We start from the raw sequence: 55,522 nt of genomic DNA on the forward strand, positions 1-55,522 counted from the left end.
GGTGAGATATCGGGTGGCGTGCTTGATCGCACACTTGTTGCCCGTCAGGTACAGGACATGTCCGGGCCCCTCGTAGCGGATCGTGGTCGAGCCGGGGATGTGCCGCACCAGGCTGTCGGTCCAGGGATGGTCGCCCCAGGTGCCCGCGCCCAGGACCGGCGGCAGGCCGTCGACAGGCAGGGGACGGGACGGGTTGGTGACCGGCAGCGGCCAGCCGGAGCAGGCAAGGGCGTCGAACGCCGCGCCGCCGAAATTCGGTGAGATCTTCCGCGCCTGGCGGCGGACCTTCTCATAATGGGCGTACCCGGTGTATCCCCGGTCGTCGGCGCAAGTCATGCCGAGGACGAGCGGCATGGTCCAGATTCGGATGTTGCCCAGGGCGACCTCCGCGAACCCGGAACCGTCACCGTGCCGGGCCTTGTCCACCGCGTCGGCGAAGGCGAGCCATCGCGTGTGTCCGGGCCCGGGATCGGCGATGAAGCCGTACCACCGCAGGTAGGACCCGGTCAGCTTTCCCTTGCCGGACTCCGCGGAGGTGACGGGGATCGGCGTGCGGTCCGCCCGCCGGGTGAGCCCGCGCCAGACCTTCCCGGCGTCCTCGCCGTGCAACGCGCAGGCGGTGGTGGCCGCGCACCAGGTGGTGAAACGGCCGAAGCCCTGCTCCTGGGCGCGGGCGGCCAGGAAGAACTGGCTGGTCCATCCGGCGGGCTGGTTGATCGCTCCGTCGAGATACATGGCGCGGATGCGCCGGGGGAAAAGCCGCATGTAGGCGGCGGCGGGCACTCCTCCGTAGGAGTTGGCCATGAAACTCAGCCGCTGCTCGCCCAGAGCGGTGCGGATCGCCTCCATGTCCTGGGCCACCGACAGGGAGTCCAGCCCCCGGCCGGGCCTGATCGGCTGGCTCGGATCGGCTCTCGGCGACCTCGCCGGCTGGCGCGCGGTGGCCTACCGGCTGGCCAAGCTGCCCGCCGCTCTGCTCGCCTCCGGGACCGCGGCAGGCCTGTGGGGTTCCGGCCTGATCCTGCTCAGTTGCCCGATCTGGTGGCGCGCCCCGGCCGCGGCGCACCTTCCCGTGGAGACCTGGCCACGCGCCCTGCTGGCGAGCGCGGCGGGGACGGCCCTGCTGCTCCTCGCCCCGTGGGCGGTGCGTGCCGCGCTGGTTCCCGATCGGCTGCTCGTGCGGGCGCTGCTCGGGCCCGCACGGGCGGCGGCCAGGATCCACGAGCTGGAGGTGACCCGGGCTCAGGCCGTGGACGATTCGGCCGCCGCCCTCCGCCGGATCGAGCGCGACCTGCACGACGGGACACAGGCGCGCCTGGTGGCCCTGGCGATGAGCCTGAGCATGGTGAAAGAGGAACTCGCCGAAGCAGGCCGGGACGACCGGCTCGACCGGACACGTGGCCTGGTCGACCTCGCGCACCGCAACGCCAAGAAGGCCCTCACCGAACTGCGTGACCTCGTGCGCGGCATCCATCCCGCCGTTCTGGACAAAGGTCTGGAGACCGCCCTCGCCACGCTCGCGGCCGGCAGCGCCCTGCCCGTGGACCTCCATGTCGACCTGCCCCGGCGGCCGTCCGCCGCGGTGGAGACCATCGCCTACTTCTGTACGGCGGAGCTGCTGACCAACGCGGCCCGGCACAGCGGCGCCCGGCAGGCCGTGATCGAGCTCCGGACGCGGAACGGGCTGCTGCGGCTACATGTCCGCGACGACGGCTCCGGCGGAGCGGCGATGGGCCGCGGGACCGGGCTGCGCGGCCTCGCCGACCGGGTGCGGGTCGTGGACGGGACGATGGAGATCAGCAGCCCGCCGGGAGGACCTACGGTGGTCACCGTGGAACTGCCCTTACCCACCTGGACGGGAGCCACATGCGCATCGTGATCGCCGAAGACGCCGCAGTGATCCGGGACGGGCTGTCCCTGCTGCTGACCACCCGGGGCCACCAGGTCGCCGCCGCCGTGGGCGACGCCGCGGCGCTGTGCGAGGCCGTGGCCGAGCACGGACCCGACGTCGCCATAGTGGACGTCCGCATGCCGCCCACCCACACCGACGAGGGCCTGCGCGCCGCGATCCGGCTCCGCCGGGACCACCCGGGTCTGGGAGTGCTGGTGTTCTCCCAGCACATCGAGACACGCTACGCCGCCCAGTTGCTCGCCGACGGCTCGCACGGAGTGGGCTACCTGCTGAAGGACCGGGTCTCCGAGGTCGGCGACTTCCTCAACGCCCTCACCCGGATCGCGGCCGGTGAAACCGTGCTCGATCCGGAGGTCGTCACCCAGATCATGGGAGCGAGCAGGCGCGCCGAGGCCCTGCGCGCGCTCACCACCCGCGAACACGCCGTGCTGGCCATGATGGCCGAAGGCCGCTCCAACGCCGCGATCGCCGCCGCTCTGTTCCTGTCATACGGATCGGTGGAGAAACACGTCACGCAGATCTTCACCAAACTCGGCCTGTCCCCCTCGCAGAGCGACCACCGCCGTGTGCTCGCGGTCCTGCGCTACCTGGAGTCGTGACCGGGACGTCCGCCCGGTGCGATTATCTGCCGCCTCTTGTCGGCCAGCGTCCCCGTCCGTGTTTCCGCGGTCCGGTACGGTCAGGGACCGTTGCCGGAGCGATCTGGGCTGTTCAGGCGACATACGGGGATGGACGGGGCGAGACCGGGGGACTCTTGGTGAGTACGGGAGTGCGTCGCGGGGTGATGGCGCCGGGGGTCAGGCGGGCCGTCACCAGCAGGGTGGACGACGACGACACGCTGCGGATCGAGTGGCCGGAGCCGGACGACGGCGGGCAGGTGACCTGGCGGCATGTGGAGACCGGGCAGGAGCACACCGGCGCCGGCCTGGCCGGGCTGCGGCCGGGGATCTGGATGGCGTCGTGCCGCGGAGAGCCGGTGGCCACCGATGATCCGGGGTTCTCGCTGGACGGGCTGGTGGTCTATGCCGGGCGGCCGCGGACGCGGGAGGTGCGGGCGTTTCGGACCACGGCCGGGACCCTCGGCCTGACGGTCCGGGAGGTCGCGCCGTACGTCGAGGTGACCGGGGTGGGATGTGAGGACGGGGTGATCGAGGTCGAGGGGGTGCTGGCCTACGGGGTGCCGGTCGAGGGGCCGGCCCGGCTGGTGGCGGTGGCCCGTAAGGGGTCCGACCCGGTGAGCGCTCCGGGGGTGTTTCGGGGCCGGGGGTTTTCCGGGTCGGTGCCGATCGGGCCGATGGCCGGGGGGCAGGTGCGGCGGCGGATGTTCTGGGACCTGCTGGTGGAGGTCGGCGGGGAGCGGTTGCCGCTGGCGGCCCGGCTGGATGACATCGCCGACAAGAAGACGAAGGTGCGGTTTCCCGCCCAGCACGTGGGAGCCCGGCACGCGGGACAGGTGCGGGTGCGGCCGTACTACACCGACACCGACAGCCTGGCCGTCGCGCTCACGGCCGAGGAGGAGAGCGCGTGAAGATCTCCTTCCTGACCCTCAACGCCTACGCCCTCGGCGGCACCGTCCGAGCCACCTTCGACCTCGCCTCCGAGCTGGCCGAGCGGCACGACGTCGAGGTGATCAGCGTCAATCAACGTGCCGACCAGCCCTTTCTGCCGGTGAGTCCCAAGGTTCGGCTGCGCTCGCTGGTCGACCAGCGAGAAGGGGCCAGGGTCCGCTGGCCGTACACGAAGAAGGCGGAGCGGCTGAGCAAGCAGAAGAGCGCGCTCATCCACCCCCACGAGCGTACTTACGGCTTCTTCACCGCCTGGAGTGACGAGGTGCTCCGGCGCGAGCTGCAGCGGCTCCGCACCGACGTGCTGATCACCACGCGGGCCGGGCTGAACATCATGGCCGCCAGGTTCGCCCCCGAGCGGGTCGTCCGGATCGCCCAGGAGCACCTGCACTTCGAGGCCCACCGGCCCGGGATGTCCAAGGAGATCCGGCGGTGGTATCCGAAGCTGGACGCGGTCGTCACCCTCACCGAGGCCGACCGGCACGACTACCGGACCATGCTCGACAGGGCGCCGACCCGGGTGTTCGCCATCGGCAACGGCCTGGCCGGAAGACCGCGCCCCCGCTCCCGGCAGGACAACCGGATCGTGCTGGCCGCCGGGCGGCTGGTGCCGGTCAAGGGATATACCCGGCTGCTGAAGGCGTTCGCCGAAGTCATCAAGGAACGTCCCGACTGGAAGCTGCGGATCTACGGCCAGGGCCGCAGCGAGGAGCAGCTGGCCAAACTGGTCGTCAAGCTACGTCTGCACGACAACGTCACGCTCATGGGCCCGACCGATGACATCGAGGGTGAGCTGGCCAAGGCCTCGATCCACGCGGTCAGCTCCCGGTTCGAGGGCTTCGGGATGACCATCATCGAGGCGTTCGCGTGCGGGGTGCCGGTGGTCAGCTTCGACTGTCCCCGGGGCCCTCGCGAGATCATCACCTCCGGTCATGACGGGTTGCTGGTTCCGCCCGGCGACGTGGACGCCCTGGCGGCGGGGCTGCTCAAGATGATCGACGACGAGGAGGGCCGCCTCCGGATGGCCGGGAACGCGCTGGAGACGGCCCGGCGCTACGACATCTCCATGATCGTGGACCGCTGGGAGAAGGCCTTCGCCGAACTCGGCCGCTGAGCCGAGCCGTACGGCACGCGCGATCGGGGCCACGGGCGCCGAACCCGCGAAACCGACGAGATCCCGCCCGATCAGGACGATCGGACGGGATCTGATGGCCATGCCCGATGCCGACCCTGCGCCGGTGGCCTTCCATCCGGGCCAGACGATCATCGGTGACCGGCACCGTCACGGCCGCCCGTGGGGCCGGTCCAGTCGGCGGGGACGTAGCCAAGGCGGACACGCTGGGGGTGGTCGCCGACCGGAACGGACGCCGTCTTCTGCCCCGTGGCGAAGTCGATGGCGGTGACCTTGTCGGCACCGCTCTCGGAGACGATGCACGCCCTGCCGTCGCCACTTACGGTCGCCCAGTAGGGCTTGGACGCGGTGATGAGCGCCCCTTCCCGGAGGGTCGCACGGTCGACGATGGTCGCGTAGTCGTCCATGGTCCCCGCGATGCACAGCTTGTCACCGCCGGAGTTCATCGACACGCCGTGGTGGCGGGAGTCGTTGATCCAGTCCTTGCGGTTCTTGCTGGTCGAAGGGTTCTCCGGCAGGGTCTTCACCCGGGTGATCCTGTCGGTGGCCACGTCGTATTCATAGAAGCCGTTGAAGAACGACACCTGGAAATACAGCTTGGACCCGTCGGGGGTGAACACGGCGGGCCGGACGGCGTCCGAGACGTTCCTGTGCCCGAACGCGTCCAGCCGCGCCCGCATATCGATGATCTTGACCTGCTTGAACGTCGAGGTATCGACGACGGTGATGCGCCGGTCGCCCTTCGTCCAGTCCAGCCACGGATCGTCGAGGTCGGTGTTCACCTCGCCGATCGACATGTTCCACAAGTACCTGCCGTCGCGAGTGAACACGTTCTCGTGCGGCTTGTCACCGGTCTTGAACGACCCGGCCTCCGCGCCTGTCTGGATATCGAGGACGTGGACGGTGTTGGACGTCGACGCCGACACCGCGACGCGTCTGCCGTCCGGCGAGACCGCCATGTGGTCAGCGCGGTAACCCGATACCGGGAACCGCCACCTGATCTCGCCGGTGACCAGGTCGATCGAGACGACGTCAGCGAAGCTGGGCCGGGACACGACCACGGCCGTGCCGTCGGGCGTGGTGTACATGTCGTCCGCGAACTGGTCGTGCCCTTCGCCCACCGTCTCCCGGATCCCGAGAAAGTAGGCGAGCTTGATGGGATTGGTGTAAATCTCGCTCAGCCGCTGGTCCTTGTCGGGGATGACGTCGACGCGGCCGATCTTGGCGAAGTCACCTGTGGACTTGATGACGTCCGCCGTGCCCTCCCAGTTGTTGCCGACGAACAGCACCTCCCGCAGGGCGGGGGTGTCCGCCTGCCGCTGGGCCGCTGCCGCCGTCCCGGGGCCCGCGACGGCCATCGCCAGCGCGACCGTCATGCCGCCGAGGATCCACCGTCCGGAACGCCCCATCGTCCACCTTGAGCGCCTGTTCTTGCCAGAGGACATCGTCACCCTGCCTTTCGCATGGGTCGGTCATCGTCTGCAGAAACGCGCGGAATGTCACACCACCCAACACATAGAACGTGTTCTATTTGCAGTGGCTACTTGAGAGTAAGTACTGCCCTTCACCCCCACAAGACCTGACTTCGGGGCTGCGTACCGGCAGGCGGGGAGGATCCCAGCCGGAGCCCTATCGGGGTTGCCCTTCGGGGGAGGCGAGCGGCACCGCAGGCTTACGGGGCAGGCGGGCGCGAACCCAGCCGAAGACCGGACCACCTCGTCACCGCCAAGGCGGCCACGAGGTCTCCGATATTTCGGGCTTGTCTTGGTCGGCCAACCACCTACCGGAGACCTCGCTCGTTGTCGATCTCTGACCCGTTCTGCACCGTCAGACCAGCCCAGACATCACAGTGGACTTTGATATAGGCCCTGGTTCCGGCACAAACAGTGACCGATCTACTCACAGCTCATGCCGCCCTGACTGCCGGCGGCTGTCGTCTCCCACTGACATCTCGTGATGTTGAACGCGGCGAAACGGTAGCGATCACGGAAAAATCGACGGGTATACCCTGCGCCAGGGCTTAGGAGAGATCTGCCCGCTTCGCGGACCCTGCCGCGATCAACGCCGCGCCGAGCTGCACGGCGACCAGCGAGCGGAGCGGGATCGGCGTGGCCACCGCCTCTGCTTCGGCCTCGGTGAACCACTCGTCGAAGCGCGCCCCGAGCCGGGCCCGCTCGGCCCGGATGGCCGGCGTCTGGTTGCCCGCGCCGAGCTCGGCGTCCAGCATGCGCAGGTAAGTCCCGCAGTACCGCAGCCGCATGCTGTGCACCATCTGCCGGTTGCCGACCGCCTCGGCCACCGTGGCGGGCCGGTCGGTGCCGGGGAAGCTCTCCCATTCGCCGATGAACTCGTCGTGGGAGCCGACGAAGTCCTCCAGGGCGCGGCGGAAGGGAGAGTGGACGGTCAGATCGGCTCTGAGGGAGGCGAGGGATTGCGCCAGTTCGGCGATCAGGGCGCGTTGCGCGGCGAGGCAGGCCTGGATCGCGTCACCGTACTTCTGGTCGGTGGGGGTCTGGTCGGCGACGCGGGGGTCGGCCCAGTAGGGCAGTTCGGTGACCAGGTGCAGGGCGCCGAAGCGGTCGGCGTAGTCGACGCTGGCGCCGCCGATGCCGTAGGTGGAGGCGACATGGGCACCCCTCGGGGTCATGTAGGCGGCGGGGCCGATCGGGACGGCGCTCGGCACCTCGGGCGGGCCCATGTGCAGGGGCAGGCCCTCCGCGGTCGCGATGGCGGCCATGCGGGCGGCGAGCGCGGGGTCGTGCTTGCTGAGGTAGTAGAACGCGCCTTGGAGCTCGCCGTTGTGCAGGGAGTAGACGAAGGCGGGCTTGACCTCGTCCATCAGCCGCATCAGTGCCTCGGTCTCGGGCATGGTGCGGTCGAAGAAGTAGTCCTCGCCGGTCAACGGGAAGGTCCATTCGACCTGGTCGGCTTCGGCGGGGCGGTAGAAGTGCTCGGCGTAGGCGCGGCGGTCGCTCGGCCGTGAGTACCAGCCCTCGTTGAGCCGGGCGCCGTCGGGGTCGACGCACGGGATGAGGTGCCAGCGAAAGCCGAAGTCCTCGCGCAGCGCGGCGTCCTCGACGAGTTGGCGCAGCAGCGTGCTGACGGTGAGTGAACCGATGGGCTCGTTGGGGTGAGGGCCACCGATGATCACCGCGTCGTGGGGGCCGGCACCGATGGTCGCCACGCGCAGCGGCTCGCCCAGACGCGAGGTGCCGATGCGGCGAAGCCGTACCAGGTCGGGGTGGGCGGCGGCGAGGTCGTCGAGCTCGGCGTGCATCTGGTCCACGGTGGGGAACGCGGTGTAGTCGGGCACCCGGCTCATGTGGTGGGTGACGTCCATCTTCGAGCCTCCTGATAATATGGATTATTCTAGTAAATCAGATTATCTTTACGGCATGCAGGAGATGTCATGCGGCTGACCAGAGCGGAAAGCAAGGCGGCCAACAAGCGTGCGCTGATCGAGGCGGCGCGCGAGGTCGTCGGCCGGGAGGGCTCCAAGGCGAAGCTGGAGGACATCGCCGAGCTGGCCGGCCTGACCACCGGTGCGATCTACTCGCTGTTCGGCGGCAAGAACGACCTGATGGTCGCCATGGTCGACGACTACACCAGTCCGCTCGACCTGCGCTCGATCGAGGCCGCCGAGCCCGGCATGCCGCTGGAGGAGGTCGTGGCCGAGGTCGCCCGCCGGTTCCTGCGCATGTCGGCCGACCCGCAGGCCGCCGGAAAGCTCCTGTTCGAGACGCGCGTGCTCGACCTCGCGCTCAACGACCCGGAGCTGCTCGGCAAGCTCAACGCCTCGATCAGGTCGACCGAGGTCGACTTCGCCGCGTTGTTCTCAGGCTGCGAGTACGGCGGGGCCACCGTCACGGACGGGCAGGCGCTCCGCCTGGCCCGCGCGCTGAAGGCCCTGTTGTCCGGGCTCGGCCAGGGCGTCGTGCTCGGCGCCCACGACGTTTCCGAGGAGTTCTTCGTCGAGACCGCCCAGGCCCTGATCACGCGGAGGGTACTCGGCCTGGCCTAGATCACGGCCAAGGGTTCGGGGGGACCACACGGCCGCACGTCACACCCCACCCCCGAAAGGCAGGACCATGTCCAGATCCGGATTCGGCATCATCGGCGCACCGGTGTTGTTCATCGGCGTCCTCCAGACGATGGAGATGACCCTCTCGCCCGCGCTCCCGCTCATCCAGCGGGACCTGGCGGCCTCGCCAGAGGCGCTCGCCTGGATCTTCACCGGCTCACTGATCAGTTCGGCGATCAGCACCCCGATCGTCGGCCGCCTGGCCGACATGTACGACAAACGGCGGCTGCTGTTCGCGCTGATGGCGATCAGCAGCGCCGGAGTCCTCCTCGCCGCCCTGGCGCCCAACGTCACCGTGCTGATCGTGGGCATGGCGGTGGAGGGCGTCTGGCTGGGCATGCTGCCCCTGACCGTGGGATTGTTCCGCGACACCCTCGAACCCGAACGGGCCGCCACGGGCAACGGCCTGGTCATCGGCGTCGCCGCCCTGGCCAGCGCGCTCGGCCTCATCCTCGCCGGGCCGATCAGCGCGGCGCTCGGCTACCGATCGCTGTTCTTCCTGGCCCTGGCCGGTGCGCTGGTGTCCGCGCTCTGGGCCTGGTTCGCGGTGCCCGCCACGCCTCGCGCGGCCGCCGGACGCGTCGACTGGGCGGGCGGGCGGGCTGCTGCTCGGCGGCGGTATCGCCCTGCTCATGCTGGGCCTGACCACCGCCTCCAGCTGGGGCTGGACGGCTCCCGCCACCCTCGCCCTGTTCACGGCCGCAACACTGACGCTGGGCCTGTGGGCGGTCGTCGAACTGCGCTCCGCCGACCCGCTCGTGGACCTGCGGCTGCTGGCCGGGCGCACTCCGGCCGGAGTGACGACGATGGGGGCCGTGTTCGGCTTCGCCTCCTTCGGGCTCGTGGTCGCCCTGCCGATGATGCTGGCCGCGCCCGTCGAGACCGGGTACGGCCTGGGCGCCGACATCCTGTGGATCGGGATCTACATGTTCCCGATGGGCGTCGCGGGCACCCTGATCGCGCCGCTGGTCGGGCCGATGACCAGGCTCCTCGGGCGGCGCACCGTGCTGGTGCTCGGCAGCGCGCTCGTCTGCTCCGGCACCGCCATGCTCGCCCTCTGGCACTCCTCCCCGTGGCAGATCATGGCCGGGGTGACGATCATGGGGCTGGGCGGCTCCATCGGCCTCACCGCCGGGCTCAACGCCGTGGCCGCCGACGTGGCCGCCGACCGCGCGGCCGGGGTCAGCGGCGTGGTCTTCGTCGCCAAGAGCATCGGCGGCACCTTCGGGGCGCAGCTCGGCGCCTTGACTCTGGCGGCCGGCGCGGTGGCGGGAGTGCCCACCGAGGGCAGCTTCGTCGACACCTACCTGCTGTCCGCGGCACTCGGCCTGCTGGCCGTCGGCGCCGCTTTCGTGATCCCCACCGCGGCACGGAACACCCAAGGCGGGCGCCTGGCTTCGGCCCCGGCGACGAAGCCCGCCGTCCTCCGAGAGGACACCCTGTGGTGACTCCTCCGCTCCCTGAAGAGAGCAGCTTCTCGCTTCCCTCGGCTGAGGTAGGCGACGGCCAAGCCCTGACCGTTTCAAACAAAGGAACCATAACAGGGGAGCGATTCCCCTGCCGGGTAAACCCGGCAGTCCCCTCGCTAGACACGATGGCGGCCAAGGAAACGGCCAAGGAAAAAGGAAGGGAGTAGCCAGTGCGGGTCTACATCTCCATCGACATGGAGGGCGTGACGGGCATCGCCACCATGGACCAGGTCGCCCGCGGCGGCCACGGGTATCCGCGATCACAGCGGCTGATGACCGCCGAGGCCAACGCCGCCATCGAAGGCGCGTTCGCGGCCGGGGCCGACAGCGTCCTGGTCAACGACAGCCACGGCACCATGGACAACCTGCTGCACGAGGAGCTCGATCCGCGCGCCCGGCTGATCTTCGGCACTCCCAAACTGGACTGCATGGCCGAGGGCATCTCGGCCGAGCACGACGTGGCCATGTTCCTCGGCTACCACGCCGCCGCCGGCTCGCCGGGCGTGCTCGCCCACACCTACTCCTCGCACTTCTACGGGGTGCGACTCAACGGCCGGCCGGTGTCGGAGGCCGAGGTCAACGCGCTGCAGGCCGCCGCGGTCGGCGTCCCGGTGGGGCTGCTCACCGGCGACGACGTCATCTGCGGCGTCGCGGAGAAGGCCTTCCCCGGCGTGCGGACGGTCGCCGTCAAGGTCGCGCACGGGCACACCGCCGCGGACAGCCTCTCGCCCGCCGAGGCCAGGCGGCTGATCCGGGAGGCGGCGGCGGAGACCGTACGGGGGGCCGGGAAGCTGACGCCGCTCCGGCTGCCCGAGGTGTTCGAGCTCGAGATCGACATGCCGAGCACGCCCGCGGCCGAGCTGGGGGCGCAGATCCCGGGCGTGCGCAGGGTCGCCGACAAGACGCTCGCCGGCACCTTCGCCACTCCCACGGAGGTGCTGGGCTGTGTGACGGTCTGCTCCCACCTCGCCGCCGACGCCATGATCAGCCGGATGGCCCTGTATGGCAGGCGCTAGCCGGCCCGCTGGCCCGTACGCCAACCAGACAGGCCACAGGTTTGCCGCTCAGGCCAAACAGTTCGCGCACGGGGATCCGGATACTAGAAAGATGGATCTTGAGCAGGTAGAACACGCCATCGCCGCCCTCCCCGGCATCCGTCAGGACACCCCGGGCCTGGCGGTCGGCGTCTACGCGGACGGCAAGGCGCTGCACACCTCGGCCAAGGGCGTGGCCACCGTCGAGTTCGGCGTCCCGATCGACTCCCGCACCCGCTTCGACATCGCCTCCATCAGCAAGCAGTTCACCGCCGTGTGCCTGCTGCTGCTGGCCAGGGACGGCAAGCTGAGCCTGTCGGACGACGTCCGGACGCACATCCCCGAGCTGCGGCTCGACGTGCCCGTCACGATCGCCCAGTGCCTGCGGCACACCGGCGGCCTGCCGGAGTGGTACGCCCTGCAGGCCGTCACAGGCGTCCCGCTCCAGGTGCTGGACGAGGAGCGGCTGATGAAGATCGTGACGGGCATCCGCCGGACCATCTTCGAGCCGGGCACCGAGTTCTCCTACTCCAACACCGGCTACATCCTGGCCGCCGTCGTGGTCAGGCGGGTCAGCGGGCAGTCGCTGGCCGAGTTCGCCCGCGACCGGCTGTTCGGCCCGCTCGGCATGAACGACACCGTCTTCCGCGACGACGCCTCCGTTCCGTTGCCCCGCATGGCCTTCGGCTACACCGGCGACGGCACCAGGGCCGACACCGAAGAGAGCGCGGTCGGCGACGGCGGCGTGGTGACCAGCGTCGCGGGCCTCGCCCCGTGGTTCGGCTTCCTGGCCGACGGCCGGGTGCTGGGCGCCGACCTGCGCGAGGCGCTGCTGGAGAGGACAGTGCTCGCCGACGGCGCCGTGCTGCCGTATGCGCACGGGATCTGCCACCTCACGGTCGGAGAGCTGAGCGCGTACGGCCATGCGGGAGGCATGCACGGCTATGTCGGGAACCTGTTGTACCTGCCGAAGCCCGGCCTCGGCGTGGCCGTGCTGACCAACCAGAGCGGGCTGGACCCGGTCAGCATCAGCATGCGACTGGCCCGTGCCCTCACCGGCCAGGCCCCGGCGGCCCGGCCCGCCCTCGCCGACGCGGCCACGGGTGAAGCGGGCAGGACCGCGCTGCTCGGGCACTGGCGCGATCCGGCGAGCGAGGCCACGCTCACGCTCGAACCCGCCGAGGAGGGCAGGATCTCCCTGATCGGCTCCGCCGCCGCCACCGTGTTCGCGCTCGGCGACGACGACCGCTGGCACGGGCAAGGAGACGCCGAAGGGCCCTGGCTCGCGCTGGAGGACGGGCGGCTCCTGCTGGGTGACACCAGGTCGATCCGGTGGCCGGCCTCCTTCACCCCGTGCGGCCCGCCGGGCGACGGCCCCGCGCCGGAGGGAGCCTGGCTCAACGACGAGCTCGGCGTGCTCGCCGTACTCCGGAAAGAGGTGCTGCGCGTCGGTCTCACGCTCGAAGTCCCCGTCACACCCGCGCCCGCGGGAACGTGGCGGGCGGGCCCCTTCACCTTCCGCCTCGACGAGGACGGTGACCTGCTTCTCAGCGGCTTCGGCCTGCGCGGGATGCGCTTCGTCGCGCAACCCGAGGGCACCGCGGCCGTCGGCATCCCCCCTGGCCTGGTCTAGGACGGGACGTTGGCCTGCAGCACGGCCGGGGCTCGCAGACAGAGTTCATCTTAGGAAAGGCTCACTCCATGCACGACCTCATCCTGCGCGGCGGCATCCTGCACGACGGGTTCGGTTCGCCGGGCCGTACCGCCGACGTGGCGATCGACGGCGGCCGTGTCACCGCGACCGGCCACGGCCTCTGGCGGGCGGCCCGCGTCGTGGACGTGGACGGACTGGTCGTCGCGCCGGGCTTCATCGACCCGCACAGCCACTCCGACACCGTGCCGTTCATGGCCGGGGCGCAGCCGTTCAAGCTGTGGCAGGGCGTCACCACCGAGATCGTCGGAAACTGCGGCTTCTCCTGCGGCCCGTCCACCCCGGAGTCGTCGGGCTTCACGCCGGAGATCCTCAGCGAGCGGGCCTTCTCCACCTTCGGCGGCTACCTTGACGCGGTGGAGAAGGAGGGCACGGCCAACAACCTGGCCGTGCTCGTCGGCCACAACACGCTGCGGCTGGCCGTCGGCGGCATGGACGCGGCGCTTCGGCCCGGCGCGCTGGAGCGGATGGCCGAGCTGGCGGCGGAGGCGTTCGAGTCGGGTGCGTGCGGGCTGTCCAGCGGCCTGGAGTACGTGCCGGGCGCCTACGCGGACACCGCCGAGCTGATCGCGCTGGCCCGCGTCGCCCGGCGCTGGAACCTCGTCTACGCCACCCACATGCGCAGCGAGAGCGAAGGGCTGGCCGACGCACTGGACGAGGCCGTGGAGGTGGCGTCGGCGGCCGGGGTGCGGCTGCAGGTCTCGCACTGCAAGGCGTCGGGCCGGGCCGTGCACGGCTCGTCGGAGATGTTGCTGGACAAGCTGGCCGCCGCGCGGGTCAGAGGAGTGGACCTGCGTGCCGACGTCTACCCGTACCGGGCGTTCGGCACGAGCCTGGTCGCCCTGCTGCCGCCCGCGGCGTGCGAGGGCGGTGAGGCGGAGCTGCTCAGGAGACTGGCCGATCCGGCCGAGCGGCGGGCGCTGCGCGCGCTCGCCGAGGATCCCGGGCGCACGACCGGCGTCGGCCTGTGGCGTGAGGTGCACCCCGAGGACGTGCAGCTCATCCGGCATGCCTCCGCCGCCGTGTCGGGCCGCAGGCTCGCGGAGGTGCTGGACGGTCGCGAGCCGTGGGACGCGCTGTGCGACCTGCTCATGGCCGACCCGCACGGAGACGGCGTCTTCCACACGATGCACGACGACGACGTGACGCGGATCATGAAGCATCCCCTCGTGTCGATCGGCTCCGACGGTGGGCCGCCCGCCGGGCCGAACCATCCGCGCACGTTCGGCACGTTCCCCACATTCCTCGGCGAGTACGTGCGTGATCGCGGGCTCGTGCCGCTGGCGGAGGCGATCCGCAAGGTGAGCTCGGCGACCGCGGCCCAGTTCGGCCTGGCCGGCAGGGGCTGGCTGGGCCCGGGAGCGGTCGCCGACGTGTGCGTGTTCGACCCCACGGCCATCAGGCACGACGGCACCTACGACGAGCCCGGCATACGGCCGGCGGGCGTCACCCACGTACTCCTGGGCGGCCGGATGGTGATCGACGACGGCGAGTTCACCGGCGGCAGGCACGGACGCCTCCTTCGCCAAGGCGACGGGGGCCTCCAGCCGCGGGAAGCCATGTGAGTGCACAGGGCCGGGTGACGCTCGGCGTGCTGCTCGACAGTCTCGGGACGGAGGCGGTGACCGCACTGTGCCTGCCGTCCGGCCGCCAGGCCATGATCGGCGCGCCCGTCATCTACGGCTCCGACGAGCCGCTGACCGCCTTCGACGGAGCGCTGCTGCTGGTCACCGTCAATCCGGAACCGTCCCTGCTGGAGCGCGCGGCCGAGGCGGGTGCCACCGCGGTCGTGGTGCGGGCCGGGCTCGGCAACGCCACCGCGCTGACCGAGGCGGCAGAGGGCGCGGGCGTGGCGCTGCTGGCCGCCGCGCCCGGCCTGTCATGGGGCCAGCTCTACGCGCTGGTCGACGCCCTGCTCGCGCTTGTCGCCCCCGCGGCCGACCTGGGTGGCGGCGCCCAGGCAGGCGACCTGTTCGCGCTGGCCAACCAGGTCGCCGCCCGGGTCGGCGGCGCCGTGGCCATCGAGGACCTGGCCATGCGCGTGCTCGCCTACTCCACGATCGGCGGTCAGCGCATCGACGAACTACGCAGGGAAGGCATCCTCGGCAGGCGCGTCCCCGAGCATCCGACGAACGCCGAAGAGTACGCCGCCGTTTTACGCTCCGACCAGGCCGTCTGGAGCTTCGAGCCACGCGAGTACCTGCCGAGGCTGGCGATCGCGGTGCGCGCCAGGGGCGAGGCGCTCGGCACGATCTGGGCCATCCAGGCCGACGAGCCGCTCGCGCCCGACGCCGTCGCCGTGCTCGCCGAAGCGGCCAGGACCGCCGCCCCCCACCTGGCACGCATCAGCCTGGCCGCCGACAAGACCCGCAGGACCAGGGACGAATGGCTGGGCTGGCTGCTGCGGGGCGTCGGCCCCGTCGGCGAGCTGGCCGCTTCCTTCGGCCTGCACCCGGAGGAGCCGGTCGCGGTCGTGGCGGTCGGCACCTGGGAGGCCAAGAGGCGTACCGACGTCTTCGCCGCCACGCACGCCGGAGACCTGCTGCGCACCGCCTACACCGCCTACCGGATCAGGTCTGCCGTCGGCGCGGTGGACGGCAGGACCTACGCCGTCGTGGCCGTCGAAGCCGGCACGCCGCTGCTGCGGCGCATCACCGCCGACACTCTCGGCCAGATCAACGACCGCCTCGGCGGTCGCTGGCGGGCCGGCGTCGGCAGGACCGTGGCCTCGATCGCGCAGATCCCCGCCGGTGCCAGGCAGGCCGACGAGGCGCTGCGCGCGATGTGCGGGCCGTTCGCAGACGGCGAGGTGGGCCTGCATGAGGAGCTGGCGGCGGCGCTGTTCCTGCTGGACGCGGCGGCGTCGATGCGCACCAGCCCGGTGCTGCTGGGCGAGCCGCTGTCGCTGGTGGCCGAGCACGACGCCAGGCACGGCACCGACTACGTCCACAGCCTGCGCATCTGGCTGGCCGCCCACTACGACGTGCCCAGGGCTGCCGAGACGCTGTCGCTGCACCCCAACACGCTCAGGTACCGGCTGCGCCGCATCGGCGAGCTGATCCCGCTCGACGACCCCGACGTCAGGATCGTCCTGGGCCTCCAGCTGCGGCTGGGCGAGATCCGGGCGTCGGGCACAAACAGCGGCGAGTGAAGTTTGGCTTGCGCACCAACGCCCCGGCGACGCCCCGGCGGAATGCTGGTGAGCATGGTCGAACTCCGCATCCTCCACGACACCTCCCAGTTCCAGGCCGCCGACCGGCTGCTGCGCCGCATCTGGGCCACCAGGCCGGGCGACGACCCGCCGCTGGCCGTCGACCTCATGTGCGCCCTTGACCACACCGGCGGCTACGTCGGCGGCGCCTTCCTCGACGGCGAGCTCGTCGCCGCCGCATCCGGGTTCCTGGCCGAGGGCGGCAGCCTGCACTCCCACATCGTGGGCGTGGCGCCCGAGGCGCGGGGCCGAGGGGTCGGCCAGGCGATCAAGGCGCACCAGCGCCGGTGGGCCGCCGAGCGCGGCCTGAACTCCATCTCCTGGACCTTCGACCCGCTCGTGCGCCGCAACGCCTTCTTCAACCTGGCCAGGCTCGGCGCACGGGCCGAGCGATACGTGCCCGACTTCTACGGGCCGATGAACGACGGCATCAACGGCGGAGACGCCTCCGACCGGCTGTTCGCGCACTGGCCGGTGAACCCGGGCCCGGCCCCGAGCCCGCCACGCGGGAGCGAGGCGGCCGTGGTGATCCTGGACGAGACCGGGTCAGCGCACGAGCCGGGCGGCGCCGCCGTACTGCGCTGTGCCACGCCCGCCGACGCGGAGCGGCTGCGGCGCGAACACCCCGGGGAAGCCGTGAGGTGGCGGACGGCGCAGCGGGCCGCGCTGGGCGGCGCGCTCGCCGACGGCTACCGGATCACCGCCTTCACCAGGGACGGCTGGTACGTGCTGGAGCGTGCGGCATGAGGATCGTCGAAGCCGAGCTGCGCACGGTCGCGCTGCCGCTGCTCACGCCGTTCCGCACCTCGCTCGGCACACAGACCGTGCGCAGGGCGCTGCTGGTGCGCGTGCGCGGCGCCGAGGGAGAGGAGGGCTGGGGCGAGTGCGTGGCCGATGACGAGCCCACCTACAGCCCGGAGTACCTGGAGGGAGCGGCCGACATCATCCGGCGTTTCCTCCTGCCGAGCCTGTTCGCCGTGCCCGACCTCGATCCGGCCGGCGTGGCGCCCGCGCTGGCGCACCTGCGCGGCCATCCGATGGCCAAGGCCGCCGTGGAGATGGCCGTCCTGGACGCCGTACTCAAGGCGCGCGGCCTTTCACTCGCCGCCTATCTGGGAGGGGTACGGCGCAGCGTCCGCGTGGGCGTGTCGGTGGGCATCGCCGCCACCCTCGACGCTTTGCTCGACACCGTCGACCGGCACGTCAGCGCAGGCTACGCCCGGATCAAGCTCAAGATCGAGCCCGGCTGGGATCTGGAGCCGGTCAGGCTGGTTCGCGAGACGTTCGGCACCGAGCTCATGCTGACCGCCGACGCCAACACCGCCTATGCCCCCGCCGACGCCCGCCATCTGGCCCGCCTCGACGCCTACGGTCTGACGCTGCTGGAGCAGCCCTTCGATCCGGACGACCTGCACGGGCACGCCCAGCTCGCCGCCCAGATGGAGACGCCGATCTGCCTGGACGAGTCGATCACCTCGGCCCGCGCCGCCGCCGCCGCGATCAGAGCGCGCGCCTGCTCCATCATCAACATCAAACCTGGCAGGGTCGGCGGCTACCTGGAGGCCCGCCGCATCCACGACCTGGCCCAGGCGGGCGACGTTCCGGTGTGGTGCGGCGGCATGCTGGAGACCGGGCTGGGCCGGATGGCGAACCTGGCGCTGGCCAGCCTGCCCGGCTTCACGCTGCCGGGCGACATCTCAGCGACCGCCCGCTACTACGAGCGCGACATCACCACCCCGGTCGAGCTGGAGGGCGACTCCATCACGGTGCCCGAGGGCCCCGGGATCGGCGTCGCGCCGGACCCGGACGCCCTGGAGATGTTCACCGTCGGCCCGCCCGTGCGCGTCATGTGACCCGTCACGCCCGGAAGCCGCCGATCGTCTTCCGGATCCAGCCCGCGTAGGCGGGGACACTGCTGTACAGCCCCGGCCCGTCCGCGCAGACCGCGTTCGTGTCGCCGGGGCCGGAGGTGGTGCGGTGGAAACCCTGCTGGAGGTCACCGAGTACGGCGAGGAACTGCGGCTGGATCAGGCGTGGGAGGCGATCGACGCGATCGTTCCCCGCCGGGAGCTACGGCACGCGGTCCTTCGATCTAGAGAAGGGCCAGCTGGCCGTACAGGATGTCCTCCGACAGGGTGCCGCCGTTGAGCGCGGGCTTGCGGTTGAAGCGGAACACCGGCACGGCGGTGACGTCATAAGCCCAGGGCACGCGGCAGGAATTGCTGACGCTGGTCAGCGGCGGCGCGGGGATGGCCGTGGTGGGCAACCAGGCCACGCGGTATCACGCCCGGCCGGACATCGTCTACGTGCCCATCTCCGACCTGCCGCCGATCGAGTACGGGCCGGTCTGGCCGGTCGGTGGCCAGACCAGCAGGGTGCGTTCGTTCATCACGCTCCTCCGCGCGGAACTCGATCGCTAACCCAGGAGTTGGCGATCGTTTCGGATCTCGTCGTTGTTGCAGGTAGGTGAGCTGCTGAGGATGGAGACATGGCAACGACGAAGGAAAACATCATGACGAACCCCATCCCCGAGGAGTACAAGGGCGGCGTTCCCTACCTCAACGTGCACGACGCCAAGGCGGCCATCGACTTCTACAAGAAGGCCTTCGGCGCGGAGGTGAGCATCGAGATCCCACGCCAGGGAGACAAGATCGCACACGCCGAGTTCCGGATTGGTGACGCGGTCTTCATGCTGCGCGACGAATACCCCGAATACCACTTCCGCAGCCCGAAGACGATCGGCGGTACACCGGTCAACCTGCTGGTCTTCGTGCCGGACATCGAGACGTTCGCCGAGCGGGCCATAGCTGCGGGAGCGCGCGTCATCCGGCCGGTGGAGATGCAGTTCCATGGCGATCTTCAGGTCGAACTGGAGGACCCCTTCGGTCACTCCTGGTTCTTCACCAGCCGGGTCGCCGACATGAACGCGGAGGAGTTGAAGGAGACCGCGTCGGCCGCGAACCTCTGAACCGGCCAAGCCACTGCTTGCTGTACGTGAGACAGTCCCCGGCGGGAACCGCGGGGGCCAAGGAGCGAACATGCGAGTTCTTGTCGCAGAGGCCACGGAGTGATCGGTGACCGGTCGGTTCCGCTACTGACCTCCGCCGGCATCACTGCCTCGTTCGCTGCCCGCACCCTTCCTGACGGCCGCCACACCCGCCCGGACGAGCCCGCCGATGGCAACGCCAACCTGGGAAACGACGAGGTCCCGTCCGATCGAGCCGATCGGACGGGACCTCGTCAATTACCTTCAGGCCGTCTTGAGAACGGTCCTCTGTGGGGTGTTCACGAGTGGCCTTGACTTGCGATGAAGTAGAGGCTGGAAGATCGCTTCCCGAGATGACGTTGATCGTTTCCCGGATTCGACGTAGCGTCCATCAGTGCTTGCGGGTGATGATCGCCGCGGCCAGGATGGTCACGACGGCCAGATCCAGGGCCATTCTGGCCATGTCGAGGGTGATCCAGAGGCCCACCCCGGGAAGGGTCGCACCCTGCGTCCAGCCGAGTACGGTGGGCGCGAAGTACAGGTAGGTGGTCAGGCGCTGCAGGTAGTAGACGGTGGCGGCGGCCAGCAGCAGCCGGCGCTGCCGGGGACGGTGCCAGGCCAGGGCCATGGCCGCAGGCATGAGCAGCCACTCCACCAGCGGGTTGAGCACCATGTACAGTCCGGTCGCGCCGCCGGAGGCGGGCGATTGCATCAGGCCGAGATATGCCTCGGGGGTCGGGTACATCACATGCTGGGCCAGCCCGGCGCCGAAGGTGAGCGTGACAACCAGCATCGCGGTGAGTGCAGGGAGGTCGGCGGCCCGGGTGTCGCGCAGCCGGAGCAGGGGGCGGGCCAGCAGGGCGGCCAAGCCGGCCCACAGCAGGCCGGTGGCCGCGCCGATGCCCACGATGGGGGCGGAGCCGGCTGCCAGGCCGCCGAGGGCTCCCAGGGTCACGGCCAGTGGGGCGGCGAGCAGCATCGGCTTGCGGGAGGTGGGGTGGGTGAGCGTCGCCATAGCGCTTCCTCTCGGCTGTCATGTATCTTGATATTCAAGGCATATTCATCTTGATTGTCGAGAGGCTTGAATGTCAAGAGATTCTTGGGAAGACCTCCGCCGCATGGTCGGCGAGGAGATGCAAGCGCTGCAGGCGGCCGTCGACGCCTACGACGAGGCCGCGGCACGATCGCTCGGCATCAACCGCACCGACCTGCGTTGCCTGGAGCTGCTCACCCAGCACACCACGCTGACCCCCAGCCGCCTGGGCGTCGAACTCGGCCTGACCACCGGCAGCGTCACCACCATGCTCGACCGGCTGGAACGGCTGGACTATCTGACCCGCTCTCCCGACCCCACCGACCGCCGCAAGACCCTCATCCAGATCACCGACTCCGCCCGGCAGCGGACCTGGGGCCTCTACGAACCGTTCGTCATTGAAGGCGACGCGCTCATGAAGGACTACACCAGCGCCGACCTGGAACTCCTCGCCGGGTTCCTGCGCCGCAACCGCGAGCTCTACGAACGCCACCTGGCCCGGGCACGATCACGCCCTTGATCGTCTTGTCGGGAAGCCCTGGCCCACGCCGACCACAGGTGGGGGCGCGATGCGGTGGGGGCGCTCCGCGGGCCACCGCACGGGGGTGATCAAGGGAGGCGGAAACGTCCCGGTCGAGGGATGCGGCGCCCTGGAGGGCAATGGACGGGACTGCGGAGCCATATGGATCTTCCGCTCGGTAGCGACTGCCGGCGCTCCGCCACTTACAGTGTGGAGTTGCAGGGTTGACATCGCCGTACCCAGCGACGCGAACGTGGATCTCCACCAGCGGCCTGACACCACCCAGGCCTTCCCGGACACCTGCTCTGCAGCTCCCGAACCAGGAGGAACCCGATTCGGAAACCCTGAAACGACAAGATCCCGCCTGATCTCGATGATCAGACGGGATCCCGTCGACTTCAGTCCAGCCGTTTCAAGAACGGCCCTTCTGTGGAGCTATGGGGATTCGAACCCCAGACCTCCTCCATGCCATGGAGGCGCGCTACCAGCTGCGCCATAGCCCCTTGCGATGCAGATGAAATCTTAGCCGACTTCGGACACTCCGCGCGCCATCGTGCCGGGGCATCGTCCCCGCCCGGATCATGTCACGCCGGGAAGTGCCGTGATAGGCCTCATGGCCGCCGGACGCTTTGCGGGATGTCACGACCGGCCCGGCAGGGCAGCCCGCCGGGCGGGGTGAACGGCATGGACGGAGGCGCGGGAGATCCCCTAGCCGACGACGGTGTGCATGACCAGCTCGGAGCCGTCGCCGGACAGCTCCAGGGTGGCGGTGACCGAGCCGAGCTGGGAGGTGCGCGACAGGTGGGTGCCACCGCAGGGGATGGCGACCTCTCCCTCGGGCAGGCCGCAGTGCCAGGTACGGCGGGCGATCAGCTCGGGACTCGGGCTGTCGATCCAGACCGGGACGTCGGCCGCGATCCACTCCTTGAGCCGCTCGTTGACCCGCTGGGCGATCCCCGGCAGGTCCTCCGCCAGCCCCTCGGTGGTGAAGCCCTTGCGGCGCAGGGACTTGCCCAGGCGATAGACGTCTTTGCTGCCGTCGGGCAGGATCCGCGAGGAGGTGATGGCCGTCTGGTCGAAGTCGGGGTGACCCAGCCCGTCGGCGGGGACCTCCTTGCGCCAGCGGCCGGCGAGCGCCGCGTTGAGCGCGAGCGCGGTGAGGTGGCAGGCGGTGTGCCCGGCCGACAGCGCTCGGCGGCTCTCCGCGTTCACCGCCAGCTCGACCTCCCGGTCCGGCACCGGAGCCTCGGTGACGTGGACGACCAGCCAGCTCCAGCCGGGGGTGCCCCGGCGCACCGGGATGTCCTCACCGAGGTGGACGGTTTCCCCGCCGTCCTCCACGGCCCCGGTCACGCAGTCGACCACGTCCAGCCCGCCGATCGTGCCCACGTCGGCGGGCTGGTCGGGCCAGGTGTGGTCCAGCGGATGGAACGGGGTCTCGGCCACGATGGTCCCGTGCCGATCCCCCACCGGAACGGTGCCCACGACCGTCGAACGTCCTCGAACCTCTCCTGCCGGATAGCTGACAAGTGTCGATCCACCGATTTCCATGCCCTCATCATGCCAGTACGGCTTGCACCGCCCCCGAGGAGGCGCAAGCCGTACCAGAACGAGGTGTCAGCCGGCGAGGGACCGCTCGTCCTCCAGGTAACGGGCGCGACCCGCGTACCAGCCGGTCGCGAACTGCACCCCGATCACCGCGAACAGGAGCAGGAACGGCAGCGTCCAGCCACCGGTCGACTCGTGCATCACGCCGACGATCAGGGGCCCGGCACCCGCGATGAGGTATCCCGCGCTCTGCCCGAAGGCGGACAGCGCGGCGGTGGCCTCCGGGGTGCGAGTACGCAGCGCGAGCATGGTGAGCGCGAGCGGGAAGGACCCCATCCCGATGCCGACCAGGATCGCGAACGCCCAGGCCACGGCGGCCGGAGCCAGCCAGAGGCCGAGGAAGCCGGCCACGTAGAAGGCCACGAACGCCGCCACCACGGGCCGCTGGTCGGAGAACTTCGAAGCGACCCAGGGCACGACCATCGAGACCGGGATGCCGATCGCGGTGAAAACGCCCAGCACCAGCCCGGCCTGTCCGGGGGTGTAACCACCGTCGGTGAGAATCTTGGGCAGGAAGCCGAACATGATGTAGGCCACCATGCTCTGCGTGCCGAAGTAGACGGCGACCGACCACGCCAGCTTGCTCCGGACCAGGGCTCGGGTTCCGAGCGCCCTGCTGTCCGCGTCCCGCTCCGGCTCACTGCGCGACAGCGCAAGCCACGGAATGGCGGCGACGGCGGCCAACGCCGCCCACACCCCGAGGGCAACGTGCCAGTTGCCGTCGGCGGCCCGCTCGATGGGCACGGTCGCGGCGGCCGCGAGCATCGTGCCCACCGCGAGGGCGGTGGTGTAGACGGTGGTCATGGTCCCGGCCCGGCCCGGGAAGTGACGCTTGATCAGCGTGGGGATGAGCACGTTGCCCACGGCACCGCCCGACAGCGCCAGGGCGCTGCTGAGCAGGAAAACCTCCGCCGAGTCCACCATCGCTCGGGTCAGCAGGCCGCTGCCGAGGGTGATCAGGGCGAGCAGCAGCAACCGGTGCTCACCCACTTTCCTGGCCAGCGCGGGCGTCACCGCGCCGACCGAAGCGAAGATGAGCACGGGAAGCGTGGTGAGGAGTCCGACCCCGACCCCGGACATGCCCAGTCCGGAGGAGATGCGATCGAGGACCGGTCCCACGCTGGTCACCGCGGTGCGCAGGTTCACCGCGGCGAGAACGATTCCCAGCACGAGCAGCCAGGCCAGGGGCCCGGTCGATCCACCAGTGCGGCCCCGTGTCTCTTGGGTTAGCACGCTCATGCGGGGTTCAATCCTCCTCGGTTGCTTCGTCCAATCATGGGATGATTGGCTGACTCAACTTTAACAGGAGCGAAAGCTTCCTTTGTTCCTGTCTCAGCGAACCCCTGACAAGGTGAAAACCAGGCCACGCTTCCACTTACAGGGCGTGACCTGGTTTCTTGCGGCTACAGCCGCGGGTGTCAGACGAGCGGTCCCGGGGCGGGCGGCGGTTCCTCGCCGGGGCGCCGGCCGACCGGCGGAAGCGGGCCGCTGCCGGGCGGGGGCAGCGGGGACTCCGGCGGATATTCCTGCCCGACGGTGCGCGGAGGCGCCGGCTCGTCGAAGCCGGCCCGTCCCGTGCCGCCGAGATGTCCCGCGTCCGGGTCCAGGCCGCCGTGGCCTGTCCCCGTCCCGCGATCTTGCGGACCGGGCACGTCTCCGCGCCAGCCGCCGGTCTCGCCGCCGCGCGCCTCGATGAACGCCTTGAAACGTTCCAGGTCACCGCGGACTCGCAGGCGGACCATCTGCAGCCAGTCACCGACCGTCTCGACGAAGCCTTCTGGGGCACCCACCATCATGCCTAGTGAGGGGACTGCCGGGTTTACCCGGCGGGGGAATCGCTTCCCTGCTACGGTTTCTCTGTTCGAAACGGTCAGGGCTTGGCCGTCGCCTACCTCTTCCGAGGGAAGCGAGAAGCTGCTCTCTTCAGGGAGCGGAGGAGTCACGAATTCGGGAAAGCTCTCGAACTGGGTCCACTGGTTGTACGCCGTCCGGGTCAGGACGTTCACATCGACGGATGTTCGATCGTGCTCACAGCTCTGCCTCCCTCTGCGGGTTCGGGGGCAGAGCTGCCCGATGCGCTCCGGGCCTAACTATCTGCGCCGCAAAAGCCAGTAAAGGCCCAGAACCGGCAGGACGAGCGGAATGAACACGTAGCCGCTGCCGTAGCCGGACCAGACCGTGGCTCGCGGGAAGGCCTCGGGGTCCACCATGCTCAGCGTGCCGATGACGAGCACCCCGGCCAGCTCGATGCCGCAGGCGGCCAGCGCCAGCCGCCGATCGCCCCGAGCCAGCGCCACGGTGAGCACGATGTAGACCGCCGCGGCGAACGCCGACAGCGAATAGGCCAGCGGGGCCTCCCCGAACCGGGTCGCGATCTGCACGGCCGCGCGCGACCCGGCGGCGAGGGCGAACACCCCGTAGACCGCGACCAACGCGCGTCCCGGCCCCGTGCCGATCGCCGGCTCGCTCATGCCGTTCCCTGCCAGATCTGCAGCAGCCGCCCGACCATGACGCAGACGGCGAAGCTCCCCACCGCGATCACGACCGCCCCCCAGCGCGAGCGCTCGGCGAGCCCGAGGAACGCCGCGGCCGGCGGGATCACCAGGGTGCCTGCGAGATAACCGATGAGGGTGGCCGTCTCGTCCGGCCCCTCACCTCGGATCATCCCGGCGATCACGAACCCCGCCTGGACGAGCAGTCCGAGCTCCAGCACCCCGAGCGCGACGAGCAGGACGGTTCCCATCGCCCGGTTTCGCACGGCGGTCACGACGGCGATCAGAACGATCACCAACGACAGCGTGATCAGGCCGGTCGCGAGCGGGCCGATCATCGGAGCATCACAGGGGCGGCGGACATGACCAGTAGCGTACTGCCCGGCCCACTCGCCCTCCCCTCCACCGCGCATAGGCTGAACGGGTGGAGAGAGTTCTGGTCAGTGCCTGCTTGATGGGACGCAAGGTCCGTTACGACGGAGCCGCCAAGACGAGCGGCGACGCGCTGCTGGCCACCTGGCGGGAGGAGGGGCGACTCGTCCCGTTCTGCCCGGAAGTCGAGGGCGGGTTGCCCATCCCCCGCCCGGCCGCCGAGATCGAGGGTGGCGCCGGGGGCTCGGCTGTGCTCGCGGGAGCCGCCCGGGTCCTGGCCGCCGACGGGAGCGACGTCACGAACGCCTTCCTCGCGGGGGCCCAGTCGGCGCTCGCCACCGCCCGTTCCTTCGGCGTCAATGTGGCGATCCTGAAGGAGGGCAGCCCCTCCTGCGGAAGCCTGACCATCTACGACGGCACCTTCCGCGGCCGTCGCATGCCCGGCATCGGCGTCACCACCGCCCTGCTCGAACTGCACGGCATCGCGGTGTTCGACGAGGATCACATCGCCGATGCCGGAGTGCGGCTACGCGAGCTCGAAGAGGGCTAGGGAGCGCGACCGGCGCAGGCGGGGTCGCTCCAGGCGACCCACCCCCTGGGCGGCCTGCCGCTTCCCGCCATGACCCAGCCCTGCGGGCGCGACGGCCAGGACTCCGTGGCCTCCCGTCCGTCCGGCCACGGGACGACCACCGTGCACGTCCCGGGCGGCGGGGACTCGCGGGTCACGTCGAACCGCCTGATCTCCGTCCACCAGACGTGATACGCCAGGGAAATCCGCGCTCTCCAGTCCACTCCGCGTTCCACGGCCACACCGCCCCCGTGCAGCGGGGGAATCCAGCCTCCTCCCGTGGGCGTGGAGCTCTGCCCGGCGAGGACAGCGGCGAAAAGCACGTTCACCACGGCGAGGGCCGCGCTCAGCAGCGGGACGCGAAACCGGGACAGCACGGACACGGCGAAACAGGCGAGCAGGCCGGCGGCCGCGGCCGACGCGCCCATCATGTTCAGCGCGTCGTATCTCCCGGTCAGGAACGAGGTTTCCGGAAAGTCGAAGGCGACGAAGTTGTAGCGCCGGATCCGGTCCCCGGCGTACAGCGCGGCCGCGGTCCCGGTGACGGCCAGAAGCACGGCGGAGGCGAGGGCGTGGCGTGCCGCCGTCTTCCCGGACGTCCGGGCCAGTACGGCGAGGCCCGCCAGCGCCCAGGCGATCGCCACGCAGGCCAGGTAGCGCCCGTAGACGTAGTTGCCCACTCGCTGCTCGTCCGGCAGCGCGGCCGAGGAGGCGTAGGCGATTCCGGCGGTGGTGACCAGGAGGGCCGTCGCGGCGACCCGGAGCCTCAGCGGGGCCCGGCGCCGCACCACGGCGGCGACCCCCGCCGCCAGGCCCGCCCCGGCCAGCCCCCAGGTGCTCACGACCAGGTACCACAGCTGGCCGAGGGCCCCGCTGAGCGCCCGCAGCTGACCGTCGAAGCTGGTCACCCGGGTCCGCAGCAGACCGGTCAGGTCACGTATCCCGTCGGGGTAAAGGGCCGCCTGCAGTTCGGCGTTGAGCACGTATCCGGCCGTTCCCGTCATGACCGCGACGGCCACGGCCACGAGCCCGGCCTTGCGGGGCACCTTCCGGCCGGCCACCAGGAGCACCGACATCGCCAGATGGACAACGAAGATCACCGTGCCCCGCAGATGAACCGCGAAGCCGTACCCGGCCAGGACGCTCGCCAGGACACCGCTCGCCGCGGCCCCCGATCGCACGAAGGCGTCCAGGGCGAGAAGCCAGGCCAGGACCAGCGTCGGCAGGACGGCGTCGGCCAGCGCGAACTGCCCGAAGAACACCGTCGCCGGCAGCAGCGTCGCCACGAAGGCCAGCGCGCAGGTCGCGCCCGAGCCGGAGCCGAGGCGGCGCAGGGCCAGATAACCGAGTGGGAAGAGCGCGGCGCCCACCACCGCGCCGACCCCGACGACGAGGCGGTAGGCCAGCGCGGGGTCATGGGTGAACCAGAAGGCAGGGGTCAGTAGCAGCGGATATCCGCCCTGGTAAAAGGTGCTTCCCGACATGTCTCCCCCCGCTCCGCCGGCCAGCCATCGGGCCGCCAGCAGATATCCGGTCTCATCGGGGTTCGCCACGGGCCCGGTCCGCCACCGGGCCAGCCAGAGTCGCAGGAGGAGATGGACGACCCATCCGGCGGCCAGCACCCACCCGATCCGGGAGGCCGGGGCCTTCTGAACTGTCTCGGCACCGGGCGGCGTCGGTCGCGTGGTCGTGAGTGTCATGGAGGAGAGACTCGGGCGGGGTTTCGACCGAACCATGATTGAAATGTCTTGGATTCATGACATTTCGGCCGTCCACATTGGGATGGCGACAACAATGACCGAATGGCCAGCATCGTGTTCGTCGAAGACGATCCCCTCGTCCGGGCGTCCGTGGAATTCGCCCTCTCCCGCCAGGGGCACAACGTGACCGCGCGCGCCACCGGCGAAGAAGGGCTTGAATGCATCCGCGCGCGGCGTCCCGAGATCGCGGTCCTCGACGTCATGCTGCCCGGAATCGACGGGATCGAGGTCTGCCGCAGGATCCGGCGCGCCGACACCCTGCCGGTCATCCTGCTCACCGCGCGCGGCGATGATCTCGACGTGGTCCTGGGCCTGGAGGCGGGCGCGGACGACTACGTCATCAAGCCGATCGAACCGCGTGTCCTCGACGCCCGGATCCGAGCCGTGCTGCGGCGGGTGGAGACCACCCACGGCGACGTGTCGACCTACGGGGACCTGGTCGTCGACAGGGGGGCGCTGAAGGTGACCCGCAACGGGCAGGATCTGCGGCTCACCCCCACTGAGCTGCGCCTGCTGCTGGCCCTCACCCGGCGCCCCGGCATGGCCATGACCCGCCAGCAGCTCCTCGGCGAGGTGTGGGAGCTCACCTATCCCGGGGACTCGCGGCTCGTCGACGCGTGCGTCCAGCGCATCAGGGCGAAGATCGACGACGAACCGTCACGACCCGGCTACATCGAGACCGTTCGCGGCTTCGGCTACCGGTTCACCACTCCATGATCACCGTACGGCGGGCAGGCCTGCGCCTGCGGCTGATCACCGGGTTCGTGCTGGTGGCCGTGCTGTCGTCGCTGACGGCCTCGGGCATCGCCTACTACCTCCTCCAGCGGTCCATCATGGAACGCGTCCAGACGAACGCGATCGAGGACTTCAAGAACGCCCTCGGCCAGTCCATCCCCCCTGACATGCCGCGGTTCGACTACGACTTCGGCAGCCGTGCCGCCGTGGAGTTCGCGTCGCAGCTGAAGTCGGTGCTGAGCGTCCAGGGCCGCCACGACGTCAAGCTGGCGGAGGTCCGGGATAACAACGTTCGCTTCTTTCCCGACATAGATGTCCGCTACGGCGTGGAGATCCCCCGCGACTTCGCGACGGCCGCCAGGAACAACACCGTCTACCGGCGCGTGGAGCATCGCGGCGCGCCGTACCTGCTGGTCGGCGCCCAAGTGTACGCCCAGAGCGACCAAGGCGCGTTTCGCACCACCCCGATCATGGGCTTCGTGATCGTGAGCCTGAGCCGTGAGGCCGCGGACCTGAGCACGCTCACCACGGCGCTGGTGGTCGCGAACGCGGTGACGCTCGCCGTCGCCGTCGTCATCGCCCTTTTCGCGGCAAGACGGGTGCTGGAGCCCGTGCGCAGGCTCGGCCGGGCCGCACGCGACCTCGGCGACGGGCAGCTCGACACCCGCGCCGACGTGGTCGGCGACGACGAACTGGCCGACCTCGCACGGACGTTCAACCGGACGGCCGGGGCACTGGAGGACAGCATCGCCGAACTGCGTGCCATGGAGGCCTCCTCCCGGAGGTTCGTGGCGGACGTCTCCCACGAACTGCGCACCCCGCTCACCGCGGTGACGGCGCTCGCCGACACCCTCGCCGACGAAAACATCTCCGCCGCCGACCGCGACAGGGCGGGATCTCTCGTCACCGAAGGAATCTGGCGCCTGCGCAACCTCGTGGAGCATCTGATCGAGATCAGCCGCCACGACTCCGGGACCGCGACCCTGGTCCCGGACGACGTCAAGGTGGCCGAGGCGGTCGCGGCGTGCCTGGCGGCGCGGGGCTGGACCGGCCAGGTCGAGGTGGAGGGGGCCGACGATCTGATGGCGCGGCTCGACCCCCGGCGGTTCGACGTGATCCTCGCCAACCTCGTCGGGAACGCGCTACGGCACGGCGCGCCACCGGTGCGGGTGCGCTGGGAACCCGAGACCGTGGAGGGAGTGCCCGGTATGACGTTGACCGTGACCGATCACGGGCCCGGCATCCCCACGTGGCTGCTGCCGCTGGTGTTCGACCGTCTGGTCAAACTGGACCGGGCCCGTGCCAGCAGCGAGGGCAGCGGGCTGGGACTCTCCATCGCCCGTGCCAACGCCGAGCTGCACGGCGGCACGGTCACCGCCGCGAACCCCCTCTCCGGAGGAACCGTGTTCACCGTGTGGCTCCCCCTGGAAGGACAGGAATGAGACGGCACCCGATGAGCTGCCTGATCGCGCTGATCACGCTCGCGGCGGGGTGCGGCATCCAGCCGACGGACACCATCACCGCGGGAGATCCGCCCGTGGCGCAGGCATCGTCCCGGACCAACGTCGTGTTCTTCGTGAAGGATGACAAGTTGGTCAAGGTCACCCGCCCCGGCCTGCCCAACGTTCGGGATCTCGCCATGCAGCAGTTGCTCGACGGACCGTCCACGGCCGAGCGGGAGAGCGGTGTCACCTCTCCTATCGGGACTGACTCCTATGTCACTCTTGAGATCACCCGTGAAGGCGACGACATGATGACCCTGACAAGGGAGCAACCAGCGAAAGGGCTGGCGCTCCTCCAGCTGGTGTGCACCGCCGACGCCATCCCCGGCATCAAGCGCGTCAAGGTGACCAACTGGGCGGGAGACAAAGTGGAATTCCACACGTGCAAGGACCTCGCGTCCTGACCGGCGGCGCGGCCCGTCCACGGGGCGAAGGCCCCTCGGCGGGGATGCCCCGCCGGGACGGGACCCCCTGGCGGGTGGCCTGTGCCCGGCGAAGCGCCGAAGCCCGTTGACCTCTGGTCATGAAGGATTCTCGGTCGCGTCCGAGGCGTGTCAGCCCTTGCCGGCGGGCGGAGTGCCAGGGCAGGCGGTGTCGCGGGCGGGCATGACGCCGTCGGTCAGATAGCGGTTGACGACGTCGTCGATGCAGGCGTTCCGAGGGGCGAAGAGTCCCCCGTACACGGTGTGGCGGAAGGCTCCGCGCAGGGTGACCAGGTGGGAGCCGGCCAGGGCCCGGTGCGCAGCCTGCTGGCCCGGGTAGACGGCCGCCGGGTCGCCGGTGGCACCCACCATCAGGACCGGGACGTTGTTGCGGACCCGGGTGGGAGGCTCGGCGGGATCGGCCGGCCAGAACGAGCAGGGGGTGAGATTGCGGGTCAGCGGGCCGAACACGGGCTCGTCGGCGCGGTGGGCCTGGATGTCGCGGTAGTAGGCCTCGGAGTCGCGGGACGCGGCCCGGTCCGCGCACTGGATCGCGGTCTGGACGCTGGCGGTTCCATCCGCGTCCGGAGCGGACAGGCCGGTGAGAACCTGCTCCAGGACCGGGGTGGGGGTGACCTTGACGCCGCGGGCGGCGTCGCTCAGAACCCGGACGTCGGCGGCGAAGCTGGCGTAGGTCTCGTCGCTGTCCCCCGCGGTGACGTTCCACAGGAGCTGGGGCAGCACGCGGCTGTCGACCTCGTGGCCGCCGACCTTGATCGGGCCGCGGTTGACGGTCTGGTTGATCCGGTTCACGGCGGCCAGGACCTGGGCGGTGGTGGAACCCAGGCGGTAGCGGTCGTGATGGCGGGCCGCCCAGGCCGCCCAGTGCTCCAGGGCCGCGGCCACGGCCGGCCCCTGCGTGCTTGTCAGGTCGGGGCCGAACAGGTCGGGGTTCAGGGCGCTGTCGAGCACGACCCGGTCGGCGCGGCGGGGGAACAGCTGCAGGTAGACCTCGCCCAGGTAGGTGCCGTACGACGAGCCGAGGTAGGACAGCTTCGGCTCGCCGAGGGCGGCCCTGATCACGTCCATGTCGCGGGCGGTGTTGCGGGTGGAGGCGTGGGGCAGCACATCCCGGTGGGCCGCGCAGCGAGACGCCAGATCCTTGGCCAGGGCCGCGCTCTGCTCGAAGGTGCGCCGGTCCGGGCCTGCGGAGCCGACGGCGACGCTGGGCCACCCGCAGTTCAGGGGGGTGCTGCGCCCGACGAACCGAGGGTCCATCCCGATCAGGTCGTAGCGGGCCGCGACCTCGGGCGCGGCCCGCTTGACCTGGAGCGTGAGATACATCGCGGGAACACCGGGACCACCGGGGTTGTACAGCAGGGCCCCCCGCCTGCGTCCGGGATCGGTGGCTTTCAGCCGTGACATCGCGACCTTGACGGTCCGCCCGCCCGGACGGCTGTAATCCAGTGGCACGGTGACCTCGGCGCACTGGGCGTTCGCCTCGTCCAGCTCTTTGCCGGTCGTGTCGTCCGGGCCGGTCTGGCAGCGATGCCAGTCGATCTTCTGCTGCCGGAACCGGGCCGGTCCGCCGTCCGGGACGTGACCGCCGGCGTCTGCCCAGGTCGTCCCGGCCGCCGGCGGCACGCCGAGTACGGCGGTGCCCGCAAGCGCCGCCACCGCGGCTCCGGCCACGGCCATCCTTCGTCCACGCATCGGATTTCCCTCTCGTAACTGTCTCGGACATGACTGATCGCGGCGCACGGGCGGCTTCTCGGCGCCCTGAACGATCCGCGGGGATCGCGGGCCGCACCGTCACGGGGTACGAAGCTAGGGCGCACGGCCGGCCCGGCGCGTCAGCCCCCGGTCGGGTTTTCCGGAGCCGCCGAGTGATCTCCCTCCCGCCTCTGAGGCTGCCGACCACCGCACCTCTGACCAGCCGGTTCTTCCTGGCGGGGCCTCGCCGGGCACCTCTCCGGGGAAATCCGCGTACGACTTCAGGCTGACGCGGGCCGGTCGGCCGGGCCGTCCGCGCGCTTGCCGCCTGCCTGCGGGAGCCGACTATGGTGACGCCATGAGCCGGGCTCACCGTCTTCCGTCTGTGGGCGGCGGCCCCGGCCGGGGCCGCGACGCCCTGGAAACGACAGGACGTGTGATGACCGGTGGGGCGGTGACCATGACGGAGACGGCGCGACCGGTGCGCTCCCTGCTCCGGGCGGGATCCCGGCTCCCGCCGGTGGCGCTCGACGCGTTGCTGGCGGTCGCGCTCTTTTTCGTGACCGTCGGCCTCAACGGCGAGGTCTACCAAGGCCCCCCTGTCCCCCTGATCCTCTACGTGGCCCTGTCCGCACCGCTGGTGTGGCGGCGCCGCGCGCCCCTGACGGTGTTCTGCGCGGTGGCGGCCGCGGCCTTCGTCCAGTGGCTCATCGGCCTCCAGCTGCTGACCGATGTGGCGCTGCTGGTCGCCCTGTACACGGTGGCCGCGCACTCCACCTGGCGCCGCACGCTCATGGCCGGAGCCATCCTCGAAACCGGCGTCCTGCTGGCTTCCGCGCGCTGGGCGGCACCCCACGGCGCGTTCCTCAACTCGGCCGTCTTCCTGACCACCGTGGCCGTCGCCGTCGCCGTCATCGGCGTGAACACCCGGATCAGGCGCGCCTACCTCGCATCTCTGGAGGACCGGGCGGTTCGCCTGGAACGTGAACGCGACCAGCAGGCCAAGCTCGCGGTGGCGGATGAACGGGCCCGCATCTCCCGCGAGATGCACGACGTCGTCACCCACAACCTGTCCGTCATGGTGGCGCTCGCCGACGGCGCGGTCTTCGCGCAGGACCGCTCACCCGGCAAGGCGACCGCCGCCATGCGCCAGATCTCCGGAACCGGACGTCAGGCCCTCACCGACATGCGGCGTTTCCTGGGCCTCCTGCGGGCCGACGAGCCGGACGCGCTGCGCCACCCGATGCCCGGCATCGCACAGCTGGGGTCCCTCACCGACCAGATGCGGGCAGCCGGGCTTCCGACCCGCCTCGACCTGGAAGGCGATCCCATCCATGTCCCCGCCGCCGCGCAGCTCACCGTCTACCGACTGGTTCAGGAAGCCTTGACCAACGCCCTCAAGCACACAACGCCCGGCACTCGGGCCGAGGTCCGGGTGCGCTGCGCGCCCGAGGCCGTCACCCTCGACGTCACCGATGACGGCCGCCCCGCGCGTACCGCCGGCCCCTCGTCCGGGCACGGCATCCCCGGCATGCGCGAGCGCGTGGCCGTGTACGGCGGGACCTTGGAAGCCGGCCCGCTCCCGGGCGGAGGCTGGCGGGTCTCGGCACGCCTCGACCTCAGCATGGCCGGGGAGGGAGCCGCATGACGATCCGCGTCCTGCTCGTCGACGACGAGCCGCTGCTCCGCATGGCGTTCACCATGGTCCTGGAGGCCCAGCCGGACATGGAGGCGGTCGGCGAGGCCGGGGACGGCGCCGAAGCCGTACGCCTCGCGCGGCAGCTGCGCCCCGACCTCGTCCTGATGGACGTACGGATGCCCGGCACCGACGGGATCGAGGCGACCCGTCGGATCACCCGGAGCTGCCGGCAGACCCGGGTCCTCATCCTCACCACTTTCGACCTCGACGAATACGCCTTCGCCGGGCTCAAGGCCGGCGCGTCCGGTTTCCTCCTCAAGAACGCCCTGCCCGAGGAACTGCTCGCGGCGATCCGGAACATCGCCGCGGGCGACGCGGTGGTCTCCCCGCGGATCACCCGCCGCCTGCTGGAGAACTTCGCCCACCAGCTTCCCAGCGGCGACGTCCCGGCGAGTGACGAGCGGCTGCAACGGCTCACTCCCCGCGAGCGAGAAGTTCTCATCGAGGTGGCCCGCGGCCTGTCCAACACCGAGATCGCCGCCGGCCTGCACCTCTCGGAGGCCACCGTGAAGACGCATCTGGGCCGGATCCTGCTGAAATTGGAGCTGCGTGACCGGGTGCAGGCCGTGGTCTTCGCCTATGAGAACCGGCTCATGCGCCCGGCATAGCGATTGACCGGTCGTGAGGAAGGCTCGGGAGCTAGATATACCAGTAGGCCCATGGGGCCTACCTGGAATCGAACCAGGTTGAGAAGGAAGCCCTCGAATGGCCTCACGACCGGGGCGAGGAAAGCGGGAAGCCTAGAAGATCAAGTGAAAGCTTGAGAAGGAAGCCCTCCCATGGCCTCGCGGTGTTCACCGTATCAGGCGGGGATCAGTTCGTGCAGTGTCGCGGGCGTGTACACCCGCGACCCCGGCGGGAGGTCGGCCGGAGCCTCCAGCCCGATGTAGGTGACGTGCGCCGCTGAAGAGCTTTTCGTGCGCAGCAGGTCGGCCAGGTAGCGGACCCGCAGGTAGTCGCGTTCCACGATCGAGCGCACCAGCAGGGAGGCGGTGACCCGGTTGCCCTCCACCTGGTTGAAACCGGGATGCCCCTTCAGATAAAGATGCAGCCATTTCGCCCGCCATCCGCCGTCGTCGCCGCGGAGGAAGACGAGCGGCAGGGCGATCCGGCCGGATCCTCGCAGATCGGACTTCATACGCACGGTGCGCGGTTCGAACGGCCTGCCTTCCTGCGCGGCGTCCCTCGTCATGTAGCCGAAGAACGCCTCGGCGGCCTCGTCGAACGGCTCCCCGGAGTAGATGTTGACCTGGGGAATGATGATCGGCCGGGTCGCGTCGGCGAGACGGATGTTGATGAACTCCGACGCGCCGTGGGGAGCCTCGGTAAGGTCGCCGGAGTACTCGGTGAAGCCGTTGCCGTAGTTCGTCCACGAGATCTGCATCGCACCGCCGTACGAATCGTCGAGCATGAGCGCGGACAGGTCGTAGTCGGTGCGCCGCTCGGCCTGGCGCCAGTGGACGAAGAACCTGAGCAGCTCGCCGTCCACCGTGGAGAGGGAGCCGCGGGGCAGCACGCCGAGTCCGGGCGAGACGGCCTTGCCCGACAGCGGCAGGGCGACGTCGAGCACGTCGGGGTCGACGATCAGCTCGCCGGTGTCGGGAAGGCGGCGGATGATCTCCTCGTCCAGAACGGCCAGCGCCCGCGACAGGACCTTCTCCTCCAGCGGCGAGCGCGAGTCGGGTGTCGCCCATGCCCTCCCGTGCCGGTTGGTGAAGACGCGGCCGGCGGCGGGGACGAGCCGGTTCTGCAGGTGCTCGCGCAGGGACAGCAGGACACGGCCGGAGGCACCCGCCGCGGCTCTTTCCGCGGCGTCCAGCACGACCGACTCGGAAAGGCCGCTCCGCAGCAGGTGGTCGAGGCGGCGCAGCAGCGCACCGGGGGCGTTCTCCAGCAGCTCGACGGCATCGGCGGTACGGCCCGCCGACAGGGCGGCCTCGACCCGGCTGCCGATGCCGGCGGCCTCGCGCACGCCCCTGGCCACCTCGAAGACGCGGGCGGCGCGGGGGAACTGCGGGTACTCGTGGGGATGCAGGCGCTCGCCGAGCCGCTTCCACTGTTCCCGGTGGCGCGGCACGTCGCCGAGCTTGGCCGGGGAGGCGACCGTGTCCAGGGCCTGCAGGAGGGTGCGGCGCTCGGCGCGGCGGAACGAGCGGAACCTGGTGGGGGTGGTCAGCGTGACATCGCCGCCGGAGCATCCGCAGGCGAGCCGGAGCACGTCGGTCACCGTGTCGACGAGCAGGGGACGGCCGGTGGCCAGCCGTGCCTCGTTGACGACGGCGCGGTTCTCGCGCACGGGGATGCGCTCCGGCTGGTCGGTGCAGAACGAGGCCAGGGAACGCAGCGCCGCCAGGTCCTCGGCGGCCAGTGGCGCCTCGGAGCCCGCCAGCGAGAAGTAGAGCTCGCGCGCCTCCGACTCCAGGCTCCCGCCCAGCTCCAGAACGGTCACCCGATCCCCGGCCAGCGGGATCAGCTCGGCGTGCGCGGCCAGCAGGTCGGCGTAGGTGTGCTGGTAGCGGCCATAGCCCGGCAGGGTCAGCAGGTCGAGCGTCGGCGGCTGGACGCGCGCGGCGGCGACCGGGTCGAGCAGGGCCTCACGCAGCAGGCCGGCCCAGAACTCCAGGGTGTCGGGCACGTTCGCGGGAAAGTCGATGAAGTAGGCGTTGTGCTGGACATGGTCGCCCACCAGGCCACGGATGGTGGCCAGAACCCGCACTCCGAGATCCACCACGGTCTCGCCGCGCAGCCCCGCCAGGCGTTCGAGCAGGGCCGCCGAGCACTTGAAGCCGACGCTCAGCAGCGCGGCGTCGAGTTGGCGGGCAGCCACCTCTCCCCAGCCCTGCGCGGAGTCGGCAGGGGTGTCGACGGGAATGCGCAGCCGCCTGGCGATAACGAGGCTTTCCAGAATGTCCACGAACGGCACTCTATAGCCGGAACACGCCGCGCTCCGCGGATTTTCCGGGCGCGTGATCACCACGTGGACGCCACGCGCAGCCCACGGACCTGTCGCATCCGTGGGAGATGAGGTCCCATGCCCGCCCGGTCGCAGTCGAGGAGGAAGCAGCCAATCATCGTTTTTGCTTATTTCTATTATATCATTAATTTCATGCACTGGCCCTCATTTTGCGCCTCCAGTCATTGATTTCGCAAAAATAAAGAATCTCTGTATATTCGCGGCCATGGTTATAGGGAGCGGTAAATTCGCCACTTCTGGGAATCTGCGGCTGTGGACCGAGCGGTTCGGCGATCCGACGGATCCGGCGGTGCTACTGATCATGGGCACCTCGGCTCAGGGGATCGGCTGGCCGGACGAGATGGTGGAAGCACTCGTCGAAGGGGGCCGGCAGGTGATCCGCTTCGATCATCGTGACACGGGGCGCTCCGACTGCGTCGACTTCGCGACGCGCCCTTACACGCTGGCAGACATGGCCGCCGACGCCGTGGCGGTGCTGGATGCGCACGAGGTCGCCGCGGCGCACGTCGTGGGGGCGTCTCTGGGCGGCGCCATCGGTCAGTGGCTTGCGGTGCATCGCCGTGAGCGCGTGCTGACCCTCACCGCGATCATGACTTCTCCCATGGGCAACAACGCCGGCCCCGCCTGGGCACGGGCCATGGCCGGACAGGCACCCGACCCCGACGAGCTGCCACCGCCCGCGCCGCGATTCCTGCGCCATCTGACGCGCCTGGTGAGCACGCCGGTCACGGCGCGCGAGGAACGCATCGAAGCGGACCTGGAGACCTGGCGTGTGCTCAACGGTGAGGCGTTACCCTTCGACGAGCCCGCCGCGCGACGATATGTCGAGGTCTCCTACGACCGGGCCGGCGACCACGCCGCCGCCGCTCATCACGACCTCGCCGCACGGCGGATGACCGGCGACAGGCTCGCCCCGTTGTCTTCGATCACCGCACCCACCCTGGTCGTCCACGGCACCGACGACCCGCTCCTCCCCCTGCCACATGGTCAGGCCGTCGCCAGGCAAGTGCCCGACGCGCGCCTGCTGACGATCCCCGGCATGGGACACGGATTCTTCTCCCCCGGGCTACCCCGCCAGATCGCCGAGATCGTCCTCGGACACACGTCCACACGCTGACGAGGCCCGCGTGAACAAGCCAGACGGCGAAGAGGGCGGCCTTAAGCGCCGGCTCGCACTTGAGAGCGCACTTCAATCACACCCACCATAAAAGGAGAAGCGATCGCCCCCTCGGATCCATTGTCGACATTCCACGCCGGCAAACACCTGCACCTGTACAGCTGTCGTTCCCGCGCCGATAATCAGGGAGTCGAGCCCATGCGATCCGAGGTCGGCCGGACGTGTCGAGTCACCCGTCGATGACGGAAAAATATCAAGTCGATTTCTTTCTATAGCTAGATAACACCCTATATGTCACCATTCGCAGATGGCCGAATCAAAGGTGAACGCACCGTCGACAGGCGAGGAATCCACCAAGCGGATGGTCATGGCAGGCGCGGTCGGGATCATTCTCCCCGTCGGCCTCCTGGCGTGGGCGGCCCTCATGGCCGCCCTCTTCAGGGACTCTCCGCGATGCGGGCACTACACCGGATGTCTCATATTCCTTGTTGAGACGTGGGTGATCGGGCGCTGGATCGCGATCGTCCTCGCCTGGCCGTTGCTGTATCTCCTGCGAGTACGGCCGACCTGGCCCGTCGCCATCCTGGGCGCCCTCTTCCTGGTGGCGATCTGGCGATTTGCCGAAGCGCTGTCGTCCCTGTGGCCCGTCGCCATCCTGGGTACCCTCTTCCTCATCGTTTTCAGCGGCGTGATCGCCTACCCGCTCGCCGCCCGGCTCACCGTGCCGCACTTCCCCAGGCGGTTGCTCGTCATATGCGTCGCCCTGTTCTTCGCGCTCTACGTTTTCTCCGCCCTGCTCCCCGGCTGACACCGGCCGGCCGCTTTTGCCGTCAGGTCCGCGCCGACCCCGAATTCCCGAGTTGATGTGATTACTGCCGAGTGACAGGTTGAAGCGACAAGGACTGGCGCCGCGAGTCGTGCCGCCCTGAGGTTATGTCATCCAATAGGTATCGATGTGCAAACGTTTCCCGATTTCTGCGTGAAACTGCCATCGCTGTTGCGCTGGAAGAACCGGAGACAGATCAGTTCGCCTTGCGCGAAGTTCCTGCCAATGTTAATGAAGCGGACTGGATCCGGCGTAGTAATGTCGGTCTTCTTCCAGTTGTTCCGGGCGAACACCTCGAAGAATCCGGTCCTCCCGAGGAGTGGTCCGCCTCTCTGCGCTTCGACGAAATCGACGTAGGCGCCGTTCCCCCAAGTGATATTGCATATATCGCCATCGCGGCTACAGGCCCGCTCGGGCACATTGGCCGACGAAGCGCTTGCGGCCGCCAGTGATGCCCCCGCGGGCACCACTGCCGTGGCGATCAACGATGCGCACAGTATGCTCACACGGGCAGTCGACCTGGCCGTTGTCGATTTCATAATCCCCCTTTTCTCCTACATTGCAGCTCTCCCGGGCGTTCATGATCACTTGTCCTGTGTGCATTATTTCTGTACGCGGCAGGCAAAGATGACAACGCTCCGCCGTGAAACTTCGCAATGAACCCAATACCTTGATCGGGATTGGCTTCAGAGAAATGAACATTCGAGTTGGAGCGTACCTCAGTGCCAGCTATCACGCCAGAGTCAGAACTACCAACGGAATTCCGTTGAACCGACGCGCCCGCATTGAGCCGACCACAGAGAGTGAGCCGACCCCGAACGGGAGGACGCCAACGGAACGTTGACGCGAATGCGGGGCGCTACAGCGGCCGCCCGGCTCGGCGTCGGCTGAGATTGGTCGCCGGACCGTCTGGGAATTTCATCGCCATCGTCAATCCATTGATCAATTCTTGATCGGCGAGACGAGCATGGGAGAGCGATATTTTCGCCTGCGATGTGCCTGTTCGGTGCTATTCGGCTTGATAGGCGGCAGTTGCGGCAATCAAGAAATTTTCAACGAAAATACCGCTGACCTGCGCTCCGGCAGGGCAGCTTCGGCATGTTGACGGCGAGGGCGTTGGCGATCGACGGATCGGCGCCCGGTAACTGGTCGCGGCGACCAGAGGGCCACAGCGTGCTGTGGAAATACGGCGACCTGTTCACGGGATCGGCCGAGGCGCACCGCTCGCGCCACCTCGTCGTGTCCAGGACCTGCCGCAGCCGGGCGGCCACCACTGCGGATGATCCGGTTCTGTCGGAGCCGATCTCTACGGTGTGCGGCATGACGACACACCCCCCTGAGAGTGGGGCCTGGCCGGGCGTGCGCACGGCCATCACCGCCGGCGACCCGGCCCTGGTCGCGGACGCTGTGCTGGCCCTCGACGAGGCCGGGCGCCGTGAGGTGGCTCGCGAGCTGCCCGGCCACATCAGCGTCGCCAGGAAAGCGATCGCGGAACGCGACCGACGCCGGGGCGTATGGACCACCGGCGAGGAATGGATCGAGCCCATGCGGGTCGCCGGTGCGGGTGTGCTCGGCGGGGCGGCGGCCGTCGCGACCTGGCTCTACCGGCGCGACTTCACCCGTTGGCGGCGGCCGCTCGACTCCGGGCCGCTGCTGCGTGTGATCGCCGCGCGGCCACCGCAGTGGCAGTCCGACCTCGCGGTACGGCTGGCCCTGCGGCTGCGCGGCAGCCGGGCCCAGGCCAGGGACGACAGCGTGCCGCTGGCCCTGGAGCTGCTGCGCCGCACCGACGCCGTCCCGCCCGACCACGATCCGCTCACGACCGTCTGGGTGTCCCAGCCGCCGGACCTGGAGCACGATCCGCTGGCCGAGCACCTGGTGCCCCGGTTGTTCGAGGCCGAGGGCGTGGGCCGGGCGCTGCGCGAGGACAACATCGACCCGCCCTTCTGGGACCCCAGCCGCCGCACCTGGTTGGGGGCCCTGCGCGCCGCGGTCGCGGCCGGCCGTTTCGCCCCCGAGCCGCTGGTCGACGGCTGCGTACGCCGGTTCCTGCGCGGCGGCAGCGCCACCGACCTGCGCTTCTTCGCCCGCCTGCACGAAATGCTCGCCCCGGCGCCGAGCAAGGAACGCACCCGCGACTACCTGCGGCTGCTGCCCGCCGCGCCGGGCCCGGTGGCCGAGCTGGCGCTGCGGCAGCTGCGCGGCGCGGGCGAGCTGAGCGGCGAGGAGGTCAATGAGGCGGTGTCGGCGCTGCTGTTCCGCCCCGAGGGCAAGCTCGTACGCGCCGGCCTGACCCTACTGGACCAGGCCGCCCGTGACGCAGCCGACGACTTCGACGACCTGGCCGCGGCGCTCGCCTCGGCATTCCTGTGCGAGTCGTACGAGGTGCGCGAGCGCACGGTGCGCCTGGCCGTCAAGCATGCCGGACGTTTCACGCCCGCCGGGGCCGAGGCCGTGCGCGAGGCGGCGAGCGTCCTGCCCGCCGAGCTGGCGGCGCGGCTGTCGGAGGCGTACGGCGTGGTGGCGGCCGAGCCGGAGGTGGCCGACGACTTCGAGCCCGGACCGCTGCCGCCGTTCGAGCCGCTCGCCCGCGAGCCGTTCCCGTCGGCGCTCGACGACCTGACCGCCACCTACGACCAGGTCGGCGACGGCATCACCTTCGAGCGGTGGCTCGACGGTTTCGTCCGCGACCCGTCCAAGCGGCCGCGTCCCGGCCGGGGCCGTATCTACGAGCAGCGCCAGTGGTGCCGCCTCGACGAGTGGACGGAGGCGCTGCTACGCGAGGCCACCAACCCCGGAGAGGAACCGCCCATCCCCGAGCCCGAACGTGCTCCCGAGTACGCCAGGCACGTCATCGGCGTGCGCACCGCCGAGGGCGACGTCGAGGTGGACTTCGGCCGGCTGCCCGCCGAGCTGCGAGAAAGCATCGCCGCGGGCCTCACGGAGAGCGGCATTCCGCTGGGCAACCTGGAGCACTTCGAGGAGTGCCCGCCGCTCGAAGCAGAAGTCCTGAACGTGTCGATCATTTCGTCGGGCCACTGGAGAGACCGTGACGAGGAGGAGGACAAGCCGCGGGACCGGCTGCCGGACCCACGCCGCGTCTCGCCGCCGCACTATGCCATGCTGTTGCGCTGCGCCGAGGTCCACGCCGCGCTGAAGGCCGGGACGCTGCCGCCGTACCTGCTGGCCACCCCGACCCTGACCTCCGGCCACCTCGATCCCGCCGAGCTGGTGGCCCGCCTGGAGGGGTACGAGCGGGTCGGCGTCCAGGCCCTCCCTTCCGACCTGGGGCAGGCGTTGCTGCGGCTGCCGCGCGAGGTGGACCCGGAGGTGATCGACCGCGCCGGGAAGCTGACCTCGGAGGCGGGCGCCACGCTGGCGCGCTGGCTGGCCGACCGGCCGGAGCCAGAGCTGCGCGTGGACTGGTCGCACGCCGGCGGCGACTACACGCACGACCGGCAGAAGGGCGGGCACAGTCCCCGGCTGCACCCCCGCATCCGGATCGAGCCGACGGGGCTGGCGCTGATCGACGCGCTGCTGTCCGATCCGTGTCCCTGGACGGGCGAAGGCGACGGCGTGTACATGGAGTCCTGGCGGCTGACGCTGCCCTCGGACCGGGAGGCGGTGGCCATGCACCTCCTGCCGCACCTGCTCAACACCTGGGACCGGCCCGGCTACTTCCACGAGCACGTGGCCGCGCTGTTCTCCCAGGACGGGCCGGTGGGCGAGGCGATGGCGCTGCTGATCGCCGTTCAGCTGACCGAGCGCGGCATGTTCGCTTGGCCCGAGCGCGGCCGACGGCTGCTGCTGGGCGCAGCCGCCGCCGACTGCCTGCCTACCGTGGAGTGCGGACGGCAGCTCGGGCTGTCCCTGCGCAGGGACGTGACCAAGATGAGCCACGTACGCTCGGCGCTGGAGGAATGCGCGAAACAGGGCGCGCACCGGCAGGTGTGGGAGATCATGACCGGGCTGCTGCCCGTCTACCTGCCGGGACCGGACGAGCGGCCGTATTCCGGGCACACCCAAGCGCTCTCCTTCGCGATCGACGCCGCACGCTGGGCCAGAGCGTGCGGCCCCGTCCCCGCGGTTGCGGAGGTGGCGGCCCGCAAGGGGTCGAGCGGCTTCGTGCGCGCCGCCCGCGCCCTGCACGAGCAGTTGCTCGGCGGACAGGGGCAGGCCGCGATGCGGACGCGCGCCTAGAGTGCCCGGAACTCGGCGGGTAGTCGGAGCGCATCACTGCGCCCGCTCTGCCTGGTGAGCAGCCGGAGCGTATACCCGTCAATGGGTGGTTTGACTCGTCTTCGCCGTTCGACCCAATAGCGGGGTGTTCACAAGTGGGCCTGGCCTGCGAGGTAAGAGGGGGCCGTTGATCGTTTCCCGGGATTGGGCTGGTTCTTGTCTATGTGCCGATGGTTCCGTCGATTCGTTCGCGCAGGATGTCGGCATGGCCGTTGTGGCGGGCGTATTCGCCGTTCATGTGGACGAAGGCCCATCGCAGGCACATCGGACCCCAGCGAGGGCTGACGAAAACGGCATCAAACGGCATGTCCGCAGTGGCCTGCCGGGCGGCGTCCTGCTCAGCGATCAAGGCGGCCAGGTCTTCGGCCGCTCGCGCGGGATCGACCTCGTCGAAGGCGGCATCCGGCTTGTCGGGCCGGCTATAGAGGCTCGGCACGGGCTGGGCGGCGAAACGGCGACGGAACCAGGTGCGTTCGACATCGGTGAGATGGCGAACCAGCCCGAAACCGCCCCCGCGCCGGACGACACCATCACCGAGCTCAAGGATCAGACCGCTGCCCGGCCAGCAGCGAGAACGGGGAGACCACCGCCGGAGACTTGACCCCCAAACCGGATCATCGACACGCTGCGCCACACCGATCGCGGGCTTCGCTATGCCCATCGGCCTATGCACCGCACCAGCACCGCCGCGCGACAGCACCCGAGCCTTCCACCACGCCCGTCCCCCAAGGTCCCAAACCCCGCCGAACCAGGCTCGGAAGCCCCTGAAACGACGGGATCCCGCCTGATCGTGATGATCAGACGGGATCCCGTCAACTTCAGTCCGGCCGTTTCAAGAACGACCCACCCCGGAGGCTGTGCGGGTTTCGTCGAGATCCCGTGCACTGCGCGGTTACGGCACCGCGATGCTGTCATGATCTCGGTGGCACCTCACCGATGGGATCCGTGATGTCTGCTCGCTCACTCGTGCTGCTGGCCGCCTCGCTCTGCGCGGGCGGCCTCGCAGCTCTGGCGTACTTCCACGACTCCGACCTGGTGCTCTTGAGGGAACACCTGAACCACCCGTTCGCGCTCGGTGTGCTGGCCTGCCTCCTGATGGCGTTGGCCGCCGTCGGGCTGCGGTGGATGTGGCTACGCGTCGTGATCATCATCCTTGCCGGGCTGGGCGCGAGTGCCGCGCTGTTCGGAGGGTGGGTCGCCCTTGTGTTCACCTCCACCGAGGAGGCCGGCTTCGTCGACGGGCCGGCCCCGTACAGGATCCGGCTTCAGCAGTCGCTGGCGGGTCTCGGGCCGGACACGGTGATGTGGCTCAGCGTCCGCAGGGACGGCGGGTTGCTCAGCAGGGAGTGGGACCTCGGCTGCTTCAACGACGACATCCCCGATGACGCCTTCGACTCGGTCAAGTGGACGGGGCCGAGTTCGGTTGAGATCCGGGTGGCCGACGGGCGAACATTCCCCGTGGCCTTGGACCCCGCCTCGGGCCGGCCCCGGACCACCGCCACCCTCAATTGCTAACAGCAGCTTTTTCCTGCCTCACGACAGAACGGTCAGCAGCCGGGCCGAGCCCGGCTGCCAAGAGCCGTCGTGCAATCAGGCCGAAAGGTCGGCGGGCCCGCTCATCGAGGCCGTTGCGGTAGCGGGGCCCAGGTGAGGCCGTCGGCGCCGGGCGCGGTCGGTCGGCGCATCAACACCCGGGCGGCGCGTTTCAGCCCGGCCGCACCGGCGACCTCCGCAGGCCCCGCACCCGAGCGCAATGCCCGGTGGTTCGCCAAGCCCGGATCCCGCGGCAGGCCGCCGGTGAGAGCATCTCAGGTGGTGCACCGTCTCCATGACAGGTGGTAGATGGTTTTGAAACTGCCGTCGGTGGAGTCCATGGTCATGAAACTGGTGGCAGCCGGATCAAAGGCACCGGCGTTCACTTTCAACTGGGTGTTGATGTTCAGGTTGCGGATCTCGCCGCAGGGCGACCAGACCAGGGATTCGACGTTGGTGGCGTCGGTGACCTGCCAGTTGTCGTCCATCGGGCCGGAAAAGGAGCGCGCGACGTTGGAGGTGTTCGACATTCCCTGGAAGTAGTAGCTCGCCTGCTGCTGGCCGCGGGCGCCGGGGGCCAGATAGGCATAACCGCGGTAGTCAGCCTTGACCACGGCGTAGGTGTACCCCTGAGGGGCGTTCACCTGGACGGTGAGCTGGCAGTTCTTGCGGAAGTCGGTAGGTTTGGCACCCATGCCGACCTGGGCGAGATATTTGCTGTAAGCCACGGTGAAGGCGGTGTAGTCCGGGGAGGTGGAGACCGTCGCGGTGCCGATGGGGCAACCGGATCCGTTGAGACTGACCAGTCCGACGGTGAAACGGCCGGGCGGATCGACGTCGGGGGTCAGGGCCTGGGCGGCGGGACCGGACATCAGCGAGGCGGCGAGCAGTGCCGCTGCGCCGCCACCGGCGACTAAAACGCGAAGCATGAATATCCCCTTTTCGTTTGGTGCGCTTCCACATTGGACGCGTGCGTTTTATGCGTCAACGACAACCACGTCGCATCGATCAAAAAGTGATTCAAGGAAGGCAGCGAATCGCGAGCACAGCTCGATTTGCCAGTCGATTTCCGCTTCGCCTTGAGAGTCGAATTTTGGATATATTCTCGGCGAATCGCCCGGTTCACAATCGCGGGCATGGCCGTCGGGAAATTCGATCAGCCCTATGAGGTCTACGACGCCGAGGAGCACGAATCAGGCGACCTGGCGACCCGGGTGAAGATCAAGGAAGAGCCGCAGGTCGGCCTCAGCCATGCGCTGGGCGATGCCGTGCACAGCATGCGAGGCGCCGACCGCGAGCACCTCGCCGCTCGTGAGGACCCGGAACAAGAAAAAGCACGGTAGTGACGCGCAGCGGTGTCGACGCTGACATCGAGCACGGCGGCGATCTCTGCACAGGTGGCCCTGGAGGCGCGATCGGCGGCCACTGCGGCCGCCAGCACGGCGGTACGGGCGGATGGTGGTCGATCGAGCGGGGCGCGAGCACACGTACCCGCCGATCGCTGAGGAGCAGAACACTGACGCCATCTCGTCTCGGTTCCTGCCGGAGGACGAGCGGATCCTCATCGTCTGCAGGGTCGCGCCCACCCGGTGAACGAGCGCCACAGGGTGGACACGGACTGCTAACCCGCCTTCTTCATCAGTTTCACCAGGCTGGAGAAGCTGTCGACCGCGTGTCCTGCGTCCATCCCGCGCCGGAACAGGTCGACTAGGACGGCGGGAAGCGCGGTGTCGACGCCCGCGTCGGCGTTGGTGTGCAGGACGTGCTCGACGCTGGCCATGCCCATGGCCAGGCGGTCCACGTCGCCGCCGTGCTCGTCGGCGTCGATGCGGGCCGCGTAGAAGGACAAGAAGTTCGGCATCGTCGCCATGGTCTCGGTGGCGTGCGGCAGGATGTCGGCCGCGGTGAGGCCGTTGGCGTCGGCGAGGGCGATGGCCTGCCAGTAACTGAGCATGGACGTCCAGAACATGACCATGCCGATCTGGTAGTACAGCGCGGCCAGCCCGGGGTCTTCGCCCCTGAAGTCGGTGCCGGTCAGGGCTTCGAGGGTGGGCCGGTGTGCCTCGAAAGGCTCGCGGGGGCCGCTGTAGAAGGTGGACGACTCGGGCTGTCCGATGCCCGACGGCGGCACGGTGACGCCACCGGTGAGGTGGACCCCGCCGTGCTCGATGATCCACCGGGCGCCCGCGCGGGTCTTGTCCGGGGTGTCGGAGCTGAGGTTGACCAGCACACGGCCGGAAAGGGCGTGCGATGCCGGTTCCAGCACGGCGTACATCGCGTCGTAGTCGGTGAGACTCAAGATCACCAGTTCGTTGGCCCTCAGCGCCTCCTCAACACTGCCCGCGAGCAGGGCGCCGCGCTCGACCAGTGCGTCGGCGCGGGAAGGGGTGCGGTTCCAGACGGTGACCCGATAGCCCTTGTCGAGGAAGGCGTCGGCCATCGCCTGTCCCATGGGGCCGAGGCCGATGACGGTCACGGGCTGCCTGCTGTTCACGATGAAGACCTCCATGGTGGATGTGCTCAACGACTAAAACGAACGCTCTACCTAGAGAGCGAGTAGACCGTAGCACAGCTCTAAAACGAACGCTCTAACTACTATGCTGAGAGCATGGACCAGACCAGCACCCGGGATCGGATCATCATCGCCGCCTCTCGTCTCATGCAGCGCCAGGGGTATGTCGGTACGGGCATCAAGCAGATCGCCAAGGAGGCGCAGGCCACGCTCGGCTCGGTCTACCACTTCTTTCCCGACGGCAAGGAGGCCGTCGCAGTCGCCGCCATCAAGCACGGCGACCAGGAGTTCGCGGCCATCCTCCGCGAGGCGCTGGACAGCGAGCAAAGCCCGGGTGCCGCCGTGGAGGCCTGCGCCCGGCAGCTCGCCGACTCCTTGCGCGAGTCTGGCTGGATCGACGGCTGCCCGATCACCGCGGCGGCGCTGGAGACACTGGGTACCGACTCGGAGATCCAGCAGGTGTGCGCGGCAGCGCTACGCAGCTGGGAGGGATTGGTCTACGACAAGCTGCTACGTTCAGGCCTTCGCACCGAAGACGCGCGGGACCTCGCGACCACGATCATCAGCACCCTGGAAGGCGCCGAAGTGACGGCCCAGGTCAGGCGCAGCGAAGAACCCCTGTGGGCGGCGGGCCGACAGCTGGCCCGCCTGGTCGGCTCATACGAAGTCGCCCCGTCCGTGGCCGAGTAGGAACTCGGCCGGGCACGACGCCATCTTCTTGGACAACGCACCATTCCACATGCCGTACCGGACAGAACCGGCCGATAGTCCCGACAACGGGGACGGCTCCGGTCTCGGCTACTTCCCGCACGATGCCGCGGATCGGCTCCATGGAGTCCTCCACGTTCATCGCGTCGACGGCCGCGTCGCCGTAGTCCACGACGATGAGCTCGTTGAACGGGTTGATCCTGGTATCGGAGTCCATCAGCATCGCCGGCGTACGTGCCACGACCCACTCATTCGCGCGGATCGCCCTGGACCCGAAGGCCGCCCCCCGGCGTCCGATGCCCATGTCGACCGGGGCGCCCACAACGGCAACCTCGACACCTCCGGCCCACAGGTCCTCAGGGGTCAGGCACAGCGGCAGGCCGAGGAAGGTCGCGATACCCGAATGGGCGGGTACGAACTGGTAGCGCTGCACATTGATCAGCCCAGGCTTGCGGTGCGGGAAAGCCGAGGGGTCGACCCGGGCCTGCCAGCCGCCTGGAATCAGAGAGGCCATGCCCGCGCCTCCATTCCGCCGCCGCATTCACCGGCCCGGCGTGCCAGAAAGCGTCAACCGTAACCAAACAATCGATACTCTCAGTAATCAAATGTAATCATTGAGTGTTCAAGCGGGATGTTGGATGGCTTGTGTTGTCGGAGGCCTCCAGGCGCAACCGGGTTGAGCCGGGGTGCCGCTTCGGCTACACCAATGACCGCCACCTCAAGCTCTACACCCGCGCACCCGACGACATGGCTGCCGACCAGGTTGAAGTCCTCTGGTCGCCGAAGAGGGATGACAACCACGCTCTCGCAGGTCAGGGCTATATCTATCTGTTGGATCTTTCGTCAGCACTACCGGGACCCCGAGAAACCCCAGAGTTCCCGCTAACCCAGCGGGCGCGATCGGGCCGTTGGGGTGGTCTGGGAGATTATGCACCCTTGGGTCCGCCGGAACTCAGGGCTGCCTACGGTCAGCCGGTCCCGGAGCGGCACGGGACGGCGCCAGGAAACGGCGACGGAAAACGCCCTGGCTCTGAGGTTGGATGCCTCGGAGAGACGCTGGGAAACCGAGGGCTTATTTCTTAGTCCCAGCAGAACTTCCGGGACCAGCCCCGTGGTGACGGCTCGGGCAACAGCATCCGGCAGTTCAGACACCGATCCATCCGCCGACTCATCGCGATCACCCGTCTCCAGGTTTTCATGGCCCGCACCACTGCGACTCGACCCGCCTCAGTAATCCCTTTCCGAGACCAGATGACCCACAAACGTGCAGGTCACAAAACCAGCGTTGGTGAGCTACCGCCGGTCGTCGCCTTCCAGGGCCCGATACAGGGTGAAGCGGCCGACCTTCAGCGCCCTGGCGATCGCGGTGACCGACTCCCCGCGGGCGAGGCGGGCGCGGGCGATGTCGAGCACGTGCTCGGTGACGGCGGTGGGGCACCCGCACACCGCCGGCGCCCTTCTCCACGGCCGCCACACACCCGGACGAGCCCGCCGACGGTCACGCCGACCCGGAAAACGACGAGATCCCGCCCGATCAAGTCGATCGGACGGGATCTCGTCAACATCCCCCAGACCGTTTCAAGAACGGCCCTCCTGTGGAGCTATGGGGATTCGAACCCCAGACCTCCTCCATGCCATGGAGGCGCGCTACCAGCTGCGCCATAGCCCCTAGTCACCGCTCCGAGTCCTCTCGTTGCGGCGCTTCGGAAGCATATAGGGATATCCCCGCGTTCACCTAATCGACGGCCGTACGGCTCGCGCCCGTCATTTCGAGCGCAGGCCGTGTCACGCGATCAGACCTGCGTGGCCTCGGGACTGTCGTCGCTCTGGATCGGCTCGGGAAGGGTCCCGGCGTTGTGCTCAAGCAGGCGCCAGCCCTTGCGGCCCTCCTCCAGCACCGACCACGAGCAGTTCCCCAGACCGCCGAGAGCGGGCCAGAGCTCCTCGGGAAGACCCATCAGCCTCGCGATGCCGAGCCGGATCGCCGCCCCGTGGGAGGCGATCACCAGCATGCCGTCGGAGTCGAGCTCCGCCGCCCAGCGACGGATCGACGACGACACCCTTTCGGCGACGTCGGCGACCGGCTCGCCTCCCGGAGCCTCCCAGGCGGCGAACTCGCGGGGCCAGCCGGCGGAGATCTCCTCACGGGTGAGGCCCTCCCACTCGCCGCCGCCACGCTCGCGGAGATCCTTGTCCACGGCCACGTCGAGGCCGGCGAGGCGGCCCAACGCCGAGGCGGTGTCGTAGGCCCGCCGGAGATCGGAGGAGACGATCATGGTGGGGCGGAGGGAGGCGAGCAGCGAGGCGGCGCGGGCCGCCTGCGCCTCGCCCGTGGCATCCAGCGGGATGTCAGTGTGGCCTTGAAAACGATGTTCGACGTTCCACAGCGTCTGGCCATGCCTCAAGCAGACGACACGACGACTCACTCAGTTACCGCCTCGCGAGCACGCTGGGCGGCGACCCGGGCCACGCTGTCGGGCATGGCGATGGAGGGGCAGTCCTTCCACAGGCGCTCAAGCGCGTAGAAGGTCCGGTCCTCCTCATGCTGGACGTGAACGACGATGTCGATGTAGTCCAGGAGAACCCAGCGGCCCTCGCGCTCTCCCTCACGGCGGACGGGTTTGGCGTCGGCCTCGATCCGCAGGCGATCTTCGATCTCGTCGACGATCGCGCGGACCTGGCGGTCGTTGCTTGCGGAGCAGAGCACGAACGCGTCGGTGATGACGAGCTGATCGCTCACGTCATAGGCAAGAATGTCATCGGCCAGCTTGTCGGCGGCGGCCTCGGCGGCGAGCCTGACGAGCTGGAGGGATCTGTCGGTTGCTGTCACGGTGTCGGTTAGTCCTCCTGTAGCGGGCGTTGTCACCTATCAGGGTGCCCGGTCCGGCGCTCTCGAAGAGCCACCACAAGTACAACGCCTATCGTGCGCCACCCGATTCCAGGCCGCAAACGGATTCACGGCACGATCAGGGGCGCATGTCGCGGTAAAGACCACGTTTATTGATGTACTGAACGATACCGTCAGGCACGAGATACCAGATGGGCTCCCCGGCGGCGACCCGCTGCCGGCACTCCGAGGACGAGATGGCCAGCGCCGGGATCTCCACCAGGCTGACCTTGCCCTCCGGCAGTCCCGGATCGTGCAGGACGTGACCGGGCCGGGTGGCGCCGACGAAGTGCGCGATCGTGAACAGCTCGTCGACATCGCGCCAGCTCAGGATCTGGGCGAGGGCATCGGCTCCGGTGATGAAGTACAGCTCGACGTCCGGACCCCAGGTGGCGGCGATCTCTCGCAGCGTGTCGATGGTGAAGGTCGGACCGGGGCGGTCAATATCCACCCGGCTGACCGAAAATCGAGGGTTGGAGGCGGTCGCGATGACCGTCATCAGATATCGGTCCTCAGGCGCGGAGACCGTTTTGTCGGCCTTCTGCCATGGGCGTCCGGTCGGCACGAAAACGACTTCGTCGAGATCGAAGTGGTGGGCGACCTCGCTGGCGGCGACCAGGTGACCATGGTGAATGGGGTCGAAGGTGCCGCCCATAACGCCCAGACGTCGCTTTCCCTGACCGGTAGGAGCGTTCATCATGGAACGGACCATACGCGTAAGCCGTACACAGGTTTTAATCACCCCCCGCGCATGCCGGACGGCCCCGACGTAGCATGCCGGACATGACCACCACCCCGGACCGCAACCGCGTGCAGCTTCCCGGCATCAGCTCGCGCGCCTACGAACATCCCGCTGACCGGTCTGCGCTGGTCGCCCTGCGCTCGCTCAGCGGATTCGACACGGTGCTCAAGCAGATGTCCGGCCTGATCAGCGAGCGCCGCCTGCGCCTGATCCACCTCGCCTCGGCCGTGCGCACCAGCGACACCCAGTTCCGCGCCCTGCACGACATGGGCCGTGACGCCGCCTACACGCTCGACCTCCACCGTATTCCGGAGGTCTACGTTCAGCAGAGCCCGATGGTGCAGGCGAAGGCGATCGGTTTCGACGACCCGTTCATCGTCGTCTCCACCGGCCTGCTCGACCTCATGGACGAAGCGGAGCAGCGCTTCGTCATCGGCCACGAGACCGCGCACATCCTGTCCGGTCACGCGGTCTACCGCACCATGCTGGACATTCTCACCCGCCTGGCCACCCGCGTCGCCTGGATCCCGCTCGGCTACATCGGCCTGCGCGCGATCGTCGCGGGCCTGGAGGAATGGCACCGCAAGTCCGAGCTCTCCGCCGACCGTGGCGGCCTGCTCTGCGGCCAGGATCCCGACGCCGCCCTTCGCGCCCTGATGAAGCTGGCCGGCGGCTCGCGCCTGCACGAGATGAACATCGAGGCGTTCCTCGACCAGGCGCGCGAATACGACACCGCGGGCGACGTCCGCGACGGCCTGCTCAAGGTCCTCAACCTGCTCGGCACCACCCACCCGTTCGCGGTCTCCCGGGTCGCCGAGCTCGACAAGTGGCGCCGCAGCGGGGAGTACGACCGGATCCTCGGCGGCGACTACCTCCGCCGCACCGACGACGCCAATGCCAGGATCTCCGAAGAGGTCAAGGCCGCCGCCCGCTCCTACCGCGAGTCCTGGTCCCAGTCGCAAGACCCCTTCATCGGCGTCCTGCGCGACGTGGCCGAGGGCGCGGTCAGCGCCGGGGAGCGCATCTTCAACCGCTTCTCCCGCCGCGACGGCAACTAAGTAAAATCCGCGAAAGGTCTAAGGGGTTAACCCTTGGGCCTTTCTCATCTAATGCGACATAGCCCTTGACGTCATGGTTTATCATCATGGCTCACAGGGATTCCCTTGATCATCTCAGTGACCGCCGTGGCGGCGCTGTTTCTTCCGGGTGCGGCGCACGTCCATCCGGCCAAGGTCTCCTGGAGGCGGCCCTCAGACCAGGAGGGCGATCACGCGCACGGCCGCCGAGCACAGGGCGACGAACCCGCCCAGCACGGCGAGGGCACGCAGCCCCTCCTTGCGGAGTTCGGGGATCTCGGGGCCGACCCGTTCGATCTCGCGGCCGATGACCCCACCGCAGGCGACACCGAACATGACACCTGCGACGGCGATGGGAGCGGGTCGCAGCCACCACTCCGGCGGCAGCGACCCGCCAAGGGTGAGCCACGAACCGATGCCGGCGAGCCCCGCCGCGGGTAGTCCGGGCCAGACCAGCACGGTCACCAGCGACACCACGAAGGTCAACGGGAAGCTCACAACGCGCAGGACGGCCCGTGCCCTGGCTGACTTGCGCTTTCTGACCAGCCAGTGCCCGGCCCAGATCGCCCGGGCGAGGGCGGCGAACACCCCGGTGACGGCGAAGGTGGCCAGCGGCCAGATCACCGTGGCCACCACGCACGGAACGGCCAGCACCGCCAGCAGGAGCAGGGCCGCGTTCCCGGTGGGCAGCGGCCCCGTCCTGCCCTCGGTGCCCGCCCCCTCGCCGGCCGCCCGCCGTTTTCCAGTCACCCCTCGGGCAGGCTTCGCCCCCGCCCCTCCGGACTCCGGCCGAACCCCCCTGGGCGGCTCACCCGCCCCGGAGACCTGCCGCCCGCCACGGGACTGCCCTGCTCTGCCCGCAACCGGACGCTGATCGTGTACGGTGCCATCCATCCCGGCGGAGCGCCCGCCACGGGGCGGCTCACCCGTGGCGGTGGGTCGCCCGCCACGAGAGGCCCCGTCCGCGCCGGCGTCCTGCCGTGCCCGGCGGACGGTTCCGTCCGTCACGGTGCCCTGCCGCGCTCCCTGTCCGGACTCACCCGCTTTGGCGGCGGACCGGCCACCACGCGAGGGCTCCTCCGCCTTGGCGCCGCCTCTCGCCCGGGTCTCGGGCTTCTTCGCCATGGCCGCGCCGGCCTTCTCCCCCACCGGTTCGGCCGTCTTCGAGGATGACGGCCCCGTCGAAGCGGCGCGGGCGAGACGGGCGAGACGGGCGGCGAGGAGAGCGGCGGTGGGGCGTTTGGCCGCCTCACGGTGAAGGGCCGCGCGGACCAGGGGAAGCAGGGCGGCGGGGATACCCTCAAGGTCCGCCTGGCCGTTGAGGATCGCATACATCTGCGCCTCGACCGTGCCCCGGCCGAAGGTGGGGCGTCCGGTCGCGGCGAAGGCGACCGTGGCCGCCCAGGCATGCACGTCGGCGGGCTCACCCACCGGCTCGTCCGCGAACAGTTCGGGGGCGGCGTAGCTCGGGGTACCGAGAAAGGTGCCGGTCAGGGTGAGCCGGGTGGCGTCGAGGACCTGGGCGATGCCGAAGTCGATCAGGACGGGCTCGTTGCCGGCGTTGATCAGCACGTTGGCGGGCTTGAGATCGCGGTGGACGACTCCGGCCGCGTGGATGATCGACAGCGCGGTGGCCAGGCCCTGGGCCATGGTGATCAGGCTGGTCCCCTTGAGCGGGCCGCCGCGCCGTACGCGGTCGAGGAGGGTGTCTCCCTCGATGTGCTCCATGACCAGGTAGGGGCGATCGCAGGCCAGGTCGGCGTCGACGACACGGGCGACGTAGGGGCTTTCAACCCTGCGAAGGGCGCGAACCTCCCGCTCAAGCCGTATTCGGGCCTCCGAGTCGGCGTCGACTGCGTCGTGGAGCACCTTGAGGGCGACGCTTTCGCCACGGCGGTTGGTGGCGCGATAGACCTCGCCCATGCCGCCTCTGCCGAGGCGTTCCACCAACGTATAGGGGCCGACGCGCCCGAGACGACCCATGTGACCTCCTGCGTCGGCCACATGGGTCCAAGACCGCTGTGCCTACCGGGTCGCTCGCTCTCGCTCGCTTCCCTGCCCTCCAGCCATAGGAGACAACACCATAGCGGGCGAGTATGTCGAATTTCCGGCGGCACGCCGTACTCGCCTGGAGATCAGCGCCCTGCGTCCTCACCGTGTGTCGGCCTGGACTCGGACGGGGGGTGGCCTTCGGCAGGGGGAACGGAAGGAATCGGCGGCTGCTGCCGGGCTTCGGCGGCCGGGGCCGGCGGTGGCTGGGTCGCGATAGGCGGGACGTACCCTCCGAGGGTCTCGCTCTCCCGGAGGCGGCGTTCCCTCCGGCGGCCGAAGATCAGATGATCCAGGCTGAACCGGCCCGCGCCCGCGGTGGCCAGCAGCAGCGCGGCAGAGCCCAGCGCGGCGACCAGCTCGAACCCGCCGCTTGTCACGAACACGCCGCGACGCCCGTGCACGAAGACGAACGCGCCGAGCATCACCGCGGCGATCATGGCGCCGGCGAGCGGGGTCAGCAGGCCAAGGATGATCAAGGAGCCCGCGCCGAACTCGGTGAGCATGGTGAACGCGGCGGCCAGCCGAGGCGCGGGGGTGCCCGCCCCGGCGAAATCCGCGGCGACGGCCTCGAAGCCCGTGTTCGCTTTCTGCCACCCGTGCGCGAGGAGGATCACGCCGAGGGCGAGCCGCGCGATCAGCGCGGCCAGGTCGTACAGGAGACGTCTCATGGCTGGTGCGTGCGCTCGCGGGACGAACTGACCAGCAGGCTGTCCAGCTTGGCCGTGGGCTCGGCCGACAGGTCCCGGCGCCGGGTGCGGCGCCAGTTCAGGTGTCCCCGGCTCTCCAGGCCCAGCATCAGCCGGTCGACGCCGAAGAGCACGACGGCGACGAACAGCAGTGCAATCACGATTTCCATGAAGGCCAGTCAAACCACATGCCATCGCGATTACTCAGAGCGACACGCTGCCACTTTCGGCGACTCACCCGGTGTCGCGGACAGCGGGTCCCGGGTGATGTCGACGCGCTTGTACGGCCGCGGCGGCGAAGACTCAGGCCGGTGTGGGCCCGCCCGTTCCACCCGAGGCGACGACCGTGCCCGTGCTGGTGCGCAGATGGCCCTCACCGGTGTAGATCCACTTGGTGGAGGTCAGCTCGGGCAGGCCCATGGGACCACGCGCGTGCAGCTTCTGGGTGGAGATGCCGATCTCCGCGCCGAAGCCGAACTCGCCGCCGTCGGTGAACCGGGTCGAGGCGTTGACCGCCACGGCCGCGGAGTCGACCAGCGCGACGAACCTGCGGGACGCGCTGACCGAGCGGGTGACGATCGCGTCGGTGTGGCCCGAGCCGTACTTCCTGATGTGGGCGACCGCGTCCTCCAGCGAGTCGACCAC

At 69.6% G+C, this 55,522-nt stretch carries 55 protein-coding genes, 2 tRNA genes and 1 pseudogene (2 of these 58 cut by a window edge); 30 read left to right on the top strand and 28 right to left on the bottom strand.

The features are described 5' to 3' along the window. Positions 1-861, bottom strand: the 5' portion of a protein-coding gene (locus tag ACFY2X_RS19855) for an alpha/beta fold hydrolase (RefSeq protein ID WP_389939935.1). It extends 57 nt beyond the left edge of the window; only the first 861 of its 918 coding nucleotides appear in the window; the start codon lies at positions 859-861; its stop codon lies off the left edge, out of view. Between ACFY2X_RS19855 and ACFY2X_RS19860 the strand changes: the two genes are divergently transcribed. The 4 genes from ACFY2X_RS19860 to ACFY2X_RS19875 all read left to right on the top strand — a co-directional run bounded on the left by ACFY2X_RS19860 (position 848) and on the right by ACFY2X_RS19875 (position 4,591). Further along, positions 848-1,879 carry a sensor domain-containing protein gene (locus ACFY2X_RS19860; RefSeq protein WP_389939936.1) on the top strand — a complete coding sequence of 344 codons (1,032 nt, stop codon included), beginning with the start codon at positions 848-850 and terminating at the stop codon, positions 1,877-1,879. The genes ACFY2X_RS19855 and ACFY2X_RS19860 overlap by 14 nt on opposite strands. Next, a complete protein-coding gene (locus ACFY2X_RS19865; RefSeq protein ID WP_389939937.1) occupies positions 1,867-2,511 on the top strand; it encodes a response regulator in 645 nt (214 codons plus the stop codon). The genes ACFY2X_RS19860 and ACFY2X_RS19865 overlap by 13 nt, the downstream gene beginning before the upstream one ends. Positions 2,512-2,669: 158 nt before the next feature. Further along, entirely contained in the window at positions 2,670-3,440 is a 771-nt protein-coding gene (locus tag ACFY2X_RS19870) for a hypothetical protein (protein WP_389939938.1), read from the top strand. Then, a complete protein-coding gene (locus tag ACFY2X_RS19875; RefSeq protein ID WP_389939939.1) occupies positions 3,437-4,591 on the top strand; it encodes a glycosyltransferase family 4 protein in 1,155 nt (384 codons plus the stop codon). The genes ACFY2X_RS19870 and ACFY2X_RS19875 overlap by 4 nt, the downstream gene beginning before the upstream one ends. Positions 4,592-4,740: 149 nt before the next feature. Here ACFY2X_RS19875 and ACFY2X_RS19880 read toward each other — a convergent pair whose 3' ends face one another. Both ACFY2X_RS19880 and ACFY2X_RS19885 read right to left on the bottom strand, forming a co-directional pair. Further along, on the bottom strand, positions 4,741-6,018 hold the full coding sequence (locus ACFY2X_RS19880) for a YncE family protein (protein ID WP_389939940.1): 1,278 nt from the start codon (positions 6,016-6,018) through the stop codon (positions 4,741-4,743). Between the two features lie 611 nt (positions 6,019-6,629). Further along, positions 6,630-7,949 carry a M14 family zinc carboxypeptidase gene (locus ACFY2X_RS19885; protein ID WP_389939941.1) on the bottom strand — a complete coding sequence of 440 codons (1,320 nt, stop codon included), beginning with the start codon at positions 7,947-7,949 and terminating at the stop codon, positions 6,630-6,632. 69 nt (positions 7,950-8,018) lie between these two features. Between ACFY2X_RS19885 and ACFY2X_RS19890 the strand changes: the two genes are divergently transcribed. The 11 genes and pseudogenes from ACFY2X_RS19890 (at position 8,019) to ACFY2X_RS19940 (ending at position 19,083) form a co-directional block, all read left to right on the top strand. Continuing rightward, on the top strand, positions 8,019-8,630 hold the full coding sequence (locus tag ACFY2X_RS19890) for a TetR/AcrR family transcriptional regulator (protein ID WP_389939942.1): 612 nt from the start codon (positions 8,019-8,021) through the stop codon (positions 8,628-8,630). 136 nt (positions 8,631-8,766) lie between these two features. Next, positions 8,767-9,213, top strand: a pseudogene (locus ACFY2X_RS19895) (MFS transporter); the annotation flags it as partial. Between the two features lie 109 nt (positions 9,214-9,322). Beyond that, positions 9,323-10,138, top strand: a complete 816-nt coding sequence (locus ACFY2X_RS19900) for an MFS transporter (RefSeq protein WP_389939943.1) — start codon at positions 9,323-9,325, stop codon at positions 10,136-10,138. A 191-nt stretch (positions 10,139-10,329) separates the two neighbouring features. After that, the gene (locus ACFY2X_RS19905) at positions 10,330-11,175 is read left to right on the top strand and encodes a M55 family metallopeptidase (RefSeq protein WP_389939944.1); all 846 of its coding nucleotides are present in this window, start codon (positions 10,330-10,332) and stop codon (positions 11,173-11,175) included. Positions 11,176-11,266: 91 nt separating this feature from the next. After that, the gene (locus ACFY2X_RS19910; protein ID WP_389939945.1) at positions 11,267-12,826 is read left to right on the top strand and encodes a serine hydrolase domain-containing protein; all 1,560 of its coding nucleotides are present in this window, start codon (positions 11,267-11,269) and stop codon (positions 12,824-12,826) included. A gap of 68 nt (positions 12,827-12,894) precedes the next feature. After that, positions 12,895-14,469 carry an amidohydrolase family protein gene (locus tag ACFY2X_RS19915; protein ID WP_389939946.1) on the top strand — a complete coding sequence of 525 codons (1,575 nt, stop codon included), beginning with the start codon at positions 12,895-12,897 and terminating at the stop codon, positions 14,467-14,469. Beyond that, positions 14,466-16,055, top strand: coding sequence for a PucR family transcriptional regulator (locus ACFY2X_RS19920; RefSeq protein WP_389939947.1), 1,590 nt, complete (start codon positions 14,466-14,468; stop codon positions 16,053-16,055). The genes ACFY2X_RS19915 and ACFY2X_RS19920 overlap by 4 nt, the downstream gene beginning before the upstream one ends. 54 nt (positions 16,056-16,109) lie before the next feature. Continuing rightward, positions 16,110-16,862, top strand: a complete 753-nt coding sequence (locus ACFY2X_RS19925) for a GNAT family N-acetyltransferase (protein WP_389940012.1) — start codon at positions 16,110-16,112, stop codon at positions 16,860-16,862. Next, positions 16,859-17,968: an o-succinylbenzoate synthase gene (gene menC / locus ACFY2X_RS19930; RefSeq protein ID WP_389939948.1), complete on the top strand. Its 1,110-nt coding sequence runs from the start codon at positions 16,859-16,861 to the stop codon at positions 17,966-17,968. Before ACFY2X_RS19925 ends, menC begins: the two co-directional genes overlap by 4 nt. A 366-nt stretch (positions 17,969-18,334) precedes the next feature. Further along, positions 18,335-18,535 carry a LysR substrate-binding domain-containing protein gene (locus tag ACFY2X_RS19935; protein WP_389939949.1) on the top strand — a complete coding sequence of 67 codons (201 nt, stop codon included), beginning with the start codon at positions 18,335-18,337 and terminating at the stop codon, positions 18,533-18,535. 92 nt (positions 18,536-18,627) lie between these two features. Further along, complete coding sequence (locus ACFY2X_RS19940; protein ID WP_389939950.1) at positions 18,628-19,083, top strand: VOC family protein; 456 nt, start codon at positions 18,628-18,630, stop codon at positions 19,081-19,083. Between the two features lie 409 nt (positions 19,084-19,492). Here ACFY2X_RS19940 and ACFY2X_RS19945 read toward each other — a convergent pair whose 3' ends face one another. Next, a complete protein-coding gene (locus ACFY2X_RS19945) occupies positions 19,493-20,116 on the bottom strand; it encodes a hypothetical protein (protein WP_389939951.1) in 624 nt (207 codons plus the stop codon). Between the two features lie 70 nt (positions 20,117-20,186). Here ACFY2X_RS19945 and ACFY2X_RS19950 point away from each other — a divergent pair, with 70 nt between their 5' ends. Then, positions 20,187-20,654, top strand: a complete 468-nt coding sequence (locus tag ACFY2X_RS19950) for a MarR family transcriptional regulator (protein ID WP_389939952.1) — start codon at positions 20,187-20,189, stop codon at positions 20,652-20,654. A gap of 430 nt (positions 20,655-21,084) precedes the next feature. Here ACFY2X_RS19950 and ACFY2X_RS19955 read toward each other — a convergent pair. From ACFY2X_RS19955 to ACFY2X_RS19980, 6 genes are all read right to left on the bottom strand, one after another. Beyond that, positions 21,085-21,157 (bottom strand) — tRNA-Ala (locus tag ACFY2X_RS19955). Positions 21,158-21,362: 205 nt separating this feature from the next. Then, positions 21,363-22,205 carry a metal-dependent hydrolase gene (locus ACFY2X_RS19960; protein ID WP_389939953.1) on the bottom strand — a complete coding sequence of 281 codons (843 nt, stop codon included), beginning with the start codon at positions 22,203-22,205 and terminating at the stop codon, positions 21,363-21,365. 66 nt (positions 22,206-22,271) lie between these two features. Continuing rightward, entirely contained in the window at positions 22,272-23,501 is a 1,230-nt protein-coding gene (locus ACFY2X_RS19965; RefSeq protein WP_389939954.1) for a CynX/NimT family MFS transporter, read from the bottom strand. A 179-nt stretch (positions 23,502-23,680) separates the two neighbouring features. Continuing rightward, positions 23,681-24,058: a hypothetical protein gene (locus ACFY2X_RS19970; protein ID WP_389939955.1), complete on the bottom strand. Its 378-nt coding sequence runs from the start codon at positions 24,056-24,058 to the stop codon at positions 23,681-23,683. Positions 24,059-24,352: 294 nt separating this feature from the next. Beyond that, the gene (locus tag ACFY2X_RS19975) at positions 24,353-24,733 is read right to left on the bottom strand and encodes a hypothetical protein (RefSeq protein ID WP_389939956.1); all 381 of its coding nucleotides are present in this window, start codon (positions 24,731-24,733) and stop codon (positions 24,353-24,355) included. After that, positions 24,730-25,092 carry a hypothetical protein gene (locus tag ACFY2X_RS19980; RefSeq protein WP_389939957.1) on the bottom strand — a complete coding sequence of 121 codons (363 nt, stop codon included), beginning with the start codon at positions 25,090-25,092 and terminating at the stop codon, positions 24,730-24,732. The genes ACFY2X_RS19975 and ACFY2X_RS19980 overlap by 4 nt, the downstream gene beginning before the upstream one ends. Positions 25,093-25,178: 86 nt before the next feature. Between ACFY2X_RS19980 and ACFY2X_RS19985 the strand changes: the two genes are divergently transcribed. Next, entirely contained in the window at positions 25,179-25,676 is a 498-nt protein-coding gene (locus ACFY2X_RS19985) for a DUF523 domain-containing protein (protein ID WP_389939958.1), read from the top strand. Here ACFY2X_RS19985 and ACFY2X_RS19990 read toward each other — a convergent pair. After that, positions 25,673-27,394: a hypothetical protein gene (locus ACFY2X_RS19990; RefSeq protein WP_389939959.1), complete on the bottom strand. Its 1,722-nt coding sequence runs from the start codon at positions 27,392-27,394 to the stop codon at positions 25,673-25,675. The genes ACFY2X_RS19985 and ACFY2X_RS19990 overlap by 4 nt on opposite strands. A 102-nt stretch (positions 27,395-27,496) precedes the next feature. Between ACFY2X_RS19990 and ACFY2X_RS19995 the strand changes: the two genes are divergently transcribed. From ACFY2X_RS19995 to ACFY2X_RS20005, 3 genes are read left to right on the top strand one after another with little or no spacing between them, the layout of a single operon-like run. Beyond that, complete coding sequence (locus ACFY2X_RS19995) at positions 27,497-28,171, top strand: response regulator (RefSeq protein WP_389939960.1); 675 nt, start codon at positions 27,497-27,499, stop codon at positions 28,169-28,171. After that, positions 28,168-29,631: an ATP-binding protein gene (locus tag ACFY2X_RS20000; RefSeq protein WP_389939961.1), complete on the top strand. Its 1,464-nt coding sequence runs from the start codon at positions 28,168-28,170 to the stop codon at positions 29,629-29,631. Before ACFY2X_RS19995 ends, ACFY2X_RS20000 begins: the two co-directional genes overlap by 4 nt. Continuing rightward, positions 29,628-30,095 (top strand): hypothetical protein, encoded by a 468-nt coding sequence (locus tag ACFY2X_RS20005; RefSeq protein ID WP_389939962.1) that lies wholly within the window; start codon positions 29,628-29,630, stop codon positions 30,093-30,095. Before ACFY2X_RS20000 ends, ACFY2X_RS20005 begins: the two co-directional genes overlap by 4 nt. Before the next feature lie 150 nt (positions 30,096-30,245). Here ACFY2X_RS20005 and ACFY2X_RS20010 read toward each other — a convergent pair whose 3' ends face one another. Then, entirely contained in the window at positions 30,246-31,826 is a 1,581-nt protein-coding gene (locus ACFY2X_RS20010; RefSeq protein WP_389939963.1) for an alpha/beta hydrolase, read from the bottom strand. A gap of 358 nt (positions 31,827-32,184) precedes the next feature. Between ACFY2X_RS20010 and ACFY2X_RS20015 the strand changes: the two genes are divergently transcribed. Both ACFY2X_RS20015 and ACFY2X_RS20020 read left to right on the top strand, forming a co-directional pair. Next, on the top strand, positions 32,185-33,474 hold the full coding sequence (locus tag ACFY2X_RS20015) for a sensor histidine kinase (RefSeq protein ID WP_389939964.1): 1,290 nt from the start codon (positions 32,185-32,187) through the stop codon (positions 33,472-33,474). Continuing rightward, positions 33,471-34,133 carry a response regulator gene (locus ACFY2X_RS20020; RefSeq protein WP_389939965.1) on the top strand — a complete coding sequence of 221 codons (663 nt, stop codon included), beginning with the start codon at positions 33,471-33,473 and terminating at the stop codon, positions 34,131-34,133. Before ACFY2X_RS20015 ends, ACFY2X_RS20020 begins: the two co-directional genes overlap by 4 nt. A 194-nt stretch (positions 34,134-34,327) precedes the next feature. Here ACFY2X_RS20020 and ACFY2X_RS20025 read toward each other — a convergent pair whose 3' ends face one another. Beyond that, positions 34,328-36,439 (bottom strand): hypothetical protein, encoded by a 2,112-nt coding sequence (locus tag ACFY2X_RS20025; protein ID WP_389939966.1) that lies wholly within the window; start codon positions 36,437-36,439, stop codon positions 34,328-34,330. A 265-nt stretch (positions 36,440-36,704) separates the two neighbouring features. Here ACFY2X_RS20025 and ACFY2X_RS20030 point away from each other — a divergent pair, with 265 nt between their 5' ends. Further along, positions 36,705-37,616: an alpha/beta fold hydrolase gene (locus ACFY2X_RS20030; RefSeq protein ID WP_389939967.1), complete on the top strand. Its 912-nt coding sequence runs from the start codon at positions 36,705-36,707 to the stop codon at positions 37,614-37,616. A gap of 307 nt (positions 37,617-37,923) precedes the next feature. Further along, the gene (locus ACFY2X_RS20035; RefSeq protein WP_389939968.1) at positions 37,924-38,424 is read left to right on the top strand and encodes a hypothetical protein; all 501 of its coding nucleotides are present in this window, start codon (positions 37,924-37,926) and stop codon (positions 38,422-38,424) included. A gap of 128 nt (positions 38,425-38,552) precedes the next feature. On the opposite strand, the gene ACFY2X_RS20040 is transcribed toward ACFY2X_RS20035, so the two are convergent. After that, positions 38,553-38,927 carry a hypothetical protein gene (locus ACFY2X_RS20040; protein ID WP_389939969.1) on the bottom strand — a complete coding sequence of 125 codons (375 nt, stop codon included), beginning with the start codon at positions 38,925-38,927 and terminating at the stop codon, positions 38,553-38,555. Positions 38,928-39,494: 567 nt separating this feature from the next. Further along, on the bottom strand, positions 39,495-39,764 hold the full coding sequence (locus ACFY2X_RS20045; RefSeq protein ID WP_389939970.1) for a hypothetical protein: 270 nt from the start codon (positions 39,762-39,764) through the stop codon (positions 39,495-39,497). Here ACFY2X_RS20045 and ACFY2X_RS20050 point away from each other — a divergent pair. Continuing rightward, complete coding sequence (locus ACFY2X_RS20050) at positions 39,763-42,642, top strand: hypothetical protein (RefSeq protein ID WP_389939971.1); 2,880 nt, start codon at positions 39,763-39,765, stop codon at positions 42,640-42,642. The two genes, ACFY2X_RS20045 and ACFY2X_RS20050, sit on opposite strands and share 2 nt — an antisense overlap. 199 nt (positions 42,643-42,841) lie before the next feature. Here the strand turns inward: ACFY2X_RS20050 and ACFY2X_RS20055 are convergent, their stop codons facing one another. Beyond that, positions 42,842-43,342, bottom strand: coding sequence for a DUF664 domain-containing protein (locus ACFY2X_RS20055; protein WP_389939972.1), 501 nt, complete (start codon positions 43,340-43,342; stop codon positions 42,842-42,844). A 287-nt stretch (positions 43,343-43,629) separates the two neighbouring features. Between ACFY2X_RS20055 and ACFY2X_RS20060 the strand changes: the two genes are divergently transcribed. Beyond that, positions 43,630-44,196, top strand: coding sequence for a hypothetical protein (locus ACFY2X_RS20060; RefSeq protein ID WP_389939973.1), 567 nt, complete (start codon positions 43,630-43,632; stop codon positions 44,194-44,196). 293 nt (positions 44,197-44,489) lie between these two features. Here the strand turns inward: ACFY2X_RS20060 and ACFY2X_RS20065 are convergent, their stop codons facing one another. Further along, positions 44,490-45,143 (bottom strand): DUF4360 domain-containing protein, encoded by a 654-nt coding sequence (locus ACFY2X_RS20065; RefSeq protein ID WP_389939974.1) that lies wholly within the window; start codon positions 45,141-45,143, stop codon positions 44,490-44,492. Between the two features lie 207 nt (positions 45,144-45,350). On the opposite strand from ACFY2X_RS20065, the gene ACFY2X_RS20070 reads away from it, so the two are divergent. Both ACFY2X_RS20070 and ACFY2X_RS20075 read left to right on the top strand, forming a co-directional pair. Beyond that, positions 45,351-45,557, top strand: a complete 207-nt coding sequence (locus ACFY2X_RS20070) for a hypothetical protein (protein WP_389939975.1) — start codon at positions 45,351-45,353, stop codon at positions 45,555-45,557. A gap of 112 nt (positions 45,558-45,669) precedes the next feature. Continuing rightward, positions 45,670-45,807, top strand: a complete 138-nt coding sequence (locus tag ACFY2X_RS20075) for a hypothetical protein (protein WP_389939976.1) — start codon at positions 45,670-45,672, stop codon at positions 45,805-45,807. 28 nt (positions 45,808-45,835) lie between these two features. Here the strand turns inward: ACFY2X_RS20075 and ACFY2X_RS20080 are convergent, their stop codons facing one another. After that, entirely contained in the window at positions 45,836-46,738 is a 903-nt protein-coding gene (locus ACFY2X_RS20080) for an NAD(P)-dependent oxidoreductase (protein ID WP_389939977.1), read from the bottom strand. An 84-nt stretch (positions 46,739-46,822) separates the two neighbouring features. On the opposite strand from ACFY2X_RS20080, the gene ACFY2X_RS20085 reads away from it, so the two are divergent. Further along, positions 46,823-47,416, top strand: a complete 594-nt coding sequence (locus tag ACFY2X_RS20085) for a TetR/AcrR family transcriptional regulator (protein WP_389939978.1) — start codon at positions 46,823-46,825, stop codon at positions 47,414-47,416. Here ACFY2X_RS20085 and ACFY2X_RS20090 read toward each other — a convergent pair. From ACFY2X_RS20090 to nadD, 6 genes are all read right to left on the bottom strand, one after another. Then, on the bottom strand, positions 47,325-47,948 hold the full coding sequence (locus ACFY2X_RS20090; RefSeq protein ID WP_389939979.1) for an arginase family protein: 624 nt from the start codon (positions 47,946-47,948) through the stop codon (positions 47,325-47,327). The genes ACFY2X_RS20085 and ACFY2X_RS20090 overlap by 92 nt on opposite strands. Positions 47,949-48,727: 779 nt before the next feature. Next, positions 48,728-48,880: a helix-turn-helix domain-containing protein gene (locus tag ACFY2X_RS20095; protein WP_389939980.1), complete on the bottom strand. Its 153-nt coding sequence runs from the start codon at positions 48,878-48,880 to the stop codon at positions 48,728-48,730. A gap of 150 nt (positions 48,881-49,030) precedes the next feature. Continuing rightward, positions 49,031-49,103: transfer RNA gene (locus ACFY2X_RS20100), tRNA-Ala, on the bottom strand. Between the two features lie 124 nt (positions 49,104-49,227). Continuing rightward, positions 49,228-49,860 (bottom strand): histidine phosphatase family protein, encoded by a 633-nt coding sequence (locus ACFY2X_RS20105; protein WP_389939981.1) that lies wholly within the window; start codon positions 49,858-49,860, stop codon positions 49,228-49,230. Further along, positions 49,857-50,264 (bottom strand): ribosome silencing factor, encoded by a 408-nt coding sequence (gene rsfS, locus ACFY2X_RS20110; RefSeq protein WP_389939982.1) that lies wholly within the window; start codon positions 50,262-50,264, stop codon positions 49,857-49,859. The genes ACFY2X_RS20105 and rsfS overlap by 4 nt, the downstream gene beginning before the upstream one ends. Before the next feature lie 136 nt (positions 50,265-50,400). Next, complete coding sequence (gene nadD, locus ACFY2X_RS20115) at positions 50,401-51,021, bottom strand: nicotinate-nucleotide adenylyltransferase (protein ID WP_389939983.1); 621 nt, start codon at positions 51,019-51,021, stop codon at positions 50,401-50,403. Between the two features lie 74 nt (positions 51,022-51,095). On the opposite strand from nadD, the gene ACFY2X_RS20120 reads away from it, so the two are divergent. Next, the gene (locus tag ACFY2X_RS20120; RefSeq protein ID WP_389939984.1) at positions 51,096-52,121 is read left to right on the top strand and encodes a M48 family metallopeptidase; all 1,026 of its coding nucleotides are present in this window, start codon (positions 51,096-51,098) and stop codon (positions 52,119-52,121) included. A 192-nt stretch (positions 52,122-52,313) separates the two neighbouring features. On the opposite strand, the gene ACFY2X_RS20125 is transcribed toward ACFY2X_RS20120, so the two are convergent. The 4 genes from ACFY2X_RS20125 to ACFY2X_RS20140 all read right to left on the bottom strand — a co-directional run. Then, a complete protein-coding gene (locus ACFY2X_RS20125; protein WP_389939985.1) occupies positions 52,314-54,122 on the bottom strand; it encodes a protein kinase in 1,809 nt (602 codons plus the stop codon). 152 nt (positions 54,123-54,274) lie between these two features. Further along, complete coding sequence (locus tag ACFY2X_RS20130) at positions 54,275-54,859, bottom strand: DoxX family protein (RefSeq protein ID WP_389939986.1); 585 nt, start codon at positions 54,857-54,859, stop codon at positions 54,275-54,277. Further along, positions 54,856-55,047, bottom strand: coding sequence for a hypothetical protein (locus tag ACFY2X_RS20135; protein ID WP_389939987.1), 192 nt, complete (start codon positions 55,045-55,047; stop codon positions 54,856-54,858). Before ACFY2X_RS20135 ends, ACFY2X_RS20130 begins: the two co-directional genes overlap by 4 nt. 133 nt (positions 55,048-55,180) lie before the next feature. Further along, positions 55,181-55,522, bottom strand: partial view of a glutamate-5-semialdehyde dehydrogenase gene (locus ACFY2X_RS20140; protein ID WP_389939988.1) — the end only. 957 nt of this gene lie beyond the right edge of the window; 342 of the gene's 1,299 nt are visible here — the last part of the coding sequence; the start codon falls outside the window, past its right edge — the gene reads right to left on this strand; the stop codon is at positions 55,181-55,183.

It is taken from the genome of Streptosporangium sp. NPDC000396 (genome assembly GCF_042898655.1).
Classification (GTDB): Bacteria; Actinomycetota; Actinomycetes; order Streptosporangiales; family Streptosporangiaceae; genus Streptosporangium.

Coding starts and splice junctions, on each gene's coding strand:
- ACFY2X_RS20030 (WP_389939967.1), top strand. CDS start 36,705: ATGGTTATAGGGAGCGGTAAATTCGCCACTTCTGGGAATCTGCGGCTG.
- ACFY2X_RS20010 (WP_389939963.1), bottom strand. CDS start 31,826: ATGCGTGGACGAAGGATGGCCGTGGCCGGAGCCGCGGTGGCGGCGCTT.
- ACFY2X_RS19865 (WP_389939937.1), top strand. CDS start 1,867: ATGCGCATCGTGATCGCCGAAGACGCCGCAGTGATCCGGGACGGGCTG.
- ACFY2X_RS20120 (WP_389939984.1), top strand. CDS start 51,096: ATGCCGGACATGACCACCACCCCGGACCGCAACCGCGTGCAGCTTCCC.
- ACFY2X_RS20085 (WP_389939978.1), top strand. CDS start 46,823: ATGGACCAGACCAGCACCCGGGATCGGATCATCATCGCCGCCTCTCGT.
- ACFY2X_RS20035 (WP_389939968.1), top strand. CDS start 37,924: ATGGCCGAATCAAAGGTGAACGCACCGTCGACAGGCGAGGAATCCACC.
- ACFY2X_RS20125 (WP_389939985.1), bottom strand. CDS start 54,122: ATGGGTCGTCTCGGGCGCGTCGGCCCCTATACGTTGGTGGAACGCCTC.
- ACFY2X_RS19860 (WP_389939936.1), top strand. CDS start 848: ATGTCCTGGGCCACCGACAGGGAGTCCAGCCCCCGGCCGGGCCTGATC.
- ACFY2X_RS20015 (WP_389939964.1), top strand. CDS start 32,185: ATGAGCCGGGCTCACCGTCTTCCGTCTGTGGGCGGCGGCCCCGGCCGG.
- ACFY2X_RS20000 (WP_389939961.1), top strand. CDS start 28,168: ATGATCACCGTACGGCGGGCAGGCCTGCGCCTGCGGCTGATCACCGGG.
- ACFY2X_RS19910 (WP_389939945.1), top strand. CDS start 11,267: ATGGATCTTGAGCAGGTAGAACACGCCATCGCCGCCCTCCCCGGCATC.
- ACFY2X_RS19880 (WP_389939940.1), bottom strand. CDS start 6,018: ATGGGGCGTTCCGGACGGTGGATCCTCGGCGGCATGACGGTCGCGCTG.
- ACFY2X_RS19885 (WP_389939941.1), bottom strand. CDS start 7,949: ATGGACGTCACCCACCACATGAGCCGGGTGCCCGACTACACCGCGTTC.
- ACFY2X_RS20135 (WP_389939987.1), bottom strand. CDS start 55,047: ATGGAAATCGTGATTGCACTGCTGTTCGTCGCCGTCGTGCTCTTCGGC.
- ACFY2X_RS20075 (WP_389939976.1), top strand. CDS start 45,670: ATGGTGGTCGATCGAGCGGGGCGCGAGCACACGTACCCGCCGATCGCT.
- ACFY2X_RS20005 (WP_389939962.1), top strand. CDS start 29,628: ATGAGACGGCACCCGATGAGCTGCCTGATCGCGCTGATCACGCTCGCG.
- ACFY2X_RS19915 (WP_389939946.1), top strand. CDS start 12,895: ATGCACGACCTCATCCTGCGCGGCGGCATCCTGCACGACGGGTTCGGT.
- ACFY2X_RS19970 (WP_389939955.1), bottom strand. CDS start 24,058: ATGATGGTGGGTGCCCCAGAAGGCTTCGTCGAGACGGTCGGTGACTGG.
- ACFY2X_RS20060 (WP_389939973.1), top strand. CDS start 43,630: ATGTCTGCTCGCTCACTCGTGCTGCTGGCCGCCTCGCTCTGCGCGGGC.
- ACFY2X_RS19995 (WP_389939960.1), top strand. CDS start 27,497: ATGGCCAGCATCGTGTTCGTCGAAGACGATCCCCTCGTCCGGGCGTCC.
- ACFY2X_RS19950 (WP_389939952.1), top strand. CDS start 20,187: ATGTCAAGAGATTCTTGGGAAGACCTCCGCCGCATGGTCGGCGAGGAG.
- ACFY2X_RS20020 (WP_389939965.1), top strand. CDS start 33,471: ATGACGATCCGCGTCCTGCTCGTCGACGACGAGCCGCTGCTCCGCATG.
- ACFY2X_RS19975 (WP_389939956.1), bottom strand. CDS start 24,733: ATGAGCGAGCCGGCGATCGGCACGGGGCCGGGACGCGCGTTGGTCGCG.
- ACFY2X_RS19900 (WP_389939943.1), top strand. CDS start 9,323: ATGCTGGGCCTGACCACCGCCTCCAGCTGGGGCTGGACGGCTCCCGCC.
- ACFY2X_RS20045 (WP_389939970.1), bottom strand. CDS start 39,764: ATGCCGCACACCGTAGAGATCGGCTCCGACAGAACCGGATCATCCGCA.
- ACFY2X_RS19980 (WP_389939957.1), bottom strand. CDS start 25,092: ATGATCGGCCCGCTCGCGACCGGCCTGATCACGCTGTCGTTGGTGATC.
- ACFY2X_RS20050 (WP_389939971.1), top strand. CDS start 39,763: ATGACGACACACCCCCCTGAGAGTGGGGCCTGGCCGGGCGTGCGCACG.
- ACFY2X_RS20065 (WP_389939974.1), bottom strand. CDS start 45,143: ATGCTTCGCGTTTTAGTCGCCGGTGGCGGCGCAGCGGCACTGCTCGCC.
- ACFY2X_RS19990 (WP_389939959.1), bottom strand. CDS start 27,394: ATGACACTCACGACCACGCGACCGACGCCGCCCGGTGCCGAGACAGTT.
- ACFY2X_RS19965 (WP_389939954.1), bottom strand. CDS start 23,501: ATGAGCGTGCTAACCCAAGAGACACGGGGCCGCACTGGTGGATCGACC.
- ACFY2X_RS20090 (WP_389939979.1), bottom strand. CDS start 47,948: ATGGCCTCTCTGATTCCAGGCGGCTGGCAGGCCCGGGTCGACCCCTCG.
- ACFY2X_RS19945 (WP_389939951.1), bottom strand. CDS start 20,116: ATGGCGACGCTCACCCACCCCACCTCCCGCAAGCCGATGCTGCTCGCC.
- nadD (WP_389939983.1), bottom strand. CDS start 51,021: ATGATGAACGCTCCTACCGGTCAGGGAAAGCGACGTCTGGGCGTTATG.
- ACFY2X_RS19890 (WP_389939942.1), top strand. CDS start 8,019: ATGCGGCTGACCAGAGCGGAAAGCAAGGCGGCCAACAAGCGTGCGCTG.
- ACFY2X_RS19940 (WP_389939950.1), top strand. CDS start 18,628: ATGACGAACCCCATCCCCGAGGAGTACAAGGGCGGCGTTCCCTACCTC.
- menC (WP_389939948.1), top strand. CDS start 16,859: ATGAGGATCGTCGAAGCCGAGCTGCGCACGGTCGCGCTGCCGCTGCTC.
- ACFY2X_RS20055 (WP_389939972.1), bottom strand. CDS start 43,342: ATGGGCATAGCGAAGCCCGCGATCGGTGTGGCGCAGCGTGTCGATGAT.
- ACFY2X_RS19960 (WP_389939953.1), bottom strand. CDS start 22,205: ATGGAAATCGGTGGATCGACACTTGTCAGCTATCCGGCAGGAGAGGTT.
- ACFY2X_RS20070 (WP_389939975.1), top strand. CDS start 45,351: ATGGCCGTCGGGAAATTCGATCAGCCCTATGAGGTCTACGACGCCGAG.
- ACFY2X_RS20130 (WP_389939986.1), bottom strand. CDS start 54,859: ATGAGACGTCTCCTGTACGACCTGGCCGCGCTGATCGCGCGGCTCGCC.
- ACFY2X_RS19925 (WP_389940012.1), top strand. CDS start 16,110: ATGGTCGAACTCCGCATCCTCCACGACACCTCCCAGTTCCAGGCCGCC.